At 63.9% G+C, this 57,671-nt stretch carries 50 protein-coding genes (1 of these 50 running past the window's edge); 36 read left to right on the forward strand and 14 right to left on the reverse strand.

Annotation, left to right across the window (positions count from 1 at the left end):
• The 8 genes from dnaA (at window position 1) to FFI89_RS00040 (ending at window position 12,860) form a co-directional block, all read left to right on the forward strand.
• Entirely contained in the window at window positions 1-1,431 is a 1,431-nt protein-coding gene (dnaA, locus tag FFI89_RS00005; protein WP_138831830.1) for a chromosomal replication initiator protein DnaA, read from the forward strand.
• Between the two features lie 298 nt (window positions 1,432-1,729).
• Entirely contained in the window at window positions 1,730-2,848 is a 1,119-nt protein-coding gene (gene dnaN / locus FFI89_RS00010; RefSeq protein ID WP_138831831.1) for a DNA polymerase III subunit beta, read from the forward strand.
• A 163-nt stretch (window positions 2,849-3,011) separates the two neighbouring features.
• A complete protein-coding gene (gene recF / locus FFI89_RS00015) occupies window positions 3,012-4,154 on the forward strand; it encodes a DNA replication/repair protein RecF (protein ID WP_138831832.1) in 1,143 nt (380 codons plus the stop codon).
• A 120-nt stretch (window positions 4,155-4,274) separates the two neighbouring features.
• Window positions 4,275-6,467: a hypothetical protein gene (locus FFI89_RS00020; RefSeq protein WP_371722301.1), complete on the forward strand. Its 2,193-nt coding sequence runs from the start codon at window positions 4,275-4,277 to the stop codon at window positions 6,465-6,467.
• 342 nt (window positions 6,468-6,809) lie between these two features.
• The gene (gyrB, locus tag FFI89_RS00025; protein WP_138831833.1) at window positions 6,810-9,245 is read left to right on the forward strand and encodes a DNA topoisomerase (ATP-hydrolyzing) subunit B; all 2,436 of its coding nucleotides are present in this window, start codon (window positions 6,810-6,812) and stop codon (window positions 9,243-9,245) included.
• Window positions 9,246-9,259: 14 nt separating this feature from the next.
• Complete coding sequence (gene murA, locus FFI89_RS00030; protein WP_138831834.1) at window positions 9,260-10,555, forward strand: UDP-N-acetylglucosamine 1-carboxyvinyltransferase; 1,296 nt, start codon at window positions 9,260-9,262, stop codon at window positions 10,553-10,555.
• Between the two features lie 168 nt (window positions 10,556-10,723).
• Complete coding sequence (locus tag FFI89_RS00035; protein ID WP_138831835.1) at window positions 10,724-10,981, forward strand: FeoA family protein; 258 nt, start codon at window positions 10,724-10,726, stop codon at window positions 10,979-10,981.
• A 4-nt stretch (window positions 10,982-10,985) separates the two neighbouring features.
• The gene (locus FFI89_RS00040) at window positions 10,986-12,860 is read left to right on the forward strand and encodes a ferrous iron transporter B (RefSeq protein ID WP_138831836.1); all 1,875 of its coding nucleotides are present in this window, start codon (window positions 10,986-10,988) and stop codon (window positions 12,858-12,860) included.
• Window positions 12,861-12,887: 27 nt separating this feature from the next.
• On the opposite strand, the gene FFI89_RS00045 is transcribed toward FFI89_RS00040, so the two are convergent.
• Complete coding sequence (locus tag FFI89_RS00045) at window positions 12,888-13,661, reverse strand: hypothetical protein (RefSeq protein WP_138831837.1); 774 nt, start codon at window positions 13,659-13,661, stop codon at window positions 12,888-12,890.
• A 346-nt stretch (window positions 13,662-14,007) separates the two neighbouring features.
• On the opposite strand from FFI89_RS00045, the gene FFI89_RS00050 reads away from it, so the two are divergent.
• Window positions 14,008-15,411 carry an MATE family efflux transporter gene (locus FFI89_RS00050; RefSeq protein WP_138831838.1) on the forward strand — a complete coding sequence of 468 codons (1,404 nt, stop codon included), beginning with the start codon at window positions 14,008-14,010 and terminating at the stop codon, window positions 15,409-15,411.
• Window positions 15,408-15,881, forward strand: coding sequence for a DUF2867 domain-containing protein (locus tag FFI89_RS00055; protein ID WP_138831839.1), 474 nt, complete (start codon window positions 15,408-15,410; stop codon window positions 15,879-15,881). The genes FFI89_RS00050 and FFI89_RS00055 overlap by 4 nt, the downstream gene beginning before the upstream one ends.
• Before the next feature lie 19 nt (window positions 15,882-15,900).
• Here the strand turns inward: FFI89_RS00055 and FFI89_RS00060 are convergent, their stop codons facing one another.
• Entirely contained in the window at window positions 15,901-17,016 is a 1,116-nt protein-coding gene (locus FFI89_RS00060; RefSeq protein WP_138835968.1) for an FUSC family protein, read from the reverse strand.
• A gap of 135 nt (window positions 17,017-17,151) precedes the next feature.
• On the opposite strand from FFI89_RS00060, the gene FFI89_RS00065 reads away from it, so the two are divergent.
• The gene (locus FFI89_RS00065) at window positions 17,152-18,522 is read left to right on the forward strand and encodes an MmgE/PrpD family protein (protein ID WP_138831840.1); all 1,371 of its coding nucleotides are present in this window, start codon (window positions 17,152-17,154) and stop codon (window positions 18,520-18,522) included.
• A 156-nt stretch (window positions 18,523-18,678) separates the two neighbouring features.
• Here FFI89_RS00065 and FFI89_RS00070 read toward each other — a convergent pair whose 3' ends face one another.
• From FFI89_RS00070 to FFI89_RS00085, 4 genes are all read right to left on the reverse strand, one after another.
• Window positions 18,679-18,969, reverse strand: a complete 291-nt coding sequence (locus FFI89_RS00070) for a DUF1330 domain-containing protein (RefSeq protein WP_138831841.1) — start codon at window positions 18,967-18,969, stop codon at window positions 18,679-18,681.
• 146 nt (window positions 18,970-19,115) lie between these two features.
• Window positions 19,116-20,549, reverse strand: coding sequence for a serine hydrolase (locus FFI89_RS00075; protein ID WP_168213136.1), 1,434 nt, complete (start codon window positions 20,547-20,549; stop codon window positions 19,116-19,118).
• Window positions 20,550-20,709: 160 nt separating this feature from the next.
• Window positions 20,710-21,762, reverse strand: coding sequence for a helix-turn-helix domain-containing protein (locus tag FFI89_RS00080; RefSeq protein ID WP_138831843.1), 1,053 nt, complete (start codon window positions 21,760-21,762; stop codon window positions 20,710-20,712).
• A gap of 106 nt (window positions 21,763-21,868) precedes the next feature.
• Window positions 21,869-22,435, reverse strand: a complete 567-nt coding sequence (locus FFI89_RS00085; RefSeq protein ID WP_138831844.1) for a GNAT family N-acetyltransferase — start codon at window positions 22,433-22,435, stop codon at window positions 21,869-21,871.
• 181 nt (window positions 22,436-22,616) lie between these two features.
• Here FFI89_RS00085 and FFI89_RS00090 point away from each other — a divergent pair, with 181 nt between their 5' ends.
• The 5 genes from FFI89_RS00090 to FFI89_RS00110 all read left to right on the forward strand — a co-directional run bounded on the left by FFI89_RS00090 (window position 22,617) and on the right by FFI89_RS00110 (window position 29,649).
• On the forward strand, window positions 22,617-23,534 hold the full coding sequence (locus FFI89_RS00090) for a pirin family protein (RefSeq protein WP_138831845.1): 918 nt from the start codon (window positions 22,617-22,619) through the stop codon (window positions 23,532-23,534).
• Between the two features lie 69 nt (window positions 23,535-23,603).
• Entirely contained in the window at window positions 23,604-24,518 is a 915-nt protein-coding gene (locus FFI89_RS00095; RefSeq protein ID WP_138831846.1) for a phosphoribosylaminoimidazolesuccinocarboxamide synthase, read from the forward strand.
• 896 nt (window positions 24,519-25,414) lie between these two features.
• Window positions 25,415-26,227, forward strand: a complete 813-nt coding sequence (locus FFI89_RS00100) for a crotonase/enoyl-CoA hydratase family protein (RefSeq protein WP_138831847.1) — start codon at window positions 25,415-25,417, stop codon at window positions 26,225-26,227.
• 145 nt (window positions 26,228-26,372) lie between these two features.
• Window positions 26,373-28,538, forward strand: a complete 2,166-nt coding sequence (locus FFI89_RS00105; protein WP_246669340.1) for an SLC26A/SulP transporter family protein — start codon at window positions 26,373-26,375, stop codon at window positions 28,536-28,538.
• Between the two features lie 76 nt (window positions 28,539-28,614).
• A complete protein-coding gene (locus FFI89_RS00110; RefSeq protein ID WP_138831849.1) occupies window positions 28,615-29,649 on the forward strand; it encodes an alpha/beta fold hydrolase in 1,035 nt (344 codons plus the stop codon).
• A gap of 135 nt (window positions 29,650-29,784) precedes the next feature.
• On the opposite strand, the gene FFI89_RS00115 is transcribed toward FFI89_RS00110, so the two are convergent.
• Window positions 29,785-31,281 (reverse strand): NAD-dependent succinate-semialdehyde dehydrogenase, encoded by a 1,497-nt coding sequence (locus tag FFI89_RS00115; protein WP_138831850.1) that lies wholly within the window; start codon window positions 31,279-31,281, stop codon window positions 29,785-29,787.
• A 213-nt stretch (window positions 31,282-31,494) separates the two neighbouring features.
• Window positions 31,495-31,815 carry a hypothetical protein gene (locus tag FFI89_RS00120; protein ID WP_138835969.1) on the reverse strand — a complete coding sequence of 107 codons (321 nt, stop codon included), beginning with the start codon at window positions 31,813-31,815 and terminating at the stop codon, window positions 31,495-31,497.
• A 354-nt stretch (window positions 31,816-32,169) separates the two neighbouring features.
• Between FFI89_RS00120 and FFI89_RS00125 the strand changes: the two genes are divergently transcribed.
• Both FFI89_RS00125 and FFI89_RS00130 read left to right on the forward strand, forming a co-directional pair.
• Window positions 32,170-33,357, forward strand: coding sequence for a serine hydrolase (locus FFI89_RS00125; protein ID WP_138831851.1), 1,188 nt, complete (start codon window positions 32,170-32,172; stop codon window positions 33,355-33,357).
• Window positions 33,358-33,451: 94 nt separating this feature from the next.
• Window positions 33,452-35,146: an AMP-binding protein gene (locus tag FFI89_RS00130; protein WP_246669341.1), complete on the forward strand. Its 1,695-nt coding sequence runs from the start codon at window positions 33,452-33,454 to the stop codon at window positions 35,144-35,146.
• Between the two features lie 118 nt (window positions 35,147-35,264).
• On the opposite strand, the gene FFI89_RS00135 is transcribed toward FFI89_RS00130, so the two are convergent.
• The 4 genes from FFI89_RS00135 to FFI89_RS00150 all read right to left on the reverse strand — a co-directional run bounded on the left by FFI89_RS00135 (window position 35,265) and on the right by FFI89_RS00150 (window position 38,731).
• Entirely contained in the window at window positions 35,265-36,206 is a 942-nt protein-coding gene (locus FFI89_RS00135) for a hypothetical protein (protein WP_168212730.1), read from the reverse strand.
• Window positions 36,137-36,898: a hypothetical protein gene (locus tag FFI89_RS00140; RefSeq protein ID WP_138831854.1), complete on the reverse strand. Its 762-nt coding sequence runs from the start codon at window positions 36,896-36,898 to the stop codon at window positions 36,137-36,139. Before FFI89_RS00140 ends, FFI89_RS00135 begins: the two co-directional genes overlap by 70 nt.
• Window positions 36,899-36,969: 71 nt before the next feature.
• Window positions 36,970-37,311 (reverse strand): hypothetical protein, encoded by a 342-nt coding sequence (locus FFI89_RS00145; RefSeq protein WP_246669568.1) that lies wholly within the window; start codon window positions 37,309-37,311, stop codon window positions 36,970-36,972.
• Window positions 37,312-37,729: 418 nt separating this feature from the next.
• A complete protein-coding gene (locus FFI89_RS00150; protein ID WP_138831856.1) occupies window positions 37,730-38,731 on the reverse strand; it encodes an adenosine kinase in 1,002 nt (333 codons plus the stop codon).
• A 104-nt stretch (window positions 38,732-38,835) separates the two neighbouring features.
• Here FFI89_RS00150 and murJ point away from each other — a divergent pair, with 104 nt between their 5' ends.
• The 16 genes from murJ to FFI89_RS00230 all read left to right on the forward strand — a co-directional run bounded on the left by murJ (window position 38,836) and on the right by FFI89_RS00230 (window position 54,336).
• On the forward strand, window positions 38,836-40,395 hold the full coding sequence (murJ, locus tag FFI89_RS00155) for a murein biosynthesis integral membrane protein MurJ (protein ID WP_138831857.1): 1,560 nt from the start codon (window positions 38,836-38,838) through the stop codon (window positions 40,393-40,395).
• A 53-nt stretch (window positions 40,396-40,448) separates the two neighbouring features.
• Window positions 40,449-41,501 (forward strand): tryptophan--tRNA ligase, encoded by a 1,053-nt coding sequence (gene trpS / locus FFI89_RS00160; RefSeq protein WP_138831858.1) that lies wholly within the window; start codon window positions 40,449-40,451, stop codon window positions 41,499-41,501.
• A gap of 159 nt (window positions 41,502-41,660) precedes the next feature.
• Window positions 41,661-42,155 carry a universal stress protein gene (locus tag FFI89_RS00165; protein WP_138831859.1) on the forward strand — a complete coding sequence of 165 codons (495 nt, stop codon included), beginning with the start codon at window positions 41,661-41,663 and terminating at the stop codon, window positions 42,153-42,155.
• 153 nt (window positions 42,156-42,308) lie between these two features.
• Complete coding sequence (locus FFI89_RS00170; protein WP_138831860.1) at window positions 42,309-42,878, forward strand: NifU family protein; 570 nt, start codon at window positions 42,309-42,311, stop codon at window positions 42,876-42,878.
• A 311-nt stretch (window positions 42,879-43,189) separates the two neighbouring features.
• Window positions 43,190-43,885 carry a tRNA (adenosine(37)-N6)-threonylcarbamoyltransferase complex dimerization subunit type 1 TsaB gene (gene tsaB, locus FFI89_RS00175; protein ID WP_138831861.1) on the forward strand — a complete coding sequence of 232 codons (696 nt, stop codon included), beginning with the start codon at window positions 43,190-43,192 and terminating at the stop codon, window positions 43,883-43,885.
• Window positions 43,885-44,382, forward strand: a complete 498-nt coding sequence (gene rimI / locus FFI89_RS00180; protein ID WP_138831862.1) for a ribosomal protein S18-alanine N-acetyltransferase — start codon at window positions 43,885-43,887, stop codon at window positions 44,380-44,382. The genes tsaB and rimI overlap by 1 nt, the downstream gene beginning before the upstream one ends.
• A gap of 50 nt (window positions 44,383-44,432) precedes the next feature.
• Window positions 44,433-44,885, forward strand: coding sequence for a Fur family transcriptional regulator (locus tag FFI89_RS00185; protein ID WP_138831863.1), 453 nt, complete (start codon window positions 44,433-44,435; stop codon window positions 44,883-44,885).
• A gap of 46 nt (window positions 44,886-44,931) precedes the next feature.
• On the forward strand, window positions 44,932-45,645 hold the full coding sequence (locus FFI89_RS00190) for an HAD family hydrolase (protein WP_246669342.1): 714 nt from the start codon (window positions 44,932-44,934) through the stop codon (window positions 45,643-45,645).
• A 195-nt stretch (window positions 45,646-45,840) separates the two neighbouring features.
• Window positions 45,841-47,259 (forward strand): tRNA (N6-isopentenyl adenosine(37)-C2)-methylthiotransferase MiaB, encoded by a 1,419-nt coding sequence (gene miaB, locus FFI89_RS00195; RefSeq protein WP_138831864.1) that lies wholly within the window; start codon window positions 45,841-45,843, stop codon window positions 47,257-47,259.
• Between the two features lie 4 nt (window positions 47,260-47,263).
• Window positions 47,264-48,319, forward strand: a complete 1,056-nt coding sequence (locus tag FFI89_RS00200; protein WP_210249057.1) for a PhoH family protein — start codon at window positions 47,264-47,266, stop codon at window positions 48,317-48,319.
• Window positions 48,320-48,417: 98 nt separating this feature from the next.
• Complete coding sequence (gene ybeY / locus FFI89_RS00205) at window positions 48,418-48,921, forward strand: rRNA maturation RNase YbeY (protein ID WP_371722313.1); 504 nt, start codon at window positions 48,418-48,420, stop codon at window positions 48,919-48,921.
• A gap of 1 nt (window position 48,922) precedes the next feature.
• A complete protein-coding gene (locus FFI89_RS00210) occupies window positions 48,923-50,101 on the forward strand; it encodes a hemolysin family protein (protein WP_138831867.1) in 1,179 nt (392 codons plus the stop codon).
• Window positions 50,098-51,708 carry an apolipoprotein N-acyltransferase gene (gene lnt, locus FFI89_RS00215; protein ID WP_138831868.1) on the forward strand — a complete coding sequence of 537 codons (1,611 nt, stop codon included), beginning with the start codon at window positions 50,098-50,100 and terminating at the stop codon, window positions 51,706-51,708. Before FFI89_RS00210 ends, lnt begins: the two co-directional genes overlap by 4 nt.
• Before the next feature lie 251 nt (window positions 51,709-51,959).
• Window positions 51,960-52,376 (forward strand): helix-turn-helix domain-containing protein, encoded by a 417-nt coding sequence (locus tag FFI89_RS00220; protein ID WP_138831869.1) that lies wholly within the window; start codon window positions 51,960-51,962, stop codon window positions 52,374-52,376.
• A gap of 92 nt (window positions 52,377-52,468) precedes the next feature.
• Window positions 52,469-53,596 (forward strand): M20 family metallopeptidase, encoded by a 1,128-nt coding sequence (locus tag FFI89_RS00225; protein ID WP_138831870.1) that lies wholly within the window; start codon window positions 52,469-52,471, stop codon window positions 53,594-53,596.
• Window positions 53,593-54,336, forward strand: a complete 744-nt coding sequence (locus FFI89_RS00230; RefSeq protein ID WP_138831871.1) for a tRNA (guanine(46)-N(7))-methyltransferase TrmB — start codon at window positions 53,593-53,595, stop codon at window positions 54,334-54,336. Before FFI89_RS00225 ends, FFI89_RS00230 begins: the two co-directional genes overlap by 4 nt.
• Before the next feature lie 91 nt (window positions 54,337-54,427).
• Here the strand turns inward: FFI89_RS00230 and FFI89_RS00235 are convergent, their stop codons facing one another.
• Both FFI89_RS00235 and FFI89_RS00240 read right to left on the reverse strand, forming a co-directional pair.
• Window positions 54,428-55,276, reverse strand: coding sequence for a phytanoyl-CoA dioxygenase family protein (locus tag FFI89_RS00235; RefSeq protein WP_138831872.1), 849 nt, complete (start codon window positions 55,274-55,276; stop codon window positions 54,428-54,430).
• Window positions 55,277-55,458: 182 nt separating this feature from the next.
• Complete coding sequence (locus FFI89_RS00240; RefSeq protein ID WP_138831873.1) at window positions 55,459-56,541, reverse strand: DUF2336 domain-containing protein; 1,083 nt, start codon at window positions 56,539-56,541, stop codon at window positions 55,459-55,461.
• Window positions 56,542-56,877: 336 nt separating this feature from the next.
• On the opposite strand from FFI89_RS00240, the gene rimP reads away from it, so the two are divergent.
• Both rimP and nusA read left to right on the forward strand, forming a co-directional pair.
• On the forward strand, window positions 56,878-57,642 hold the full coding sequence (gene rimP / locus FFI89_RS00245) for a ribosome maturation factor RimP (protein WP_138831874.1): 765 nt from the start codon (window positions 56,878-56,880) through the stop codon (window positions 57,640-57,642).
• A gap of 3 nt (window positions 57,643-57,645) precedes the next feature.
• Window positions 57,646-57,671 carry the start of a transcription termination factor NusA gene (nusA, locus tag FFI89_RS00250; RefSeq protein ID WP_138831875.1) on the forward strand. It continues 1,585 nt past the right edge of the window, so only the first 26 of its 1,611 coding nucleotides appear in the window; the start codon lies at window positions 57,646-57,648; its stop codon lies beyond the right edge, outside the window.

Here is a 57,671-nt window from a genome sequence, read left to right on the forward strand (position 1 = left end):
ATGACAAATATGGAACAGGATCGCTGGGCTCGCGTGAAGGGACGGCTACGGACCAGTGTGGGTGAGGACGTTTATTCGAGCTGGTTTGCCCGCATGGACCTCGAAGCGGTGCAGGATGAAAGCGTCCATCTGTCGGTTCCGACCCGCTTCCTGAAGAGCTGGATTCAAGCGCATTATGCCGACCGTGTCCTGACCTGCTGGCAGGCCGAGATGCCGGAAGTGCACCGGATCGACCTCACCGTGCGCACGGCGATGCGCTGCGCGACCCCCGTCAAGGAGGCCGCCGCGCCGTCGGATCAGCGCCGCGTCGAGCGCGCCGATGGCCGTCCCGCGCCGGAATTGCGTTCGACCGCGACCGCGCCGGTGTCCGCCAACCATGATGCGCTTGGCGGCTCGCCGCTCGATCCGCGGCTGACCTTTGCAAGTTTTGTGATCGGCCGCTCCAACACGCTGGCCCATGCGGCGGCACGCCAGGTCGCCGAGGGGCGCCGCGGCGATGCCGTGATGTTCAACCCACTCTATATTCACGCCGGCGTCGGCCTTGGCAAAACCCATCTGCTGCAGGCCGTGACCTGGGCCGGCAACTCCGGCAGCGAGCGCAAGGTGCTGTATCTCACCGCCGAGAAGTTCATGTATGGCTTCGTCGCCGCGCTCAAGACGCAGACCGCGCTGGCGTTCAAGGAGGCCCTGCGCGGCATCGACGTGCTCGTCATCGACGACCTCCAGTTCCTGCAGGGCAAGTCGACCCAGGCCGAGTTCTGTCACACGCTGAATGCGCTGATCGACGCCGGCCGCCAGGTCGTGATCGCCGCCGACCGGCCGCCGTCCGATCTCGAAAGCCTCGACGACCGCGTCCGCTCGCGGCTGGCCGGCGGCCTCGTCGTGGAGATGGGATCGCTCGGCGAAGAGCTGCGGCTCGGAATCCTGAAATCGCGGGTCGCTGCGGCGCGCGCGCATCATGCAAGCTTCGACGTGCCGGAAGCGGTGCTGGATTATCTGGCCCGCACCATCACCCATAACGGCCGCGACCTCGAAGGCGCCATCAACCGCCTGCTCGCGCACTCCAAGCTCAACGCCACGCCGGTGACCCTGGAAATGGCCGAGCGCGAAGTCCGCGACCTGGTCCGTCCGCAGGAACCCAAACGGATCAAGATCGAGGACATCCAGCGGGTGGTGGCCCGGCAGTATAATGTGAGCCGCTCGGACCTGCTGTCGTCCCGGCGGACCGCGAACGTCGTCCGGCCGCGCCAGGTCGCGATGTATCTGGCCAAGACCCTGACCTTGCGCTCGCTGCCCGAAATCGGGCGGCGGTTCGGCGGCCGCGACCACACCACGGTGCTGCACGCCGTGCGCAAGATCGAGGCACTGGTTTCCAAGGACGTGGCGCTGTCCGAAGAGGTCGAGTCGCTGAAGCGGCAACTGCAGGAATGAATTCTTGTTCTCCCGGCCCGTTTCCAATCGAAGCCGGATTTATCCGACTTCGATAATTATGATGCCCAACTCGGGTAAACCCGGGTTGGGCGGGGACGGGAGAACGTTTTCCTTCGCGCAAAACGTAGGGGAACGGTGCTGCGCTCCCTTGCGCTCGGGGCCTATCCGCGCCACCTTGCGGTCCCCCCGCGGGTTTGATCAAATTCACGCTTGATCGGGCTTTTCGGGTTTCAATTGCCGCGGCGCGCCTTTCAGGGCCGCCCGGCTTTTCCATCTTAGGTATCTGGCGGGTAATGCAATGAAGGTCACCGTCGAGCGCGCGCAACTCCTGAAATCGCTGGGCCACGTCCATCGCGTGGTGGAGCGCCGCAACACCATCCCGATCCTCGGCAACGTGCTGATCCGCGCCGAAAACGCCAAGCTGGCGCTGAAGGCGACCGACCTCGACCTCGAGGTGACGGAGACGCTGGCGGCGGAGACCGCGACCGGCGGCTCGACCACGGTTCCGGCACACATGTTCTACGACATCGTCCGCAAGCTGCCCGACGGCGCGCAGATCGTTCTGGAAGCCGACGGCGACCGTTCGGTGCTGGCGATCAAGGCGGGGCGCTCGCGCTTCACGTTGCAGACCCTGCCCGAGAGCGACTTTCCGGATCTGGCCGCCGGCGACATGACGCATTCGTTCGCGCTGGCCGCCGCCGACGTCAAGCGGCTGATCGACCGCACCCAATTTGCGATCTCCACCGAAGAGACCCGTTATTATCTCAACGGCATCTACCTGCACGCCGCCGGCAGCGCCAAGGCGGCGACGCTTCGCGGCGTGGCGACCGACGGACACCGCCTGGCGCAGATCGATCTCGTGCTGCCCAAGGGCGCCACCGGCATGCCCGGCGTGATCGTGCCGCGCAAGACCGTCGGCGAGGTGCAGCGGCTGATCGAGGACAATGAGGCCGAAGTCACCATCGAACTATCGCAGGGCAAGATCCGCTTCACCATCGGCAATGTGGTGCTGACCTCGAAGCTGATCGACGGCACTTTCCCGGATTACGGCCGCGTCATTCCGCAGAACAACGACAAGGAACTGATCGTCGACAAGAAGGATTTCGAAGCCGCCGTCGACCGCGTCTCGACGATTTCGAGCGAACGCGGCCGCGCAGTGAAGCTCGCGCTGTCGCCCGGCAAGCTGGTGCTGTCGGTGACCAACCCGGATTCCGGCAGCGCCACCGAAGAGCTCGAGGTCGAATACGCCTCCGACGCGCTCGATATCGGCTTCAACTCCCGCTACCTGCTCGATATCGCCGCCCAGATCGAAGGCGAAGTCGCCGTGCTCCGCCTCGCCGACCCCGGCTCGCCGACGCTGGTGCAGGACAAGGACAACAAGGGCGCGCTCTACGTACTGATGCCGATGCGGGTGTAGGCTTTCTGTTTGCTTCCACAGTAGTTAGATTGCGTCATGGCCGGGCTTGTCCCGGCCATCCACGTCTTGGACGCAGCAAGGACGTGGATGCCCGGCACCGCAGACCAGTTTACGCAGTCTGCGGAAGCAGACATGCTTTCGCCGGGCATGACGAAGGATCCCCATGACCCCCTCCCGCATTCACAAGCTGACGCTGACGCATTTCCGCAATTACCGGGCGGCGAGCGTGCAGGCGCGGGGCGACGTCGTGGCGCTGGTGGGGCCGAACGGCGCCGGCAAGACCAATTGCCTGGAGGCGATCTCGTTTCTGTCGCCGGGACGCGGCCTGCGGCGTGCGACGCTGGAGGATGTCGCCGACAACCAGGGCGACGGCTCCTGGGCGGTATCCGCCGAGGTCGAGGGCGCGCTCGGGCTCGCCACGCTCGGCACCGGGATCGACGCGCCGGCCGCGGAGGCCGCCTCGTCGAGCCGGCGCTGCCGCATCGACCGCGAGCCGGTGGGTTCGGCGACCGCTTTCGGCGATCACCTGCGCATGGTCTGGCTGACGCCCGCGATGGACGGGCTGTTCATGGGGGCGGCTTCCGAACGACGGCGCTTCTTCGACCGGCTGGTGCTGGCGATCGACAGTGAGCATTCCAGCCGGGTGTCGGCGCTGGAGCGCTCGTTGCGCTCGCGCAACCGGCTGCTCGAGGTGCGCAATTACGACGACCACTGGTGCGACGCGATCGAACGCGAAACCGCCGAACTTGCGGTCGCGGTCGCCGCCAGCCGCGGCCAGACCGTGACGAAACTCGCAGCGATGCTGCGCGAGCGTGGCAAGGATTCCGCCTTTCCGTCCGCGCAGATCATGCTCGACGGCTGGATGGAAAATGCGCTGGTCAACGAACCCGCCACCGCCGTCGAGGACCGTTACCGCGAGATCCTGCGCGCCGGCCGCGCCCGCGACGCCGCCGCCGGACGCACGCTCGACGGCCCTCACCTCACCGATCTCGAAGTGGTTTACGCGCCGAAGCACATGCCGGCCCGCGACGCCTCGACCGGCGAACAGAAGGCGCTCCTGATCGGGCTGGTGCTGGCCCATGCCACGCTGGTCGCCGAGATGACCGGCATCGTGCCGCTGTTGCTGCTCGACGAAGTGGTGGCGCATCTCGACCCGAACCGGCGCAAGGCGCTGTTCGACGAGCTCGCGAAACTGGGCGCGCAGGTCTGGATGTCCGGCGCCGACCCCGCGGCCTTTGTCGACCTTGGCGGATCCGGCGAGGTTTTCGACGTGGAATCCGGCAAGGTCAGCCGCCGCGCCCGGTAACGCCGGGCTTGAACCTAATCCTTCATCGGCACGACTAGCTTCCGGGGACGGCGTCACGGGCGCCGCGGCCGCCGCGATCGCGCGCGGCCATCCATGGCGCAGCCAATACCGGAGATGAACATGCCTGAGACCAAGTGCCGGATCATCCCGGCCCGAGCCCGCATGCTGCCGCTGATATTGCTGTTCGCTGCCGGCGCTGTGTCGATCGCGAGAGCCGACGACGGCATGGTCGACGTCCGCTCGCTGCCGCGCCTCGACGGCGCGGTGGAAGATGTCGCCCGCACCGAATCCTATCGCCTGAAATATGGCGTTCCGACCGTGGTCGCGATCACCACCGCCGCCACCCGAAAGCTGCTCGCCACCGACGGCTGGGTGCCCTATCTGCGGCCGCTCGACGAGAAGAGTTCGTCGCTGACCTTCAAGAAGGCCCAGCAGGGGCTGTACGTTTCCTTCAGCCAAGGCCTCGGCCGCCCCGACCAATCGGCGGTGTATTACTCCGCCGAGCGCATTACCGCGAACGTGCCGTTCCCGCCTGATGCGACGGATATCATCTTCGACGAGCACCGGCCCTATCTCGGCTGCATTGCGCCGGCCGCGTTCGACGTCACCCTCGACTTCTATCGCAAGGAGATGGCCGCGATCGGCTGGAAGCCGCTCTCCGCCACCGACGCAGTTGCGCGCTGGCCCAACGCGCTATTGAGCGAAAGGGTCGAGAACGGCGCACGCGCCTATTACAGCCATGACGACGGCACCGGCTTCTATCGGCAAGCGCCAGTGATGCTGACGCTGCAGCGCCGCGACGACGGCCGGACCGCCGTGGATATCCGCGTGGCGCCGTTCGCGCTGCCGCAGACGCTGGAAGCCGATTCCGAAATGGCCGCCCTGCCGCGGCCGAAGCCGAGCAAGACCGCGCAAAGCATCGGCGATTCCAACTCGCCGCGCCGCAAGCTCGAGGTCGCCGTGATCGCCGAGCTGGCACCAACACTGGCCTTCTTTCGCAAGGAGCTCGCGGCGCGGAACTGGAAGGAAGAGGCTGCAGGCGCGGTGATCACCGCCGACGAAGTGACCCTGAATTTCTCTTCCGCGGAAGAGAACGCGGTGCTCAAGCTCGGCCGCCGATACGACATGACGCTCGCCAACCTTGCCACGCAACTGAAGGAATCCGCGATCGCCGCACGCGCGAAGGCCAAGAAGGACGCCGACGATAATTTCTTCAAAAACGCCGAAGCCGCCGCAAAGCAGGTCATCGCGGCCGATGAGGTGCGGCGCACAGCCCAGGCTGCCAACCTGTCGGACGCGCCCTTGCACGCGCTCGCCGACAATTCGAAGCCGGTGCCGCTGCCGGAGAACGCGGAAAACGTGAAGTTCGACGGCGCCGACGGCCGGCTCGAATTCGATTCCTCTTCCAGCGTCAGGGTCATCGCAGGGTTCTACCGCGACTCGCTGAAATCGCAGGGCTGGAAGGAACAGCCTTCGGTGATCAACAAGTCCAACATGGTGGTGATGGAATTTTCCCGAGGCGGCAAGGCGCTGTCGTTCACGGCCATGCAGATGGGCCCCAAGGTCAATGTCAGCGCCGATGGGTCGGGCCTGGTGATGGCGAACGCCAAAACGGCGGGCAAGCCCACCGCGGCCGGTGCTCGGGTCTCCAGCGAACCGGCGGATAAGGGAACGGATAAGGGAACGGATCAGGTTCTCGAAGCCGATGCCGATTCCGCTTTACCGGTGCCGAAGCAGCATACGATGAGTTCGATCGGTACCGGAAAGGTCCCCGGCAGCAATGCGCCGATCCGGAAGGAGCTTGAGGCCAGCATCCCGGCCGAACTCAACAACGTGCTTGGTTTCTACCGCACCGAACTCGGCAAACTCGGCTGGAAGGAAGCAACCGAAGGCGCTGTCGTGACGCCGGACCAGGTGCAACTGGCGTTCATCTCTCCCGACGGACCGGCCACGCTGAAACTCGGCCGCAGCAATGGCGAGACCTCGGTCAGCCTCGCGCAGAAATATCCGGCCGTGGCCGCCAAGGCCGATTTCGTACCGAAGCCGGGTCAGGCCAAACTGGTGTTCGGCAATCTCGGCGGCGGCGAAGCTACGGTCTCGATCAACAAACAGACGATCAAGATCGCCGGCGGCGCCGGCGGCCCCCAATCGCCCAAGCCGCCGATGCTCGATCTGCCGCCAGGCAAGTATCAATACACGCTGAAGGTCGCCGGCGGGCCGACACGCACCAACCAGATCGAGATCGACGCAGGCGATACCTGGGGGTTGATGGTGGCGCCGGGCGGCGACGTGCTGCCGCTGCACATGTATTGATGCCGCTCCGTCCGGCAGTCGCGGGCGCCTCGCGCGCGACTGCCGGCGCTTCGCATGGTGGTGAAGCGCACCGCGCCGTCATCGGAGCCGGACCGTCAAGCGCAGCCGCGAGGCTTCCTCAAATCAAGCTCCGGGGCCTCGAGAATCAGCGCCCGAATCGCGCTTTTCAAAGCCCTTGAAATCGACCTTTTGGCGCCTTGAAAAAGGGCAAAATAGTCTTATTTATTCAAAGACTTGTGGATGGAGACTTTGCGCTAGGCGCAATGCCCCTTTCATGGCACAAATAGACCGATCAGCGCCTCATCTTGCGCAGCTGATTCGGGTTACCCTCGAAGGCCTCACATGACAGAACCTGCCCGGCAGACCCCTGCCGATACTGAGCATTCCATTCCCGTTGAGTATGGCGCGGAATCGATCCGGGTGCTGAAGGGTCTCGACGCCGTGCGCAAGCGGCCGGGCATGTATATCGGCGACACCGATGACGGTTCCGGCCTGCATCACATGGTCTATGAAGTCGTCGACAACGCCATCGACGAAGCGCTCGCCGGCCACGCCACCGCCGTCGAGGTCGTCCTCAACGCCGACGGTTCGGTGACCGTGCGCGACGACGGCCGCGGCATTCCCGTCGGCATTCACAAGGGCGAAGGCATTTCCGCGGCCGAGGTCATCATGACCCAGCTGCATGCGGGCGGAAAGTTCGACCAGAACTCCTACAAGGTTTCCGGCGGCCTGCACGGCGTCGGCGTCTCCGTCGTCAACGCGCTCTCGAGCAAGCTGGAATTGCGGGTCTGGCGCGACGGCAAGGAGCACTACATCCAGTTCGCCCATGGCGATGCGGTCGCTCCGCTCGTCGAGGTTGGCGAGGCCAACGGCAAGCGCGGCACCGAGGTGACCTTCCTTGCCTCCACCGAAACCTTCACCAACATCGAATATGATTTCGCCACGCTGGAGCACCGGCTGCGCGAGCTCGCGTTCCTGAACTCGGGCGTCAACATCGTTCTCTCCGACATGCGTCACGCCGTCGAGAAGCGCGAAGCGATGCATTATGTCGGCGGCGTCGAGGAATTCGTCAAATATCTCGACCGCAACAAGAAGGCGATCGTGCCCGCACCGATCATGGTCCGCGCGGAGTTGAACGACATCGGCGTCGAGGCCGCGCTGTGGTGGAACGACAGCTACCACGAGAACGTGCTGTGCTTCACCAACAACATCCCGCAGCGTGACGGCGGCACCCATCTGGCCGGTTTCCGCGGCGCGCTGACCCGCCAGGTCAACGGCTACGCCGAAGCCAACGCCAAGAAGGAAAAGATCGCGCTGACCGGCGACGATTGCCGCGAAGGCCTCACCGCCGTGCTTTCGGTGAAGGTGCCGGACCCGAAATTCTCCTCGCAGACGAAAGACAAGCTGGTTTCCTCGGAAGTCCGCCCGGTGGTCGAGAACGTCCTCAACGAGGCGCTGGCGGCGTGGTTCGAGGAACATCCGTCTGAGGCCAAAGTGATCGTCGGCAAGGTGATCCAGGCCGCTGCTGCGCGCGAAGCCGCCCGCAAGGCGCGCGAACTGACGCGCAAGAGCCCGCTCGGCATGACCTCGCTGCCCGGCAAGCTCGCCGACTGCCAGGAAAAGGATCCCGCCAAGTCTGAACTGTTCATCGTCGAGGGCGACTCGGCAGGCGGCAGCGCCAAGCAGGGCCGCAACCGCGAATTCCAGGCAGTGCTGCCGCTGCGCGGCAAGATCCTCAACGTCGAGCGCGTCCGCACCGACAAGATGCTGTCGAGCGAGCAGATCGGCACGCTGATCACGGCGCTCGGCACCGGCATCAGCGACGATTTCTCCGCCGACAAGCTGCGTTATCACAAGATCATCGTGATGACGGACGCCGACGTCGACGGCGCCCATATCCGCACGCTGCTGCTGACGTTCTTCTACCGGCAGATGCGCGAACTGATCGATCGCGGTCATCTCTATATTGCGCAGCCGCCGCTCTACAAGGTGAGCCGCGGCAAGTCCGAGCAGTACCTGAAGGACGAGCGCGCGCTGGAGGACTACCTGATCACCACGGGTCTCGACGACTGCGTCTTCCGGCCGGCGACCGGCTCGGAACGCGCCGGCCAGGACCTGCAGTCGCTGGTGGAGGATGCGCGTATCATCCGCGGCATCCTGAACAATCTGCACAGCCGTTATAATCGCAAGGTGGTCGAACAGGCCGCTATCGCAGGGATGTTCGGCAAGGAAATTTACAGCGATCCGGAAAAGGCCGGTGCCGCCGCGCAATACATGGCGACGCGATTGGACAGCCAAGCCGATGAAGTCGAACGAGGCTGGACAGGACAGTTCGTGGAAGGGCAAGGCTTCGCATTCGAACGCACAGTGCGTGGGGTCAAGGATGTCGCCCTTATCGACGATGCGTTCCTTGGGTCGGCCGACGCGCGTAAGCTCCATGAATACCGTAAGACGCTGCAAGACGTTTATCCGCGGACCGGAATTCTGCGCCGCAAAGACGCGGAGATCGCCATTTATGGTCCGGTCAGCCTGTTCGAGGCGGTGACCGACGCTGCGCGCAAGGGCGTGACGCTGCAGCGCTACAAAGGCCTCGGCGAGATGAATCCGGAACAGCTCTGGACCACCACGCTCGACACCAACGAGCGCTCGCTGTTGCAGGTGAAGATCAAGGAGGTCGACGAGGCCGACGACATCTTCACCAAGCTGATGGGTGACGTGGTCGAGCCGCGCCGGGAATTCATCCAGGAAAATTCGCTCAACGCCACCGTAGACGTGTGAGGCACCGAGCACCTGTGGCGCCCGTTCAGTACATCGTTGAAGGCGGCCATCGGCTTAGCGGTACGATCGAGCCGTCCGGCAACAAGAACGCCGCGCTGCCGATCATCGCCGCCGCTTTGCTCACCGAGCACAAGGTCACGCTGGAGAACGTTCCGCGCATCCGCGATACCGAGACGCTGGTCGAACTGATCCGCTCGGTCGGCGCTTCCGCCGAATGGCTGGAGCGCAATACGCTGGAGATCCACGCCAGGGAGGTCCGCGCCGCCGATCTCGATCCCGAACTTTGCGCGCGGATCCGCGCCTCGATCCTGCTGGCCGGGCCACTGCTGGCCCGCTGCGGCGAGGTGGCGCTGCCGCCGCCCGGCGGCGACGTCATCGGCCGCCGCCGCCTCGACACGCATTTCCTCGCCTTCGAACAGCTCGGTGCCACCGTCACCGCGACCCACCGGCTTGAATTCCGCGCCAGCCGCCTCAAGGGCGCCGACGTCTTCCTCGACGAACCCAGCGTCACCGCCACCGAGAACGCACTGGTCGCCGCCGTCGCCGCCCACGGCACCACTCATCTGCGTAACGCCGCTTCCGAGCCGCATGTGCAGGACCTTGCCCACTTCCTGGTCGCGCTCGGCGCCAAGATCGAGGGCATCGGCACCAACACCATCATCGTGCACGGCCCGGCCAAGCTCGGCGGCGCACGTTACGTGATCCAGCCCGACCATATCGAGGTCGGCTCGCTGATCGGGCTCGCTGCGGTGACACGGTCGCCGCTAAGAATCGCGCGGGCCGGTGTCGAGCATCTGCGCTCGATCCGAATGGGCTTTGAGCGGCTCGGCATCGTCTGCGGCGTCGAGGGCGACGACCTCATCGTGCCCTCCGGCCAGGCCATGAAGATCCACGACGATTTCGGCGGCCATGTGCCGAAGCTCGAGGACCAGCCCTGGCCCGCCTTCCCGGCCGACCTGATGTCGATCGCGATCGTCACCGCGACCCAGTGCGACGGCGTCATCCTGATGTTCGAGAAGATGTTCGAGTCGCGGATGTTCTTTGTCGACAAGCTGATCTCGATGGGCGCCCGCATCGTGCTGTGCGACCCGCACCGGGCGATCGTGGCCGGCCCGAGCCGGCTGCGCGGCGCGCTGATGACGTCGCCCGACATCCGCGCCGGCATGGCCATGCTGCTGGCCGCCGTGGCCGCGGAGGGTACCTCCACCATCAACAACGCCGACCAGATCGAGCGCGGTTATGAACGGATCGAGGAGCGGCTCAATGCGCTCGGCGCCCGGATCACCCGCGTGCCGGCGCGCGATAGCTGATAGGCCGCCGCCGCATATCTCCGCAAATGCGGGCCAAATGCCGCCTCCTCGGAATATTCCCGGCTTAACTTATAGGGATTCTAAATTATGGAGCGGGTGCGGTCGCACGCCGCGTCCGGAATTAGCCTATCTACGGTCCAGATCCTCCATCGAGATCGAGCCCACTCCATGACCAAGACCTTGCCGCTCGGACAGGCCCAGCGCGGTTTCATCGGCCGGATACGCGCCATCGACGCGGCAGCCAGCACTTCCGTGCTGGCCCCTGTGGAACTGGAAAGCCGTCTCATCGAAATGGGTTTCGTCGAGGACGCGCGGGTCGAGGTGCTGCACGAAGGCATGTTCGGCCGCGACCCGATCGCGGTCCGCGTCAATAACGCAACCGTCGCGATCCGCCGGCGCGAGGCGATGGCTGTTATCGTCGACTGATCCGATGGACGCGCAACTCACACCACTGAATCTCTCGCTGGTCGGAACCCCGAACAGCGGCAAGACCGCGTTGTTTAACGCCCTTACCGGCAGCCGGCAGCGCTCCGCCAATTATCCCGGCGTGACCGTCGAGCGGAAATCGGGGGCGTTCGTGACGCCGGCCGGGCGCAGCGTCGCGATCGTCGATCTGCCCGGCACCTATTCGCTCCGGGGCCGCAGTCCGGACGAGGAAATCACGCGCGACGTGGTTCTCGGCGTACGGGAGGAAGCCACCCCCGACTGCATCGTCTGCGTGGCGGACTCAACCAATCTCCGCCTCAGCATTCGCCTGGTTCTGGAGCTGAAGCGGGTCGGCCGGCCGATGTTGCTGGTTCTCAACATGTTCGACCTGGCGCGCCACCGCGGCATCACGATCGATACCGATCGCCTCGCATCGGAGCTCGGCATTGCCGTGACGACGGCGGTTTCAGTCCGCAAGGGCGGCACCGCCGAACTGTTGCAGCAGCTCGACCGGTTCGCGCCGGTGCTGCCCGGCGGAGTCACCTCCAATACATGGCGGCCGCTTTCGACGTCCGAGCTCCGCGCGCTGCAACGGGATGCTGACCGCATCATCGCCGGCGCCGTCACCGCACCGGCGAAGCCCGATAACCTGACCAACCGGATCGATTCCGTGGTGCTGCAGCCGGTCGCCGGCCTGCTGATCCTGCTGGCGATCCTGTTCGTCATGTTCCAGGCGGTCTTCAGTTGGGCGCAGCCGCTGATGGAATTGCTGTCGGACAGCTTTGCCACGCTCGGTCAACTGGCCCATTCGATCCTGCCCGACGGCCTGCTGCAGAGCTTCGTGCAGAACGGCGTCATCTCCGGGGTCGGCAGCGTCATCGTTTTCCTGCCGCAGATCGTCATCCTGTTCTTCTTCATCCTGATGCTGGAAGACTTCGGCTACATGGCGCGCGCCGCGTTCCTGATGGATCGCATCATGGGCGGCGCCGGGCTGCATGGCCGCGCCTTCATCCCGTTGCTGTCGAGCTTTGCCTGCGCCATTCCCGGGATCATGGCCGCGCGCGTCATCGACAACCGCCGCGACCGGCTGACCACGATCCTGATCGCGCCGCTGATGACCTGCTCGGCCCGCATCCCGGTCTACACGCTGATCATTTCCGCCTTCGTTCCGCAACGCGAGGTGTTCGGCCTGATCAATCTTCAGGGCCTCGTGATGTTCGGCCTCTATGCCGCCGGCATCGCCAGCGCGCTCTCGGTATCGTTCATCGCCAAGTTCGTGATGGGACGGGACTACGAGCCCTCGCCGTTCATGATGGAGCTGCCGGATTACAAATGGCCGCGCGCCAAGAGCATCGCGCTCGGCATCTATATGCGCGCCAAGGCGTTCCTGTACCGCGCCGGAACGACGATCTTCTCGATGATGGTGCTGATCTGGTTTCTGGCGTCGTTCCCGCAGCCGCCGGCGGGCGCGGCAGGGCCTGCCATCAATTACAGTCTCGCCGCCATCATCGGGCATGCCATCGAGCCTGCGTTGGCGCCGCTCGGCTTCAATTGGCAGATCGCGGTCGCGCTGATCCCCGGCATGGCCGCGCGCGAAGTCGCGGTCGCGGCGCTGGGAACGGTCTACGCGATCGAAGGCGGCAAGGAAGCCGCCGACCGGATCGGCGAGGTGTTGGCCCACAACTGGAGCCTCGCCACCGCGATATCATTGCTCGTCTGGTACATCTTTGCGCCGCAGTGCGCATCGACGCTCGCGGTGATCCGCCGCGAGACCGGTAGCTGGAAATGGATGGCCGTCACCTTCGGCTACATGCTGGCGCTGGCCTATGCCGGGTCGTTTCTCGCCTACCATCTCGCCGTGGCCCTCGGCGCGGGTTGATCAAGGCAGCCGCCTGGCGCCACCTGTTCAAGTTTCGGGAGCGGTCGCCGGATGTCGTCCGGCCCGCTGTGGCAGAAACACAATCAGCCCCACAATCAACGTCGCCAGGATTGCCGACGCATAGAAGCGTCCGAAGGCCAATCCGCCGTTTGCCACGGGCTTGTCGAGAAAATCGCCGACGGTGGCGCCGAGTGGCCGCGTCAGGATGAAGGCGGCCCAGAACAGCCACGTGCGGGAAGTGCCGGTGAAGAAATATGCGACGGCGACGGCCATCAATCCGGCCGCGAAGACGAGCGCGCCGCGTTCATAGCCCAGTCCATTGGTATCGGCCATCCAGTCGCCGAGCGCCGTACCGAGCGTTTGCGAGAACAGGATCGCGGTCCAGTAGAACATTTCGATCTTGGGCGAGACGACCGTTTCCACCGAAATTGACCCGGCCTGCACGTACCAGACGCCGAGAGAGGCCATTAGACAGGCGACCAGGATCAGCGACCCGCCGGGATAACCGATGCCCAGCGAGCGATCGGCAAAGTCCGCCATCGTGGTGCCGGCGGTGGTCGTCGCGACGATCACCGCCCAATACAGGAATGGATGGAAACGCCTCGCCTTGATCTGGGCGGCGACGGCAACAACGAATATGCCGATGAACAGGGCGCTGCTGAACGCGTAGCCCCAGTTCAGCGTCATCGAAAGCGCATCGCCGCCCGTCTCGCCGAGCGTCGTCGCGATGATCTTGATGATCCAGAAGCCAAGCGTGACGGCGGGAACCTTGGTGATGGTGTCGCTAGTTTCATATTGCATCGGTTATCCTTATGCCCCTCCGCCCGGGCTTCAACGCCGGCAGGCCCAGATTTTTCCAACCGAGTCCATCACGGTCAGGAGATAAGCGCCCCACCCTGCACTTCGCCGCATCCGGCGCGCTTGCACACAACGGTTTTGCCGACCCGCGTCCGGAACCGGCGAATAAGGAGAATCGATCTGGGCTTCAATGAAATCGAGCCGCGCCGGATTGATGGCGAGCCGTCGATGATCATTCCCTAGTTTTCGCAATTAATCGTGATTGCACGCTTTGCGCTATCCGTTAAACAGACCGGCACCGGCGGGATGAACGGCGGCGATACCGCGCGACAATGCTGGTGTTTATCGTATGGCCCTATCAGACAAAATCGAAACTGCTTCGATCGCGCCGCCTGTCGCGATGACGGGCAGCCATCATCTCGCCACCGAACTCGGCGAGACGCTGAAGCTTGCCATCCCGATCGCGCTGACGCAGCTCGGGCAGATCGCGATGATGACGACCGACATTGCGCTGATCGGCCGCTTCGGCAGCGAGGCCGTGGCCGCAGCGTCGCTGGCGCACACCGTCTTCTTCGTCAGCTTCACCTTCGGCATGGGGCTGGTATCCGCGGTCGCGCCGCTGGCAGCGCAGGCGTTCGGCGCCCGCAATCCGCATCGCATTCGCCGTTCGCTCCGCGTCGGCCTGTGGGCCGCGCTGTTCATCGCGCTGCCGATGATGGCGCTTTCGTTCCGCGGCGAGCCGATCCTGCTGATGCTGGGTCAGTCGCCGGTGACCGCGCATCTGGCGCAGCAATATCTGCTCGGGCTGACCTGGAGCATCCTGCCCGCGCTGTGGTTTCTCGCGATCCGCGGCTTCATGAGCGCGGTCAACCGGCCGGAGCCGATCCTGTGGATCACGCTGGCCGCGATCCCGGCCAATGCGCTGCTGGTCTACCTGTTGCTGTACGGCGCGTTCGGCCTGCCGAATCTCGGACTGATCGGCGCGGGACTTGCGACCTCCATCGTCAACTTCGGCACGCTCTTGGCGGCGCTGTGGTTCGTCGCGCGCCGCCGTCCGTTCCGGAAATTTCACGCGCTCGGACACCTCTGGCGCATCGACTGGGGCCTGATGCGACAACTCGTCGTGATCGGCGCACCGATCTCGATCTCGTTCCTGCTCGAATACGGCCTGTTCGGCGCCGCGGGTCTGCTGATGGGCGTGATCAGCACGACAGCACTGGCGGCACATCAGATCGCGCTGCAGGTCGCCGCAATCCTGTTCATGGTGCCGTTCGGCATCAGCATCGCCGCCACGGTACGGGTCGGCCACGCCATTGGCCGCAGCGATGCGAGCGGGGTCCGCCGCGCCGGCCTGGTGGCGACGTGGCTCGGCATCGCCATCGGCGCCGCGCTGACGCTGGCCGTGATTCTCAGCCGGTTCGGGATCGCGAAAATATTTCTCGGCGAGAGCACCGACGCCACGGCCGAGCTGTCCGCGACATTGCTGCTGGTCGGATCGACCTTTTTTGTCGCCGACGCGATCCAGACCATCGCCGCCGGCTCGCTCCGCGGCATGAACGACACCCGCCTGCCGCTGGTGTTCGCCACCATCAGCTATTGGCTGATCGGCTTTCCCTGCGCCTGGTGGCTCGCCTTCCACACGCCGGTGGGCGCGATCGGCGTCTGGATCGGGCTTTCGGTCGGGACCGCGGTTTACGCCACGCTTCTGGTCTTGCGATTCCGGTCGCTGGCGCGCAAGCTGCACTTCCAATGACTGTCCAGGAAATCACCCCGGCCGTTGATACCGATGCGCTGCTGGCCGGCGCGCAATTCGTTGACGCCTTCCGCATCGAAACCGGCGACCGCAATCTGGATGCGCGGCATGCCGGCGAGCGCATGCTGGCGAGCCAGCCGCGCTGGGTGGACGCGCTGTTGTCGCTGCGCAATTTTGTGGTGTCGCCGCTGGGGTTGAAGACTTCCGGCGAGGGCGCGCCAGCGCCAAGGGGCATGATCGGGATCTTTCCGGTGCTGAGCGAAACCCCGGATCGTCTGATCGCCGGTTTCAACGACAGCCATCTCGACTTTCGCGTCGTGATCGACGTGACCGCCCCCGAAGGCGTCCGGCAGGTCACCCTCACCACACTGGTCAAGACCCATAACTGGTTCGGCCGGACCTACCTTACCATCATCATGCCGTTTCACCGGCTGATCGCGCCAGCTTTGCTGCGTCAGGTTGCCGGCTGACGCCAGGCCGTTATTCTGATTAGCCCTTCGCGGCGGCCTGCTTCGTAATCGCGTTCGCACACCACTCATCATGGCAACGGTCGAGATCGTTCAGATTCTGGCGCATCTGCTCCAGCGAAAATCCCAGTGCGAAGAATCGTTCGGCGACATCGCCGGGCAGGCCACGGATCAGGCCCTCGCTTCGCACGGCGGCGACTTCGGCCGCGTAAGCCTGTAGCGCATCATCGACGGACCGGATGTTTACCGTGCCGCTGCCGTTGCGCAGCGATGCGGCGACCGCGCGCATGAAGTCGACGATCGCCTTGCTGATATCGGACAACGGCCGCGCCAGCCGCACTTGCACACTGGCGGGCAGCGGCACCACGCTGGCGCGGCCGATCATCACGACGTCGTGGCGCAGCCGCTGGATCGTGCGCAGCAACGGGCCGGTGTCCGGACCGCCCGACAGATGCGCGGCGCGCTCGCGCTCGGCCTCGGCACCGGTCGCGTGCAGACCGGTCACCGCGACGCCGATGCCGTCCTGAATCCGGTGCAGGGCGTCGTTGTCGAGGCCGCGCGTCAGCCCCGCCAGCAATTCGGCGAAGGCGGCCGCGAGCAGTTCCAGCAACGTCGCGGCGTTGACGCGGATCTGGCTGATCGCCCGCGACGGCAGCACCAGGAACGACACCAGGAGGCCAGTAAGCGCGCCGACGGTGACCTCGATGACGCGATCGAACGCCGAATCCAGCGGGTTGGCATGGTTCATGGTCGGGACCAGCAGCACGATCACCGCGGTCACGGTTGCGGAGTTCAGGCTTGGATTGATCGCGGCAACGAAGGCCAACGGCGTCACTGCCAGCACCAGCAGCGCCAGCAGACTGCCCTCACCCGAATGCGGGATCAACACCGCGATGGCGCCGCCATAGATCGCACCGCCGATCGTGCCGAGCATGTAGTCGCGGGTCGCCTTCAGCGACCGGCCGACGCTCATCTGGCTGACGATCAGCGAGGTCAGCACCGCCCAGAGCGGCAGCATCAGATGCAAGGCGACCGCGACCACGTAGGCGGCAACAGCCGCAACCGCGATCCGGACCGCGAGCGCCAACTGGATCTTGCGCGCCCAGAACGATCCGAGCATGCGTTTTACGAAGGCCATCATGCGCTGCATTCCAGAATCCGCCGATCTCTTCCGTGCTAGACGACCCGAAGCATAGCTGATGCCCGGGCCGAATGGCGGCTTGAAAGGTCAATTCAGCCCGCCTACCCTGTTTGACAAAATCGAGGAAACACGATGGCCCATGAAACCGCAACGCTGGCAGCCTATGTCGCCGACCTGAAATTCACCGATATCCCGCGTGAGGTACTGGAGCGCGCCAAGGTGCTGACGCTCGACTTCCTCGGCAGCACGATCCGGGCCCGGCGCGACGCGGAATCGACGCCGTCGCTGCTCAAGATGCTGGAAGCACTGGCGCTGGACGGCAAGGGCGAGGCCACCGTGTTCGGCGACAGCAAGACCTGGACGCCCGCGGTCGCCGCTTTGCTCAACGGCGCGCTCGGCCATTCCCTCGATTTCGACGACACCCATGCCGACTCCTCGCTGCATCCGAGCGCGCCCGTGGTGCCGGCGGCGTTCGCGGTCGGCGAAATGGTCGGCGCCTCCGGCCGCGACGTGCTGACGGCGATCGTGGCGGGGTATGAAGTGTGCTGCCGGCTCGGCAACGCGCTCGATCCGACCTCGCATTATGCGAAAGGCTTTCATCCGACCGCGACCGCGGGAACCTATGGCGCGGCGGCCGCTGCGGCCAAGCTGTTCGGCCTGTCGAAGGACCAGATCATCGCCGCGTTTGGTGTGTCGGGCAGCCAGGCGGCGGGCTCGTTGCAATTCCTGGTCAACGGCGCCTGGAACAAGCGCTACCAGGTCGGCGCCGCCGCGATGAACGGCGTGATCGCAGCTACCCTGGCGCGCAACGATTTCGTCGGCGCTTCCGAATCCATCGAGGGCAAGCACGGCCTCTTGGTCGGCTATACCGACGACGCGCATCCAGACAAGGCGACCGCCGGGCTCGGCAAGATCTACGAGACGCTGCGGATCGGCGTGAAACCCTATCCGAGCTGCCGCTACACCCATGCCGCGCTCGATGCGCTGATCGCGATGCGCAGGGAGCACAACCTGACGCCGGACCAGATCAAGCGCGTCGAGATCGGCCTGCACCGCAACGGCATCACGCTGACCGGCGACGCCGCCACCAAGCGCCATCCGACCTCGATCGTCGGCGGACAGTTCTCGATGTTCTTTACCGGCGCGCTGGCGCTGGATCAGGGCCGGTTCGGCTGGGACGATTACGAGCGGCTCGGTGACGCCGCCGTCAACGCGCTGGCCGACAAGTTCGACGTGGTGCAGGACGACCGCCTCGAGATCGGCCGCACCCATCCGTTCGGTGCGCGCGTCTCCATCACCACCGATGACGGTGTGCACGAGCGGCTCTATGCCGATCCCTCCGGCGAGCCGGATTCGTTTCCGGACGCGCAGGCGATGCAGCAGAAGTTCCTGACGCTCGCCCGCCCCGTGCTGAACGGCCGCGCCGACCAGCTTGCAGATGCGATCCTCTCGCTCGAGAGATTCGACAAGGTCGAGACGGCAACGCAGCTCGGTCGGCAATAACGAGTTATCTTCCATCATGGCCGGGCTTAGCCGTTTGAAGGACGGCGTCGCTACCGCTCGCCTATGCCCGGCCATCCACGTCTTTTCTTGAGCCGATATAGCTAAGACGTGGATGCCCGGGACAAGCCCGGGCATGACGAAGGAATTGCGAAGCTCTCAAGCAGGGCCGTCGATGATGATCAGGTCGGTGTCGGAATATTTCTGCCGGATTCGGACGGCCGCCTGATATTCCGGGCTCTCATAGCAGGCCATCGCGGTCGCGTGATCTTTGAACTCGATGACGAAATTGCGCTCCCGCTCATTTCCCTCCATCACCTGATAGGCGCCGCCGCGCACGATGAAATTGGCGCCGAATTTCTCGAACACCGGCAGCGCCGCCGCCAGATATTCGGGGTAGCGCTCCCGATTGTGAACCGACACGTGCACGATCCAATAGGCTTTGGTCATGGTTTTCTCCGGCTGAACAGGCTTGCAGTGCGGGGATCGTTGACACGGCAATCGCACCGCCATCGATCGATGGCGGTGCGATATCATGACTCGCGGGTTCTTCCGCGTGATTCAATTCACATTCGCTTGCTTCCGGTCGCCACCTCTCAATTGCCGCCTGCGAGCTTCGCCTTGTTGCCGGTCGCGGCGACGACGTCGCGCACCAGGTCGAACACGCCGTCGGCTTCCGGCGGCCAGTTCGGCGAGCGGCCGAGCCGCACGATCACCAACCGTTCCGACGGGATGATGATCACATATTGTCCGATCGTGCCCTTGGCGAAGAACGCGTCGCGCGGCCAGCCGTGCTCGACGCGGTGGGACGCGCCAAAACTGTCGCCGAGGTTGGTCCAGAAGCCCGCGCCGTAGCCGACCCAGGCATTTTTCGTCGGCGAGGCCGAATAGTTCACCCATCCCTCGGGCAAGATGCGTTTTCCGCCAACCACACCGTCGTTCAGATACAGCGCGCCGAAGCGCGCCCAGTCGCGTGCGCTCGCCAGCATCTGGCTCGACCCTTCCGGATTGCCCGAGGCGTCGAACTCGATCGTGACGTTGCGCATGCCCAGCGGCGCGAACAGTTCCTGCCGCGCGAACCGGATGACATCGGCGGCTTTGCCGCCGGCCGCGTTGCGGATCAGGTGCGACAGGATGATGAAATTGCCGTCATTGTAATTCCACGTAGCTCCCGGCGGAGTCGCGAGATCGAGGCTCTCGGCAAAGGAGGCCATGTCCGATTCCATGAACTTCATGCGATTGACCGGCTCGAACGCGGCGCCGAGCGACGCCTCGAGCGAACTGCCGATCGCAAGCCCCGCGGTGTGACGCAAGAGATGATCGACCGTAATCGCGCCCCGCGGATCGCCGGCGCCTTGCCATGCCGCGACCGGCACGGGCTTATCTGATGTCAGCGCGCCCTTGCGCACCAGAATGCCTGTCAGCGCCGAGATCACCGACTTGGTCGAGGAGAAGCCGAGGATCGGCGTATCGATGCCGAAGCCGTCGGCATAGCGTTCGGCGACGACGTGACCGTCCTTCAGCACGACAATTGCCCTGGTGTGGCGACGCGGCGACTGCTCCGGCTCGGCGAAGGCGCGATCGAGCGCGGCGGCGAGTTGTGGCGTTGCCGGCGCGACCACGGCGGGTCCGGCGATATCGGGCAATAGCACCTGCGATGGCTTGATGTCGTCCGCCGGCAGTGAGATATCGGCGACCGCATCGCCATGGTCGAGATAACAGCCGAGACCCTCGCGATAGACCGCGTGGCTTTTGCTGAGGCCGAACAGCGTCACGGTGACATCGCGGCGCGCCCGATCGACCCTGTAGTCCATCGCCCAGGCTATCAGGTTGGCGCCGGGCATCGCGTCCGTCGTTTCCGACAGGATCCGCTCCGGCTCAAAGCCCGACACGAAGGTCTCCGAACAGAGCACGTTGGCGATGAATCCGGTTGCGACAACAGGCACGTCGCGGGCTCGCGCCGCGGACAACGCCAGGGCGCTGAGCGCCGTGGTGGCGGCGAGGATGAGGGTGAGTTTTCGTCGGGTCATTTGGGGCATTTGGGGCTCTCCGGCATGACGCATCAGCGCGTGCCGGCCATTGACGACGATCGCGCGCACGCCGCTCGCCGGATTTGGAAATCGCCGTAGCCGGAATTTTGAAGCGCCTCGCCGATTCCGAAATAGTTCAATAACTACAATGGAATAAGGTTCAGGCCGCGTTGGCCTTGAGCTTGCGATATTCTGATGGCGTGACGCCGGTGGTCGCCTTGAAGGCGCGGTTGAACGGCCCTAGCGACTGGAATCCAGCGTCCATCGCAATGGTAATGACGGGGACTTCGGCCTGGCTGGGATCAGCCAGCGCCGCCTTGGCCTCCGCGATCCGGTGCGCGTTGAGGAAGACGTTGAAATTGCGATAGCCGAGCCGCTGGTTGATCAGCCGCCGCAACCGGTATTCGGGAATTTTGAGCTTGGTCGCCAGCATGCCGATCGAGATGTTGTCATGGCGGTAGATGCGCTCGTCCGCCATCAGCCGCATCAGCGCATCGACCAGTTTCTGGTCCGCGCTAGCATCCACAACGACCGGATCGGGCTGGACCGCGGGCGTGACTGGAAACAGCTCGGCGCCGTCGACGCGCATCATCGCAAACGAGATCGCGGCGACCACGGCGGCAAGCGCGACCGAATTCACCGTATTGGCGATTTCAGCGCTGCCGCCGGACCAGAGAATCTGCAGGATCGCATTCAAGCCGCCATACAATGCGGCGGCGCCGACGATGAAGACGCGCACGCCACGGCGCCGCTCGACCAGATCCGACGACCAGGAAGCAATGGTCTGCGCGACGGCCAACGCGATGAAGCCGAGCGCGATCAGATTGATCGCGATGATCGACAGCCGCGCGCTGCCGCCGCTGGCCGGCGCGATCCATAGGCAATTGACGAAGCTGAACGCCGCAACCGCCGTCCACACCAGCCCATGCCACGCACGCAGCTTGAACGTCTCGTCGAACAATGCGCGCGTGAACAACCAGAACACCACGACATTGCCGGTCGACAGCGCGATCAGCGGCGCATGCGCGATCGACACCTGTGATGTCGACCCGATCGAATAGCTCACCGCATGCGCCACCGAGCCCAGCGCAAAGGCCGCGGCCAGCCGTCCGGCGAGCACGGATCCGAACCCGCGAAACAGCGATGCGGCGAGCACCAGCAGCAGCGCCACGGTGGCGCCGCGCAAGGCGATATCGAGAGTCGTAAGCGGCATCAGGGAATCCAGCGCGGCGATCCGCGCATCGTTAGTCTAGTGCAGCGTGAATTTAGTGCAGAACGTCATGAGGTTCAATTTGGGGTTCAATTTGGCCCGATCGTAACTAACCTTTCCACATCGCGCGGGGGGTGACCCAGACGTCGGCAAGGTGGCCGAACAGTTCGATCTCGCGATCCTTTTTGGCGCCCAGCCGCCGCGCCACGCCCTGGGACGCGATATTTTCGCGGTCGATGCAATGAACGATGCGGTCGATGTCGTAGGTCGCAAACGCCCAATCGATCGATGCCCGCGCCGCTTCCACCGCATAGCCTTTGCCGCGAAATTCCCGGGCGATACCCCAGCCGACTTCAAAGCCGGGCCAGCCCGGCGGCTTCCACGGCCCGACCCGTCCGGCAAACTGGCCCGAGGATTTCTCCTCGACCACGAACATGCCGGCGCCATGCAACACCCAGTGTCCGGCCATGACCACCGCATGCCGCCAGCCGGTCATCTCGTCGATCACCGGCTTGCCGTCGACGGTGATGAACCGCGCGGTGCCGGGATCGGACAGCATCGCGGTATAGGGCGCCATGTCGCTGCCCTGCCATTGCCGCAGCCGCAGCCGTTCGGTCTCGATGACGGGACCGTTGGCCTGCGCCGGCGTAACGCCGGGCCTGAGCGGGGCGATCATGGGTTTCCTCGGATACAGTTGCTATTTATCGTCATGCCCGGCCTCGTGCCGGGCATCCACGTCTTTTTGCCGCAATAAAGCAAGACGTGGATGGCCGGGACAAGCCCGGCCATGACGATGTCTTGAGATTGATCGCGCTCATCTATGTTATACTCGTTGTAAACACTTCAAGGAGTCCCCCATGAGCTGGCAACCTTCCGAAGATCCCGTGCTCGGCGATCCCAAATCCTGCGACGCGCTCGAACTCGTCATAGTGCCGCGCACCCGCGACCTCGGCGACGGTTTCGCGGTGCGGCGCGCGCTGCCGCATGGCAAGCGTCAGATGGTCGGGCCCTTCATCTTCTTCGATCATTTCGGCCCGGTGCAGTTCATGGCCGGCAAGGGCATGGACGTGCGCCCGCATCCGCATATCGGGCTGGCCACCGTCAGCTACCTGTTCGACGGCAGCATCATGCACCGCGACAGCGAGGGCAACATCCAGGAGATCCAGCCCGGCGCGATGAACCTGATGACTGCCGGCCGTGGCATCGCCCATTCCGAACGAACGCCCGACGTGCAGCGCCGCGACGGCCAGAAGATGCTGGGCCTGCAAAGCTGGATCGCGCTGCCTGCGGGTTCGGAGGAAATCGCACCTTCGTTCCAGCACTACGCCGCCGAAAGCCTGCCGACCGTGACGGATGGCGGCTTTACCGCGCGTATCATCGCCGGCAGCAGTTTTGGGATGAAATCGCCGGTCAGCATGGTGTCGCCCTGGTTCTACACCGAGGTGACGGCGAGCGCCGGCACCAGCGTGCCGCTCGATCCCGATCACGAGGAGCGCGCGATCTACCTCGTCGAGGGCGAAGTCGAGATTGCGAACGAGCGCTACGAGGGGCCGCGGCTGCTGATCTTCCGGCCCGGCGACCGCATCACGGTGAAAGCGGTCAAGCCGACGCGGATGATGTTCCTCGGCGGCGACGCGCTGGAAGGCCCGCGCCATATCTGGTGGAATTTCGTTTCCTCCAGCCAGGAGCGGATCGAACAGGCCAAACAGGACTGGAAAACCGGCCGTTTTGCCCATGTTCCCCAGGAACACGAGTTCATTCCGCTGCCGGAGTGAGCTAAAGCTCGGCCTTATCCCTACAGCCCTCGCGTCCGCGCGCGGGCGCCTGCCTGAAAGCATGACCTGATGAACGCGATGCTCGCCAGCGACCTGCCTTTGCCCCGGATCGGGCGCGGCAAGGTGCGCGATATCTATGCCGTCGGCGACGACCGCGTGCTGCTGCTCACCACCGACCGCATCAGCGCGTTCGACGTCGTGATGGCCGAAACCATTCCGATGAAGGGCGCGGTGCTCACGCAAATCAGCGCCTGGTGGTTCCGTCAGCTCGAAGGCGTGGTGCCGCATCACATGATCAGCGCCGACGCCGACGAAATCATCCGAGAGGTGCCGACGCTGAAAGATCACCGCGCCGATATCGTCGGCCGCGCGATGCTGTGCCGGCGCACCACGGTGTTCCCGGTCGAATGCGTGATCCGCGGCTACATCTCGGGCTCAGCCTGGAAGGAATATGCCGCGTCGGGCACGCTCGCCGGCGAGAAGCTCAAGTCTGGCCTGGTCGAAAGCGAGAAGCTCGAGCCCGCGATTTTCAGTCCAGCGACCAAGGCCGAGACCGGCCATGACGAGAACATCACGGTCGCGCGCGTGCGCGAAGTGCTGGGCGATGACGTGGCGACCGCGCTGGAGGGCATGGCGCGCACGGTCTACACGTTCGGCGAGACCACCGCGCGCAAGCAGGGCATCATCATCGCCGACACCAAGTTCGAATTCGGCCGCGACAAGGACGGCCGCATCATCTTGATCGACGAAGTGATGACCCCCGACAGTTCGCGATTCTGGGCCGCCGACGTCTACAAGCCCGGCCAGGGCCAGCCGAGCTTCGACAAGCAGCCGCTGCGCGACTATCTCGACACCGAGCGCCACGCCGGCCGCTGGAACGGCGACGCCCCGCCCCCGCCGCTGCCGGCCAGCGTCGTGGACGCGACCAGCAAGCGCTATCTCGAAGCCTACCGGCGCGTGACGGGTAGCGATCTTACGATCTGATCCGTCATTGCGACGAGACGCGCTACGCTTGTGCACCCTCCCCTGGAGGGTGAGTGAACGCTCCACCCTGCCGTCATTGCGAGGAGCGATAGCGACGAAGCAATCCATTCTTTCTTGTTGTGGCACGATGGATTGCTTCGCTTCGCTCGCAATGACGTTGCTCGTAGCCCGGATGAGCGAAGCGATATCCGGGGCGGTGTCAGAGTGGTCCCGGATGTCGCTGCGCTCATCCGGGCTACGAATCTCGTTACAAATACGACTTCACATTCTCGCGGCGCGATGCGCCCGGAGTTTTGCATTTCGTTAGCCCTCTCGAAATCAGAGGGCGCAGGGAAGACCGGGTGCGCGCTGCACCCGCGGTCTCGCGTGCGATTTGCATCAAAAGATATGCACACGAGCATACAGGTTCAGCGGAGAACACCCGGCCTTCCCTGCGCAATGGCTTTACGGCTTATACGATTTCATCCTGGTGACCGGCTTTCTTGCCACCATCATCGACGTCGGCTTTCGCTTCCGCCAACTTGACGCCAGCACCGGGGCGTCGGACCCAAACGATTTCGCCGTACGCTAGTGGCCGCGCTCGTCAGTCGCAGCCTTCGCGTCCACCGCTCCCTGTCCCTCGTTCGCGACGATGGCCAACGCCCCTTTGGTGGGACAGGATGGCGGGAGTTGAACCACTGATTTGCCCGACGAGGCAAAAGGAATATTTTTGCCGCAGGCGCTTGACGCGAATTGGAGTGATTTGCCCGTCGGGTTGATTTGTCGCAGCGCGACCGATGAATTCGTCGTTGCGAGCCAACGGATTGCAATGACGAACCTCGCGGTCTTCAGACTTGCCTCAGCGTTATCTGCGATGCGAAACTCTCTCGACAAAGCCAGAACCGAGGACACCTGACATGAACGAGCCCGATGCCGTGCTGGTTGGACGCGATGGCCCCGTGACCGTCGTATCCATCAACCGTCCGCATTGCCGCAACGCCGTCGACGGCGCCACCGCGCGGAAGCTTTACGACACATTCCTGGCCTTCGATGCCGACGAGACCGCCTCGGTCGCAGTGTTTACCGGCACCGGCGGCACTTTCTGCGCCGGCGCCGACCTCAAGGCGGTGGCGGCGGGCGATCCCAACAAAAAGCGCGAGATCGGCGGCCACAACAGCATCGCGCCGATGGGACCGAGCCGGCTGCGGCTGTCGAAACCGGTCATATCAGCGATCGAAGGTTTTGCGGTAGCCGGCGGCATGGAGCTGGCGCTATGGGCCGATATGCGTGTCGTCGCCGAGGATGCCACCTTCGGGGTGTTCTGCCGGCGCTTCGGCGTGCCGCTGATCGATCTCGGCACCATCCGCCTGCCGCGGCTGATCGGCCACTCGCAGGCGATGGACCTGATCCTGACCGGGCGCCCGGTTGGCGGCCCCGAGGCGTTACGCATGGGGCTCGCCAATCGGCTGGTGCCGAAAGGCGAGACCCGCGCACAGGCGATCCAATTGGCAAAGGACATCGCGCGCTTTCCGCAGACCTGCATGCGCGCCGACCGGCTGTCGGCGCTGCGGCAGTGGGATCTGGCGGAAGAAGACGCCATCGCCAACGAAATGCGCGGCGGCCTCGAAGTGATCGCCTCGGGCGAGACACTGTCGGGCGCCACGCGATTTGCCTCCGGAATCGGCAGGCATGGCGCCTTCGGCGGCGGCGGGGACATCAAGAACGGCTGACGGCACCGCCACTCCGCTCCGGGCCGGCACCCCCCCCTGTCATAAAAATAATGTTGTCGCTGCGCGCCGCCCTCGTCTACCACTGGGGCTGACGTTGGGGGCAGGCGCGGGCGTGGCTGATCAATCCAGTAGGTTCCCTCGGGGAGTGCGCGGCGCGCTTCGTGACGTCCTTGGCGGCAGCGCCGCCAGCGTCCTCAGCATCACCTTCGGCCTGTCCTATGCATTGCTGATCTTCACGGGACCGCTATCGCCCTATCTGTCCTACGGCGTCGCCGCGACTTTCATCGCATCGGCCGTGCTTGCCACCGTGCTCGCGCTCGGCAGCTCCCTGCCGTTTGCGATTGCGGGCCCCGACAGTTCCACCGCGGCGGCGTCCGCCATCCTGACCTCGTCGCTGGTCGAGCGGATGACGGCGGCCGATCCCTCGGCGCCGCTGCTGGCGCCGGTTCTCCTCACGCTCGCAATCTCGACGATCGCAACCGGTATCGTACTGTGCGCTTTCGGCATCACCCGCATGGGCCGCGCCATCCGCTATGTGCCCTATCCTGTGGTTGGGGGCTTTCTCGGCGCTACCGGGCTCGTGATCGTGCTCGGTGCAATCGGGGTGATCACCGGACATCGCCTGCAGTTCGGCGCGCTCGACCGGTTCGCCAATCCCACGACCCTGTTGGAATTGGGTGCGGCCTGCGCCATGGCGCTGGTATTGTATCTGACCTGGCATCGTTCCCGAAATCCGTACGGCCTGCCGATCATTCTGGTCGGCGGCGTGATCGCGGCCCATCTTGCGTTCTGGTTATCAGGCATCTCGTTCACCGAGGCGCAAGCGGTAGGCTGGACCTTTCAACCGCCGCCATCGATCACCTTGATGCTGCCCTGGGGCGAGAACGAGATCGGTGCCTATCCCTGGCACCTGCTGCCCGACCTGTCCGGCGACCTGTTCGCCGTCGTCTTCGTGACCGCCGCGAGCACCCTGTTCAATTCCGCCGGCATCGAAGTCGCAGCGCAACGCGAAGCCAATCTCGAACGGGAGCTGAACATCACTGGCCTCGCCAATATCCTGAGCGGCGCGCTAGGCGGCTATGCCGGATGTGTCTCGGTCAGCCGCTCGATCCTCTGCTTCAACGCCGGCGGTACCAGCCGGCTTTGCGGCCTGACGGCGGCCACCATTTCCGCGCTGATGCTGGCCGTGGCGCCGATGCTGCTCGGCTACATGCCAAAATTCGTGCTCGGCGGCCTCTTGATCTATCTCGGCGCCGACCAGCTCCACAAATGGATCGTCGAATCGCGACGCCGGCTCTCGGTGACAGAATATCTGTCGCTGCTGGCGATCATCGTCATCATCGTCAAATGGGGATTCGTCTCGGGCATTCTGATCGGTGTCGTGATCGGCTGCGCGACATTTGCGCTCAGCGCCGCGCGGATCGAGTCGATCAAGTTCAGCTTCAACGGCACCGAATACCGCAGCTCGCTGGATCGCTCGCGCGACGATCAGTCGGTGCTCGCCGAGCATGGCGGAAAGATTCAGGGCCTCAACCTGCAGAGCTATCTGTTCTTCGGTTCGGCCAACCGGCTCTATCAATACGTCAAGGCGATGCTGCAGCGGCATCCGGAATGCCGCTATCTGTTGTTCGACTTCAAGCTCGTCACCGGCATCGACTCGTCGGCGGCTTACAGCTTTGCCCAGATCAAGCGCAGCGCCGACGAACGCGACGTCAAACTTGTGCTGGTGCATCTGGCGCCGGCCGCCGAAAAGGCGCTGCGGTCGAGCGGCTTCATTTCCGGCGATGTCGACATTTTTGCCGAGCTCGATCATGCGCTGGAATGGTGCGAGAACGAGATCATCAACGAGCATCAGGGCCTCGGACAGGAAGAGGCCAGCCTGCGCGACTGGTTCACCCAGATTCTCGGCACCGAGGATGATGCCACCACGCTGATTCACCATTGCCAGCGCATCGAGGTCGATGCCGGCGAGACCATCGTCCGTGCCGGCGATGCCGCCGACTCCATGCATTTCATCCTCGACGGCCGGGTCGGCATCATGATCCCGGCGGCGCACGGCAATACCACGCGGGTGCGAAGCCTCGGCCGCTATACCACGATCGGCGAAATGGGCCTCGTCGCCCAGGCGCCGCGCAGCGCCACGATCCAGGCCGAAGTCGCCAGCGTGCTCTACGCGCTGAACATGCATCAGTTCGAAGCCATCAAGGGAGACGATCCCGCACTGGCGCAGAAGCTTCTGACCTATTTCGTCTCCGTGATGGCGGAGCGGCTGACTTTTGCCAATCGCACCATCGCGGTGCTGCGGCGGTAGCGCGACACATAATCCGTCGGGGCTTTGCGTAGCGACGCCGCCATGCTCTGATATCTCCTTCACGGGATTCGAGAACATGGCCGACGCCGATCTGAAGGTATTCACTATCAGCGATTTTCGCCTGCAAAGCGGCATCGTGATGCCGGAGGTGACGATCGCGTACCGGACGCTGGGTACGCTGGCGCCCGATCGCAGCAATGCCGTGTTGATCACGCACGGCAACACCTCCGGCCCGCAGATGATCGATCCCGGCGGCTCGACCGGCGAAGGCAGCTGGAACGAGATCGTCGGTCCCGGCAAGGCGGTCGACACCAACCGCTTCTTCGCGATCTGCCCCAACATGCTGGGATCGTCCTATGGCTCGACCAACGGAGCCAGCATCGACCCGCACACGGGCTCGCCTTACGGGCTTCGCTTCCCCGATATCACGGTGAGCGACATCGTCGGCACGCAGCGGCTTTTGATCGACCATCTCGGCATCCCAAAACTGTTCGCGATCGTAGGTCCGTCCTACGGCGGCTTCCAGGCGTTCCAGTGGGCGGTCAATTACCCCGAGATGATGAAAGGCATCGCGCCGGTGGTCACCTCGCCGCTGGTGCCGCGCGAACGTTCCGAGGGCAATGTCGCGCGGCTGCTCGCCACCCTGTCGAGGGACCCGAACTGGAACGGCGGCGACTACTACGATGTTGGTGGCGTGGTGGAGACCATGACGCAGATACGGATGGCGACGCTGAAGACCTACGGCATCGAGGAGCGCCTGAAAGCCACGATGTCCGATCCCGTCAAGATCGAGGCCGCGATCCGCGACGAGGCAGCGCGATGGGCCGACAGCTTCGACGCCAACTCGCTGATCATTCTGGCCAAGGCGCTGCGCGGCTTCGACGTGACGGCGCAGTTCTCGCGTATCAAGGCCAAGGTCTTGTTCGTGCTGTCACGCACCGACAGACTGTTCCCGCCCGACATCGCGCCCGGCGTGATGCAGGGATTGAATGCCGCCGGCGTCGATGCAGATTATTTCCTGCTCGACAGTGAACTCGGACATTCGGCGTCCGGCCTCGATGCGCACAAGTGGGCGCCGAGGTTGAAGGTGTTTATGGAGAGTTTGGCCTAGCTCGGCGCAATACTTACAAGCCTCGTCATGGCCGGGCTTGTCCCGGCCATCCACGTCTTCTACTCGGCGACCGAAGAAAGGTCGTGGATGCCCGGGACAAGCCCGGGCATGACGGAGAATGCGGAAACGGAAGTCCTAAATCCCCGCCATCATCACATATTTGATCTCGACATATTCTTCCATGCCGTGATGCGAGCCTTCACGGCCGAGGCCGCTTTCCTTGACGCCGCCGAACGGCGCGACTTCGGTGGTGATGAGCCCGGTGTTGACGCCGACCATGCCGGACTCCAGCGCTTCGGCGACGCGCCAGACGCGACCGAGATCGCGCGAGTAGAAATAGGACGCGAGGCCGAACGGCGAGTTGTTGCACATCGCAATCACCTCGGCCTCGTCCTTGAAGCGGAACACCGGCGCCAGCGGGCCGAAGGTTTCCTCATGCGCGACGAGTGCGTTCGGGCTGACGTTGGCGAGCACGGTCGGCTCGAAGAAGCTGCCGCCGAGCGCGTGGCGCTTGCCGCCGGTGACGATCCTGGCGCCGCCCTTGACCGCGTCAGCGATGTGCTTCTCGACCTTGTCGATCGCTTCCATGTTGATCAGCGGCCCCTGCGTCACGCCGGCCTCGGTGCCGTCGCCGATCTTCATCGCAGCGACCTTCTTCGACAGTTTGTCGACGAACTGGTCGTAGATGCCGTCCTGGGCGTAGAGACGGTTGGCGCAGACGCAGGTCTGGCCCATGTTGCGGTACTTCGAAACCATGGCGCCTTCGACCGCGGCATCGACGTCGGCATCATCGAACACCACGAACGGCGCGTTGCCGCCGAGTTCGAGGCCGAGCTTCTTCACGCCGACAGCGGACTGCTGGTACAGGATCTTGCCGACCTCGGTCGATCCGGTGAAGCCTACGAAACGTACCGCGGGATGTTCGCACAGCACCTTGCCGATCGCGGACGAATTGCCGGTCAGGATATTGAACACGCCCTTCGGCACGCCGGCCTTTTCGGCGAGCGCCACCAGCGCCAGCGCGGTCAGTGGGGTTTCGTTGGCGGGCTTGAGCACCACGGTGCAACCGGCCGCGAGCGCGGGCGAGACTTTTCGGGTGATCATCGAGCACGGGAAATTCCACGGCGTGATCGCGCCGCAGACGCCGATCGGCTGCTTGATCACGAGCAGCCGCGCATCGGCGCGCTGGGTCGGAATGGTTTCGCCGTAGACGCGCCGCGCCTCCTCGGCGAAGAACTCGACATAGGCGCCGCCGATATCGACTTCGCCGAGCGCTTCCGCCAGCGGCTTGCCCTGCTCGGAAGTCAGGATCAGCGCAAGGTCCTCGCGGTTGGCGATGATGAGGTCGAACCATTTGCGCAGGATGTTGGAGCGCTGCTTGGCCGTGAGCTTGCCCCAGGCCGGCAACGCGCGCTCGGCGGCTTCCACCGCTTGGGTGGTTTCCGCCGTGCTCATGACCGGGACCTTGGCGAGTTCGACGCCATTGACCGGATTGGTCACGGCCCTGGCCGGCGTGCCGACCCAGGCGCCGTCGATATAGCAGCGGTCACGCAGCAGCGACGGATCCTTCAGGCGGTCGTGCAGCGAAGCGGTTTTGGCGTGCGAAGCGCGTGCGGCGACGGGCGGGTTCATGGCGTTACTCCTCGGATTATCTTTGGGATTTTCTGGACATTGATCCAAATATAGGCCGAAACCGGACGCAATGCATCGGCCGCGGAAGCGGGGCTGCTTCAAGCAATTTTGAGAGCTGTCATTCCGGGGCGCTAAGCGAACCCGGAAGTTCGAGATTCCGGGTTCGATGCTGACGCATCGCCCCGGAATGACGGCGTTGCTACAGCGCGTCTATCAAGCCGCGCCGTTCATATACGCCTCGCGGCGGCCGATCATGCGTTCCGCGGCGGCCTTGGCGTCGGCCTTTGAGGAGGTCGCGCAGGTCCGGTATTCGAGATCGGGCAGTGACGAGGTTTCGCGGCGCCCGAACCAGGACTTGGAACCGACCGACAGGAGAGCCAGCGCCTGGGCCACGTTGTCGACTGCTTCAAACGAATGCAGCGCGCCGGTGGCGGCAATGCGGACTTCGAACAGCCCGGGGGTGATCGGCGCCTCGATGTTTTCGCCACGTCCGGGCCGCGGATAGCGCTTCCATTCACTCCAGGTCGAGATCATCGCGGAACCCTCGCAACGGAAAAAGTGCAACTTTTGCATCAAATCATTCTGGCGGAAAGCAATGTTTCCGCTGGAATCTGAATGTCTTAGTGTAAAAATCCGGCGCCGGAAATCGAATTGAAATCACGTTATCGTGGATAGCCGTAGGCGGTTACCGGGATGGCGATCCATCCACCGCAAATTGCGGCGCGGTGTCGGCTCTGCCGTTTTCCCCATGGCCACGACCCCGGTCCACGCCGTCGGCCCATCACGAGATCGCGACATCGCCGGCGGGGTTTTGTCTGGTTCTTGCGGGATCGGGCCGCCGGGAGGAAGATCGCGCCCGCTCCATAAAAATAAATCGGGAGGTGACCCATGCAAAGCAAAGCCCAGATCGATCAGATTCTGCGTCAGAAGTGCGAGGCCAAGGAAATTCCCGGCGTGGTCGCGATGGCTGCCACCGGCAATGAGGTGATCTATCAAGGCGCGTTCGGCAAACGCGACCTGTCGAAGGACGATCCGATGACGCTGGATAGCGTGTTCTGGATCGCCTCGATGACCAAGGCCATCACCACGGCGGCGGGCATGCAGCTCGTCGAGCAGGGCAAGCTGTCGCTCGATGAACCGATCGGCAAGGTGCTGCCGGATCTCGCGTCGCCCCAGGTGCTCGAAGGTTTCGACGCCAAGGGCGCGCCGAAACTGCGGCCGGCGAAGAGGCCGATCACGCTGCGCCACCTGATGACCCACACCGCCGGTTTCGCCTACGACATGTGGAACGGCGACATGGTGCAATATCTGGAGAAGACCGGCACGCCCGGAATCACCACCTGCCAGAACGCGGCGCTGAAGACGCCGCTGATGACCGACCCCGGCACGCGCTGGGAATACGGCACCAACATCGATTTCGTCGGCAAGGCGGTGGAAGCAGCCTCCGGCAAGCGGCTCGATGCTTACCTGCGCGACCACATCTTCACGCCGCTCGGCATGAACGACACCGCCTTCAAGATCAGCGACGCCATGCGCAAGCGGCTGGTCGGCATGCATGCGCGCGGCGAGGACGGCACGCTGGCGCCGATCCCGTTCGAGCTCGAACAGGCGCCGGAATTTCACATGGGGGGCGGCGGGCTTTACGGCACGGCCGCAGACTACATCAAGTTCACCCAGATGATCCTCAACAAGGGCCGCCGCCACGGCCACCAGTTGCTGAAGCCGGAGACGGTGGCGCTGATGGAGCAGAACAACATCGGCGATCTCACCATGGGCAAGATGACGACGGCGATCGGCTGGGCCAGCAACGACGTCGATCTCTATCCCGACATCGTCAAGAAATGGGGGCTGAGCTACCTGATCAACACGGCTAAGACCGTGGAGGGCCGCAGCGCCGGCAGCCTCGCCTGGGCCGGCCTCGCCAACACCTATTTCTGGATCGATCCGGTGCGCAACGTCGCCGGCGTGATCCTGATGCAGTTGTTGCCGTTCGCCGACAAGAAATGCCTGGAGGCCTTTGCCGGCTTCGAGCGCGGCGTCTATGCCGGCCTCGATGCCGGACAGAAGGCGGCGTAGGCGCTTCATCTTCCGAGGCGGTAGTGCGTTCCCTCCCCGCAAGGGGAGGGAACGCAGGCACCGCGACTACACCTCAACGCATGGAGAGCCCGACTTGACCGAAACCAATGGAAGCTATGTCTGCGGCGTCGCCGACGCGCCGCTGTTGGGCGACACCATCGGGCAGGCGCTGGACCGGGCCGCCCAGCGCTGGGGCGGCCGCGAGGCGCTGGTTTCGCCGAGCCATGACGTCCGCTGGACCTGGAAGGAATTTTCCGAACGCGTCGACGCGCTGGCGGCAGGCCTGCTCGCGCTCGGCCTTGAGCCGGGCGCGCGGATCGGCGTCTGGTCGCTGAACCGGCCGGAATGGACGCTGACGCAATTTGCCGCCGCGAAAGCAGGACTCATTCTCGTCACCATCAACCCGGCGTATCGCCTCAGCGAGCTCGAATTCGCGCTCGCCAAGGTCGGCTGCGCCGCGATCGTCACCGCGACCGCGTTCAAGACCTCCAACTACATGGAGATGCTGAACACGCTGCTGCCGGAACTGGCGACCTCGCAGCCCGGCGAATTGCAGGTGGCGCGGCTGCCGCAATTGCGCGCAGTGATCCAGATCGGCGGGCCGAAATGCCCGGGCACCATCGCATTCGAGGACGTCGCCGGCATGGGCGGCGCGCGGCACCGCGAGCAGCTCGCTTTGCTGGCGAAGACGCTGCAGTTCGACGATCCCGTCAACATCCAGTTCACCAGCGGCACCACCGGCTCGCCGAAGGGTGTCACGCTGACGCATCACAACATCCTCAACAACGGCTATTTCGTCGGCCGCGCAATGCGCTTGACCGAGCAGGACCGCATCTGCATTCCGGTGCCGCTGTATCACTGCTTCGGCATGGTGATGGGCAACCTCGCCGCCGTCACGCTCGGCGCCACCATGGTCTATCCCGGCGAGGGTTTTGACCCGCTGGCGACGCTGCAGGCCGTCGAGCGCGAGAAATGCACCGCGCTGTACGGCGTGCCGACCATGTTCATCGCCGAACTCGATCATCCCGAGTTCGCGCGCTTCGACCTGAAATCGCTGCGCACCGGCATCATGGCCGGCGCGCCCTGCCCGGTCGAGGTGATGAAGCGCGTCAATGCCGAGATGAACATGGGCGAAGTCACGATCGCCTATGGCATGACCGAAACCTCGCCGGTCAGCTTTCAGAGCGCTACCGACGATCCGCTGGAACGGCGCGTGTCGACGGTCGGGCGCATCCATCCGCATGTCGAGGTCAAGGTGGTCGACCTCGAGGGCCATGTGGTACCGCGCGGCGAACGCGGCGAACTCTGCACCCGCGGCTACAGCATCATGCTGGGCTACTGGGACGAAGCCGAAAAGACCGCCGACGTGCTCGACAACGAGGGGTGGATGCACACCGGCGACATCGCCATCATCGACACGCAAGGCTATTGCAACATCGTCGGCCGCATCAAGGACATGGTGATCCGCGGCGGCGAGAACCTCTATCCGCGCGAGATCGAGGAATTCCTCTATCGGCATCCCAAGATCCAGGACGTGCAGATCTTTGGCGTCGCCGACGACCGCTACGGCGAGGAGCTCTGCGCCTGGATCCGGATCCGCGCCGGCGAGACGCTGACATCAGACGAGGTCCGCGCCTTCTGTCAGGGCCAGATCGCCCACAACAAGATTCCCCGTTACGTCGAATTCGTCGACGAATTCCCGATGACCGTCACCGGCAAGATCCAGAAGTTTTTGATGCGCGACGCGGTGGAGTCGCGGCTCGGGCTGAAGGCGGCGAAGACGGCGTGAGGAAAGCTCAAGGCGCTCGTGACGCAAGCAGTCTATGCAAGTCTTTTTCTTTTCAGAACACTCTTGGGTCAAAGGCCCCGCGGCCCAAATATGGCGGCGGCAGGGCACTAATTTCAGCCTACTGTTCGGAGACAGCCTTACATGCTGCATAGGCCTTCCCACAAGTGCGCCAGAGGCTTGGCTGTATTTGGCAAATCATCTCGATATCCCATATTAACCTCTCAGCTGATTTTTTTTCGAGCGACTCGAAAGCAATTTCCGTGAGCCAATCACCGACAAACCTGCACCACGCTCCGAGTTCCTCATGAGAGGCAGCAGCGACCATACAAATTCGGAATATGTCTTGGACGCTGATTGCAACGTCGCTACGTCGTCTCAGAACGCGTGCAAGATTCCGAACTTGATCCGCCAGGTCGGCGCTGCGCGTCACACTCGCGACGGTAGCAAGCCCGGCTAGCAATGCAATGGTTTGATCTTGCGGACTATCGCCTTGCCGCAACTGGTACTTGACACGTTGCAACGCTTTCGTTGTCAACGATACGAGTTCAGGCCCGATTCGAAATACCAATACAGAGTTAACTAGACCGGCGAACGAATTGACTTTCAGAATTTCGGCGGAGAGGTCTGCCTCAACCGCACGCTTGAACTCCTCTGGTATTTCCATCAGAGATTCCACTGCTCCTTCTAATGGACCCGGAAAGCAGTAATATGGAAAGGTCAACAGCTTTTGAATTCCATATGCTCCGTCGCCAAGGACAAGAGCACGGAGTTCGTTCGACCGTATCTTTTGCTCGTTAGCCTTTGCCGCTGCAGAAATGCGTCCCAAAAACTCTGCCTTCAACTGGTTTACGTCGACGGCGTCCGGAAGCCATCTCGGTTCACGTCGAAGATCAACAAGAGTCTGCATATAGAAATTGACCCCGGCGCGCCGGCGCGCGGAATCCGAGAATTCTGCGATCTCAAGCGGAACTTGTGCGAGATGGCACTCGATCAACGAAGCCTGCGCAATTGACGCGAGCCGCCGCCAAAATGGCGGATAGGGTCGCGCAATTTCAGCCAAAGAACACGATCGCTCGTTAACTGCGCCACTTGCTCACAGCCAAGCGCAGAAGCGACAGGTATTACACGTTCATAAAGCGTCTGAGCAGATCTGCGCTGCTCCATTGAATCCGCATCGTCCGCAAGCGGAAAGAGAGACTCAAGCGGGATCTGTTGAAGCACCATAGCTTTCAGCTCGCCTGGGATAACCTTGGCCAGCCGCGCATTCGCCGCGACGTGCAAAAGTACGGGCGCTTGATCGAAGTCGCTGTCATCCAGAAGCTTCGCAAAGTTGAATGCGTCGTCCCAGCAGTCGGCCTCAAAACACTTTTGTATCAGATAGAATTTTCCATCCGGATCAAGACTTGAAATGTCGAGTCCGGCCTGCCGGAACCATGTCAGCGCTACATTAGGTGCCCCGGCGCGACTTATGATGATGAAACTAGCAGATCGACTTGCAGGAGTTCCTATGCCTTGAAGGTCCGACAGCGCTGCCGACTTGTCATTTCGAGACGTCCTAAATGCCTTGGCGATCCTGATTTCATCACAATCGCCCAAGCGAAGGGCGGCGTCGATCGCAACCTCATAAAGGCCATTTTCAGACTCAATTTCGGAAAACCGCCCGCACCAAGCGAGCGCAATCATTTTGACCCTGGTCGACGCGTTCACCAATTCGCCGGAGGTTAGCGCTTCGTAAAGTTGGCGTGCGCCCACAATAAGCCTATATCCAGAAAAAAAACGTCCTTTGCGTAACTCCCAGAGTCGCTTCTCGACCTCAGCATCAATTACTGCGTTTCCGCTCGCTTGGCCAAAAATCCTACACGACGCACCCTTTGCGACAAGCTAGCAACAGCTTGGTCTTGCGGGCCTTTGGTTTGAGCAACTCGCAGAATTTGCTTTGCGACCAGCCCGCCAAAACTGTAGCCGATAAATGAGATTTCACCGGTTCTGAGTCGTGGCTCAGCTTTGAGCAACGCAAGAATGTTTTCCGCTCGATCGACGATGGGCATCGACCAACCGCTCCAAAGAGTACGTGCCGCGGGATACTCAACTGCCCAGATTGACACATGAGGCAGGTCATCATGTAACCAGACTGGCCAAAGCTCCGCCGAGCATCCGGAAGACATCCACGTCCCCGGTCCCCCGCCGAGCCCATGCAGAAACAGCACGTGGTGCTGCGCCTCCTCGTCGGCATACAGTAGTCTGAGCTTTGCCAATTTCCCCCCGAGCGCTGGTCACGGCGACTCAAGCCACACGCCATTCGCGTCTTATCGCTGAGGTCGCTTTGCCTCCCTAAGAACCAAGCACGCATGCTGACTCGTTGGCGGGAAATACCCCAGCTAGTTGCGGAGAGATTATCGCAATATTTTGTTGAGGACTCTCCGGTTCGAGCGGCCCGCTTCCCTATCCCCAAGTTCCCTTACCGCTTGGCTCGCGGCTACCGCGATTTGGGCCGGTATCGGGAACTAGGCGCCGAAGTAATCGCCGTTATATTCTTCGAGTCGCAAAAGTTCTTTATGCTACGTGCCGGTTAGGGACAATGCCTCACACCGGCAGTCCAGCCTGCTGCGCCAATTCCTTCAGCGACGCCTGCGGCCGCGCGCCGATGTGCTGGATGACTTCGGCGGCCGCCAGTGCGCCGAGCCGCCCGGCGTTTTCATGGCCGGCGTTGCGGACCAGGCCGAACAGGAATCCGGCGGCGAACAGGTCGCCGGCGCCGGTGGTGTCGACCAGCTTTTGAATCGGGGACGCCGGCACCGCGACCACGCCGTCCTTTGAAGCCACCACGCAGCCCTTTTCGCTGCGGGTGACGACGCCGAGCTTGGTGTCGGCGCGCAGTTGCTTCAGCGCGGTGTCGAAATCCGAGGTCTGGTACAGCGAATGCAATTCGGCCTCGTTGGCGAACACCAGGTCGACGGTGCCCTTGCGCATCAAATCGAGAAACTCGTCGCGATAGCGATCGACGCAGAACGAATCCGACAAGGTCAACGCCACCTGTCGGCCGGCGCCGTGCGCGATGCCAGCCGCCTTGACGAAGGCATCCTTGGCGCTCTTGGGATCCCAGAGATAACCTTCGAGATAGACGATGTGCGACGCTGCGATCTGCGCCGCGTCGATATCATCGGGCGTCAGCTCCTGCGCCGCGCCGAGATAGGTGTTCATGGTGCGCTCGCCGTCCGGCGTCACCAGGATGTAGGAGCAGCCGGTGGCGGGACCGCCGGAGGCCGCCTGGGTCTCGAACGCGACGCCGGCGGCGCGGATGTCGTGGGTATAAAGGCCGCCGATCTGGTCGGCCTTGACCTTGCCGACATAGGCGGTGCGGGCGCCGAGGCTGGCGATGCCGACAATGGTGTTGGCGGCCGACCCGCCGGACATCTCGGTCGCCGGTCCCATGTCCTTGTAGATGGCGGCGGCGCGCGCCTCGTCGATCAGCGCCATGCCGCCCTTGGTCATGCCGTGGCGGCCGAGAAATCCTTCGTCGGTCTGCACCAGCACGTCGAAAATCGCATTGCCGATCCCGAGAACGTCGTATTTTGCGTCAGTCATCATCCGTCCTGTTTACGGCAATGTGGGCAAGAAAGCCGGGAGAAGGCTGCGGCCTACCAGATCGGCCCCGCGCCAGCAAGCAAAGCTGCTGCTATAGAACCCGGATGATCCGCTCTTTCTTAACGGTATCGACGGGAACGCTGGCCTCGCGGCTGCTTGGGTTCGCGCGCGATTCCATCATCGCGGCGCTGCTCGGCGCCGGTCCGGTCGCGGACGCGTTCCTGGCGGCCTTTCAACTTGTCAACGTCGCCAGACGGCTGTTGACCGAAGGCGGCCTCAACGCGGCGCTGGTGCCGGCCTGGCTGCGCGTCCGCGAATCCGGCGGCGCCGTGGCCGCCGCGGCCTTCGCCGGCCGTGTGCTCGGCACCATCACGGCCGCCTTGATCGCCGCTACCGCGTTGCTCGCGTTGTTGATGCCGTTCGTCCTCACCGTGCTGGCGCCGGGATTCCTCGGCCGCGAGACCTTGCAGCTCGCCGTCGACGATGCCCGCCTGATGCTGCCGTATCTCGCTTTCGCCGGCCCGGTGACCGTGCTGATGGCGTTGCTGAACGCGCAGGGCCGCTTCGCGTTGACGGCGTTCTCGCCGCTGTTGTTCAACATCGCGCTGATATCAGTGATGGCGGTGCTTCTGCTCCGGCAGCAGGATGCCACGAATGCCGCGCAGATCATCGCCGCGACCGTCGGCATCGCCGGCCTGCTGCAGCTGTCGATGCTGGTCCTGCGCCGTGGCAACACCATCGCCATGCCGTTGCGCGTTTCGTTCGATGCGGAAATTCGCAGCTTTCTCGCCAAGGCGATCCCCGGCATGGTCGCCTCCAGCGCGCCGCAGCTGTTGATGATCGCAGGCGTCATCATCGCCTCGACCTCGCCGTCGGCGGTCTCCTGGCTTTATTTTGCCAACCGGCTGATCGAACTGCCGCTCGGCATCGTCGGTGTTGCCATGGGCACGGTGCTGATTCCGGAATTGACGCGCGCGGTGCGCGGCGACGACCGTGCGGCTGTCGCTTACACGGAATCGCGCGGGCTCGAGCTCGCGGTCGGGCTCGCTCTGCCGGCGATGCTCGGCTTGATGGTGCTGAGCGAACCTGTGGTGCGGCTGTTGTTCGAACACGGCGCCTTCACCGCGGCGGATGCCACAGCGACCGCGCAGACGCTGACACGGCTGGCGCTGGCGCTGCCCGCCCATGTGCTGGTCAAGGCGCTGTCGCCGGCGTTCTTCGCGCGCGAGGACACGCTGACGCCGTTGCTGGCGACGCTCAAGGGCGTCGCGCTCGCGCTCGCTTTGGCTGTCCTGCTCGGTCACTTCTTCGGCGTCGGCGGCATCGCTGCCGCCATCGCGCTGGGCGCCTGGAGCACCGCATTGACCTTGATCCGCAGGGGCGCCGAGACGTTCGGATTTTCGATCGATCCCGATGCGCGCCGGAGGCTGCCGCGCATGGTCGCGGCGGCGCTGGCGATGGGTGCTCTGCTGTGGCTGATGGCGAGGTTGGTGCTGCCGCCGGCGGCCGCCGCGCATGGCCTCGCCCAGGCCGCCGTTCTCGCGATCTTGATCGTTGGCGGCATGGCGATTTACGGCCTGTTTCTGCGGCTTTTCGGCATCACCGGCTGGCGCGACGCGGTTAGCGCGCTCCGGCGAACCAGGCCCGGCGACTTGCGCGAATAGGGTTCGCGTGGCAAACGACGCGCCACAGCGGCACACCTTCTGGAAAGCTAACCATGGCCATGGTTGAACGGGTTTTTTCGGGCGTCCAGCCGACGGGCAATCTGCATCTCGGCAATTACCTCGGCGCGATCGTCAATTTCGTCAAACTGCAACAGACTCATAATTGCATCTATTGCGTGGTCGACATGCATGCGATCACGCAAGGCGTGGATGTCTGGGGCGGGCCGGCCGAACTGGCGCGCAATACCCGCGAAGTGACCGCGGCCTTCATTGCCTCCGGCATCGATCCGAAGAAGCACATCGTGTTCAACCAGAGCCAGGTCTCCGGCCATGCCGAGCTGGCGTGGATCTTCAATTGCGTGGCGCGGATGGGCTGGCTCAACCGCATGACGCAGTTCAAGGACAAGGCCGGCAAGGATCGCGAGGCGGCGTCGGTCGGACTTTACGACTATCCGGTGCTGATGGCTGCCGACATTCTGGTCTATCGCGCCACCCATGTGCCGGTCGGCGAGGACCAGAAGCAGCATCTGGAGCTGTCGCGCGACATCGCGCAGAAGTTCAACAACGACTTCGGCGACTCGATCCGCGGCCATGGCTTCAATGACGGACTGTTCTTTCCGCTGCCGGAGCCCGTGATCACCGGACCGGCGACGCGGGTGATGAGCCTGCGCGACGGCACCAAGAAGATGTCGAAGTCGGATGCGTCGGATAATTCGCGGATCAATTTGACCGACGACGCCGACACCATCGCGGCGAAGATCCGCAAGGCGAAGACCGATCCGGAACCGTTGCCGTCGGAAGAAAAGGGACTGGAAGCCCGCCCCGAGGCCGATAACCTCGTCGGCATCTATGCGGCGCTGTCCGGGCGCAGCAAGGCCGACGTGCTCGGGGAATTCGGCGGCGGACAGTTTTCCAGCTTCAAAAACGCGCTGGTGGAACTTTGCGTCGAAAAGCTCGCGCCGATCGCGTCCGAGATGAAACGGCTGGTCGCCGATCCCGGCCATGTCGATTCGATCCTGATCGACGGCGCCGAGCGCGCAGAGGCGATCGCGCAGGAAACCATGAACGCGGCCAAGGACATCGTCGGCTTCATCCGCCGGCGCTAATCCGATCGCAACGCGGCAATTGACGACGACGCGATCGCGAATTCGCGACGCTGCGATCGCAAAGTTGCGACGCGGCGATCGCAAAGTTGCGACGCTGGCTTGTCGAAAGCGGTTGCGCCGTGGCAGCATGCGTCGGTTTGGCGCAGCACCGGGACATGCATGACCACCCAGCGACGAAGCTACGAGGCGGGCCACCAGCCAAAATGTCTTGTTATCGTTGACGACACCGCGGAGTGGGACCGCGCGGTCTACTACGCCAGCCGCTGGGCGATCCGGGTCGGCGGCGGGGTGGTGATGCTGCGCGTCATCGAAATCGAGGACCAGAACCAGCAGTGGCTGGGCGTGGCCGACCTGATGCGCGCCGAGGCCGAGGATGCCGCCAATGAAGCGCTCGACCGCGCCGCCGGCCGCGCCAATGGCATTGCCGCGATCACGCCGGAACGGGTGATTCGCGAGGGCGATCCAACCGAACAGATCCTCGACGTGATCGACAAGGACGTCGACATTACGATGCTGGTGCTGGCGGCCAATCCCGGCGCCGAGGGCCCCGGCCCGCTGGTCACCCAGATGGCCGAGGCGGCCGGTTCCTTTCCGATCCCGGTCACCATTGTATCCGGCAATCTCAGCGACGCGGATATCGACGCGCTTTCGTAATATGCCGCTAGTTTGAGGCGTTTTCCGCGTCCGAACCCGACAAATGCAGGCCTGTGACGGCTGTCCTGCGCCCCTTGACCGTGCGTTGGCCGTCGCCATCTGCTACAGGGACACCACGCGCCGGCCTTGAACCGGCGACGCCGGAGAAAGCCAATGTTCATCCAGACCGAAGCGACCCCCAATCCCGCCACCCTGAAATTCATTCCGGGCCGCGCCGTGCTCGACACCGGCACGATGGAATTCGCCAACCGTGAAGCCGCCGCACGCTCGCCGCTCGCCGAAAGACTGTTCGCCGTGTCAGGCGTCACCAGCGTGTTTTACGGATCCGATTTCGTCACCGTGACCAAGGACGACAGCGACTGGCAGCACCTGAAGCCCGCGATCCTTGGCGCCATCATGGAACACTATATGTCCGGTGCGCCGCTGCTGGCGGACGGCACGGTCGGCAACGACGAAGCGCTCGACCAGGAAGACGAGTTCTACGACGAGGCCGACGCCGAGACGGTCGAGACCATCAAGGACCTGATCGAGACCCGCGTGCGCCCCGCGGTCGCCAATGACGGCGGCGACATCACCTTCCGCGGCTTCAAGGACGGGATCGTCTATCTCAACATGAAGGGTTCCTGCGCCGGCTGCCCGTCATCGACGGCCACCCTGCAGCACGGTATCCAGAACCTGCTGAGGCATTTCGTGCCTGACGTGGTTGAAGTCCGGCCGGTGTGACGACACGCGTCATTCCGGGGCGATGCGTTTGCATCGGACCCGGAATCTCGAGATTCTCAGATGTGCAATTGCACATCATAGTTCGTCGCTTCGCGACGCCCCGGAATGACTCCTGAGCCTACGCGCCCGACCGATGCTGGCGGCTTCGGCGGCAGGGCGCTGCCTGATGCCGCTGATGGATTGGATCTGCCTCTAATAATTAATGAACAATATCAAATACTTATGCCAAAAGAGGTTGCGAGATACCGCTAACCTCCGGAAAAACGGTTGCGCCGGTTCCACGCCGCGTGAAAACGCGATAGGTGAAGGCGATGCTGATCCTCGCCATCGATACCGCGCTTGATGCCTGCGCCGCGGCCGTGCTCGACACCGATGCGAACAGGATTCTCGCGCACGAGTCGCTGCCAATGAAGCGCGGCCATGCTGAAGCCCTGATGCCGCTGATCGCGCGCGTGATGAAAGCCTCCGGTGTGGCATTCGATGCGCTGGATCGCATCGCGGCGACGACCGGTCCCGGCAGCTTTACCGGATTGCGCGTCGGCCTCTCCGCCGCACGCGGCATTGCCCTCGCGGCCAACAAGCCGGTGGTCGGATTGACGACGCTGACGGCCTACGCCGCGCCCGTCGTCAGCGAGAATGGCGAGCATCCGATCATCTCCGCGATCGATGCACGGCACGACCACGTGTATTTCCAGGTGGTGAGCGGCGACGGCGGTTCGCTGATCAAGCCGAAAGTGGCGCCGATATCAGAGGCGCTCGAGGCGTCGCGCTTCGGCGCACCGCATCTGGTCGGCAATGCCGCGCAGATTCTCGCCGACCGCTGGCCGAAGGACGCGCCGCCGCCGTTCCAGGTCGATCTGCTTCCGGCGCCCGACATCGGCTGGGTGGCATGGCTCGGCGCCGCCGTCAGTCCCGAGACCGCGCCGGCCCGCCCCTATTACCTGCGCGCGCCCGACGCCAAGCCGCCAAAGGATCCGCTGCTCAACCCTGCGCCACCGGCATCCTGATGGCAGGCCTGCTTCAATCCTGGTTCGTGAGATGGCGGGGCGGGGGCACCGCGTTGGTCGAACCGGCCGGCGCGCGCGACGCCGCGCGGCTGGCGCAACTGCATGGCGCGTCGTTTCATCGCGGCTGGGGCGAAGGCGAATTCGAAACCATGCTGACCGAGCGCAATACGCTGGTCGATCGGCTGAGACAGGGACGCAACATCATCGGCTTTGCGGTATCGCGCATCGCGGCCGACGAAGCCGAGATATTGTCGATCGCGATCGACGCGAAGGAGCGCGGCCGCGGCCTGTCGCGCAATCTTCTGATGATTCATTTGGGCCATCTCGCCGGCCGCGGCGTGCGCACGATATTTCTCGAAGTCGAGGAAAATAACCAGCCGGCGCGACGACTGTATGAATGGGCCGGATTCGGCGTCGTTGGACGCCGGGAACGCTATTATCAGCAGCCCGGCGGGGAGCAATTGAATGCACTTCTGATGCGGCGCGACTTGTCGTAATATGCCCGCGGTGGCACAACGCCGCGACCTGCTCTCCAAGGCCCGAGATCATGCCCGTCCTTAAATCCCCGCCAGCGCACAAGAATAATACCGGCATCGAGGCGCGTTGCGCCGCCACCGGCATGCGCATGACCGAGCAGCGCCGCGTCATCGCGCGCGTGCTCGCGGATTCCGTCGACCATCCCGACGTCGAGGAACTCTACCGGCGGTGCGCCGCGGTCGACGACAAGATCTCGATCTCGACCGTGTACCGCACCGTCAAGCTGTTCGAAGATGCCGGGATTATCGAGCGGCACGATTTCCGCGAGGGCCGCGCGCGCTACGAGCAGATGCCGGAGAGCCACCACGATCACCTGATCAACCTGCGCGACGGCAAGGTGATCGAATTCACCTCCGAGGAAATCGAGAAACTGCAGGCCGAGATCGCCCGCAAGCTCGGCTACAAGCTGGTCGACCACCGGCTGGAGCTCTATTGCGTCCCGCTCGACGACGACAAAAGCTGAGCGTGTGCCTCGATAGCGTTTTCAAGCGAAGTGGGAACTGGTTCGCGTGAAGAAAACGCGTCAAAATAAAATCTTGAACGCGAACATCGATCTCGTCATTTTCGACTGCGACGGCGTGCTGGTCGACAGCGAAGTGATTTCCTGCCGCGCGCATGCCGAGACCCTGACACGTCACGGCTATCCGATCACACCGGAACAGGTGTTCGACCGTTTCCTCGGGCAGTCGATGCGGAAGGCCACGCTCGAAATTGAAGCCGAAATCGGCCGCCGCCTGCCGGATGATTTCCATACCCAGGTGTACGCCGAGATTTTCCGATTGTTCGCGGCCTCGCTGCAAGCCACACCCCACATCGACGCGGCGCTCGCCGCGATTGCGGTCCCCGTGTGCGTCGCCTCAAGTGGCCCGCCCGAGAAGATCAGCACCAGCCTCAATCACGTCGGACTGTACGACCGGTTCGCGCCCCACATTTTCTCCGCCGTGCAGGTAAGCAACGGCAAGCCGGCCCCGGACCTCTTCCTGTTCGCCGCCGAACAAATGCAGGCGTCCCCCGCCCGATGCCTCGTGATCGAGGACAGCGTGGCTGGCGTTGTTGCGGGCTGTGCTGCCGGGATGACCGTGTTCGGTTTTCATGGCGGCAGCCATTGCCGGCCAGACACCGCCGACGTGCTGCGCGCCGCCGGCGCCGCGGTGATCTTCGACGATATGCGGCAATTGCCCGGGTTGATCGCCAAGATGGGGGCGACGGTCGTCGCGAATTGAGTGTCATTCCGGGGCGATGCGTCAGCATCGAACCTCAGGAGTGCAATTGCACCCCCGGGGAATCTCGAGATTCCGGGTTCGACGCTGGCGCATCGCCCCGGAATGACGGCCTTATCCGCTGGATTTCCGCCCCTTTAGCCTATATTTGACCCCTGACGCCGCATTGGCGCCCTTCCAGCCCATTATCCAGGTTCCATGAAGCCGCCGCGCAAGCTGCATATCAAGTCATATGGCTGCCAGATGAACGTCTACGATGCACAGCGCATGGTGGACACGCTGGCCCCGGAAGGCTTTGTCGAGACCGCGTCGGCTGAGGATGCCGATCTGGTGATCCTCAACACCTGCCATATCCGCGAGAAGGCTTCCGAGAAGGTCTACTCCGAACTCGGGCGGCTGCGGGTCGCCAAGGACGAGGCCGCGCGCCAGGGTCGCGAGATGCGCATTGCGGTGGCCGGCTGCGTCGCGCAGGCCGAAGGCGAGGAGATCATCCGTCGCGCGCCCGCCGTCGACGTCGTGGTCGGCCCGCAGAGCTATCATCATCTGCCGCAGCTATTGGCGCGCGCCGAAAGTCATGGCCGCGCGCTGGAAACCGAATTTCCGGTCGAGGACAAGTTCGGCTTCCTTCCTGCGCCAAAGCCCGCGGCGATCCGCGCCCGCGGCATCTCATCGTTCGTGACCGTGCAGGAAGGCTGCGACAAGTTCTGCACCTTCTGCGTGGTGCCTTATACGCGCGGCGCGGAAGTTTCGCGCCCGGTGACGAAGATCATCGACGACGTAATACGGCTCGCCGACAACGGCGTGCGCGAAATCACGCTGATCGGGCAGAACGTCAACGCCTATCACGGCGAAGGCCCCGACGGGCGAACCTGGCCGCTCGGCCGGCTGTTGCATAAGCTTGCCGAAATCGATGGCATCGTACGCCTGCGCTATTCCACCAGCCATCCCCGCGACGTCGATGATTCGCTGATCGCGGCGCATCGCGATCTCGCAGCCCTGATGCCGTTCGTGCACCTGCCGGTACAATCCGGTTCCGACCGGATCCTGGCCGCCATGAACCGCAAGCATACCGCCGATGATTATCGCCGCGTCATCGACCGTTTTCGCGACGCCCGCCAAGATATTGCGTTTTCATCGGATTTTATCGTGGGCTTCCCCGGCGAAAGCGAAGAAGAATTTGCCGCGACCCTCGCGCTTGTCATGCAAATCGGATACGCTGGCGCTTATTCGTTCAAATATTCGCCACGGCCCGGCACGCCGGCGGCGGACATGCGGGAGACGGTGTCAGCGGCAGAGATGGACGAGCGATTGGTGCGGCTCCAGGAATTGATCGACAGTCAGCAATCGGCCTTCAACCGGGCCATGATTGGCAACACCGTCGATGTGCTGTTCGAGCGCGCGGCGCGCAATCCCGGCCAGATCGTCGGCCGCACCGCTTACCTGCAGCCCGCGCATGTGTTTGCCTCGTCCGACATCATCGGACAGGTGCTGCCGGTGAAGATCGCAAGCCTGGAGCGCTACAGCCTGCTCGGCGAACTCGCCGGCCCTTCCGCGCCGCCGTCATCATCTCCACTTTCGCCAATGGCCGATTCCTTTCAATTAACTCGGGGAGCCTGAACCCTTGCCAAAAAGCGCATCGGATTCACCTTCGCTCGCTCCCAGCCGCAAATTTGACCGCGACATGCAAAACCCGCCCGAAACCCAGGTCGTCATCGACCTCGACGACAATCGCGCCGCTTCCGCCCTGGTCGGTCCCTACGGACAGAATCTCGCGCTGGTCGAACGCCGGCTCGGCGTCGTGGTCGATTCCCGCGGCAACCACATCACCATCGCCGGATCGCGCGACGGCTGCGACGCCGCGCGGCGCGTGCTGGAGACGCTCTACGGGCAGGCCACAAAGGGCCAGGATCTGGCGCAGGGCGACGTCGAAGGCGCCATCCGTGCGGTGATCGCGCAGGGTTCGTTGTTCGAATTCGACGCCAAGACCGCCAAGAGCCAGTTCGAGACCATCAACCTGCGCAAGCGCCCGGTGCGCGCGCGCACCGCCGCGCAGGATTCCTACATCCGCGCGCTGAAGCGCCACGAGCTGGTATTCGGCGTCGGCCCGGCCGGCACCGGCAAGACCTGGCTTGCGGTGGCGCACGCCGCCCAACTGTTCGAACGCAAGGAAGTCGACAAAATCATCCTGTCGCGGCCCGCGGTCGAGGCCGGCGAGCGGCTCGGCTTCCTGCCCGGCGACCTCAGAGAAAAGGTCGATCCCTATCTTCGACCGATCTATGACGCGCTGTACGACCTGATGGATTCACGGATCGTGGAGCGGGCGCTGCAGGCCGGCGAAATCGAGATCGCGCCGCTCGCCTTCATGCGCGGCCGCACGCTGACCAATGCCGCCATCATCCTCGACGAGGCGCAGAACACCACGTCGATGCAGATGAAGATGTTTTTGACCCGGCTCGGCGAGAACAGCCGCATGATCATCACCGGCGATCCCTCGCAGGTCGACCTGCCGCCCGGCCAGACCTCGGGATTGGCCGAGGCCGCCAGATTGCTCGACGGCGTCGAGGGCATCTCGCAGGTGAAATTCACGGCCGAGGACGTCATCCGCCATGAACTGGTGGCGCGAATTGTCGCCGCCTACGAGGGATTGCCGCAAAAGCCGGCAACCGGCCGATCTTGATCGAACCATCTTCGCTCCCGGACCTGCCTCAGGTGGTTCCGGGCCGCACCTTGAACGCTGGAATGCAAAACCCAACTACGCAATTGTCTGGAACGCTCGTGTCGTCCGCCCTTCCGCTCACTGAAGTTCTCGTCGTCGCCGATTGCTGGCAGACCGAGCCCGACGCCGAGGCGGTGATCCATCGCGCCATCGAGGCCGCGGCCGAATTCGCCGACGCCGATGTCGGCGAGGCCGAGCTCGCAGTCATGCTGACCGACGATTCCGGGATTCGCACGCTCAACAGTAACTGGCGCGGCATCGACAAGCCCACCAACGTGCTGTCGTTTCCGGCGCTGCAGGCCCCCGCCGGCGCGCCTTCCGACGCGCCGCGCATGCTCGGCGATATCGCCATCGCCTTTGAGACCACGCGCAAGGAGGCCGACGAGGAACAGAAGCCGTTCGATCATCACCTCAGCCATCTAGCGGTTCACGGCTTCCTGCACCTGATCGGATACGATCACGAGAATGACGACGACGCCGAAGCGATGGAAAGTCTCGAACGTGAAATCCTCGCACAACTCGGCATTCCCGATCCTTATGCGGACCGGGAACGGATGAACTGACATGCCGGACTCCGACCCCACGCACGACAATACGCGCAACTTGCGCAATCTGCCGGCCGTGGTGCAGGAAGGCGAAGTGCTGCGGCCGGCCGCCGACAACTGGCTGCTGCGCGCGATCCGCACTCTGTTCGGCTGGAAGCCGGGATCGGTCCGCGACGACCTGCAGGTCGTGCTCGACACCTCGACCCCGGACGATGTCGGCTTTTCCGCCATCGAGCGCACCATGCTGCGCAATATCCTCGGCCTGCACGAGCGGCGGATCGCCGACGTGATGATCCATCGCGCCGACATCGTCGCCGTTAAGCGCGACATCCCGCTCGGCGAGTTGATGAGCCTGTTCGAGAGCGCGGCGCATTCGCGCCTGGTGGTCTACAATGAAACCCTCGACGATCCCGAAGGCATCGTTCACATCCGCGATCTCCTGGCGTTCATGACCGCGAAGGCGCGCTTCGGCGTCGCCAGCAAGGCCAAGCGAAAGAAGCCGCTTCCGGCCGGCCTTGACCTGCGCGCGGTCGATCTCGCGCTGCCGCTCAGCGAGGCCAACATCATCCGCAAGCTGCTCTATGTGCCGCCGTCGATGCGGGCGATCGACCTGTTGGCGCAGATGCAGGCCTCGCGCATCCATCTCGCTCTGGTGGTCGACGAATATGGCGGCACCGACGGACTGGTGTCGATCGAGGACATCGTCGAACAGATCGTCGGCGAAATCGACGACGAACATGACAGCGACGAACCGCCGGACATCGTACGGAGGGAGGATGGCTCCTTCATCGCCGATGCCCGCGCCAGCCTCGAGGACGCCCGCAAGGTGATCGGCGAGGATTTCGTCACCGGCGAGGCCAGCGACGAAGTCGCGACGCTGGGCGGCTATCTGGTGTCGCAGGTCGGCCGCTTGCCGGTACGCGGCGAGGTCATCTCGGGCCCGGGCAATTTCGAGATCGAGGTGCTCGACGCCGATCCGCGGCGGGTCAAGCGGCTGCGCATTGCCGTGCGCAAGGAGCGTCCCGCCGCCCGCACCCCGCGCGAAAGTCGCCGCCGCGAGCACGCCCCCGACGCCAATACGCCGCAGGCCCATGACGCGCCGCAGGCCCATGACAACGCGCCGCAGGCAAACGACAATGCGCCGCCGACAAATGAAAGTACGCCGCCGGCGCCCGGCGATGGAGCCGGCTCGCAGTGATCTCGACCAGCAAACTCCGCATCGCCGGGCTTGCGATCATCCTCGCCTGGGGATGGAAACGCGCAGGCCTCGCACTGTTCGCCGGCGCGCTGTCGGCGCTGGCGATGGCGCCGTTCAATGCATGGCCGGTGCTGTTCGTGAGCTTTCCGATCGCGGTCTGGCTGATCGACGGCGCCGCGGCCGGAAAATGGCGCGGCGTGCCGGCGGCCGCGATGTCGGGCTTCTGGTTCGGGCTCGGCTATTTCGTGCCCGGCCTGTACTGGATCGGCAACGCCTTCCTGGTCGATGCCTCGACCTTCGCCTGGCTGATCCCGTTCGCGGCGCTCGGCCTGCCGGCCTATCTGGCGCTGTTCACCGCGCTGGGTTTTGCGCTGGCGCGGCTGCTGTGGACCCGTGACGCCGCACGGCTGCTGGCGCTCGCGATCGGCCTCACGATCAGCGAATGGCTGCGCGGCCATCTGCTGAGCGGATTTCCGTGGAACGCGTTCGGCTACGCGCTGTCGGAGCCGCTGGCGCTGGCGCAGACCGCGTCGCTGATCGGGCTGTGGGGGATGACGTTCCTGACGGTGGCGATCTTCGCCAGCCCGGCGGTGCTGATCGACGGCCGTTCGCGCGGCCGAAAGCCCTGGATCGCGCCGGTGGCGGCACTGCTGCTGCTCGCCGCCATGGGCGTCTACGGCACCGTCCGGCTGTCGCTGCAGCCGACGGTGCTCACCAAGGTCAAGCTGCGCATCATGCAGCCCAACCTGCAGCAGGACGTCAAGTTCAACTACTCCGCCAAAGCCGCCGTGATGCAGAAATATCTGACGCTGTCCGACCGCGCCTCCGGGCCGCATTCGACCGGTGTCAGCGACGCCAATATCCTGATCTGGCCGGAGTCCGCCTTCCCGTTTTTCCTGACGCGCGAGGCGGATGCGATGGCTGAGATCGCCGACCTGCTGCCGAAGGGCACCGTGCTGATCACCGGCTCGGTGCGCGCGCCCGACGGGCCGCCCGGCGCCCGGGTCACGCGGGCCTACAACTCGATATATGTCATCGACCATGACGGCAGCGTGCTGTCGGTCTACGACAAACTGCATCTGGTGCCGTTCGGCGAATATCTGCCGTTCCAGGACTGGATGGAAAAACTCGGCTTCGTGCAGCTCACCAAAGTGCAGGGTGGATTCATTCCGGGCACCCGCCGCCGCGCGATGGAGATACCGAATGCGCCGCGCGCGCTACCGCTGATCTGCTATGAAGTGGCATTTCCCGGCAGTGTCGCAACCCGCGACGATCGTCCCGGCTGGATCGTCAACCTGACCAACGACGGCTGGTTCGGAATTTCGACCGGTCCCTATCAGCATCTGCAGCAGGCCCGCCTGCGTGCCATCGAAGAAGGGCTGCCGTTGGTTCGAGCAGCGAACACCGGCATTTCCGCCGTCATCGATCCCTCGGGGCGAATCGTCGCACGCCTTGGTCTCGGTATCGAAGGCGTGCTGGATGCCGGCCTGCCGACCGCGCTGCCGCCGACGGTTTATGCGCAACTTGGAGATATTCCGGCAGCCGTCATCGGCGCCATTGCGCTACTGTTGGTGATTCGCCGCCGCGTCGCTAAGCGAACCGCCTGAAAAACTGTCGATTGTCTACTGTTGCCGGTTTGCCGCAACGAGTCAGCATGCGCGATTCCACCAGTTGACAGAGCGGCTACGCCGTTCGCATTCTGCGTTCCGCAAACAAGAACAACAACCAGTCAGCTCATTGCTCGCCTTGCACGCAATTCTACCCAATCCTCCGAGCAGGATTTGACGGTACCGGCGCCTGAGGCATACTCCGTTCCGTCTTGCCTCACCCCCGGCGCGCCATCCCGAGGAGTGTTGAGATGTCCACCAAAGCGCCCAACCCTGTTGACAAATATGTCGGCAGCCGCGTCCGCATGCGCCGTATCATGCTGGGCATGAGCCAGGAAAAACTGGGCGACGCTTTGGGGCTCACCTTCCAGCAGGTTCAGAAATACGAAAAGGGCACCAACCGCGTCGGCGCCAGCCGCCTGCAGCAGATCTCCGAAATCCTGCAGGTTCCGGTATCGTTTCTGTTCGACGGCGGGCCGAGCGGTGCGGTGAATACCGACGGTTTCAGCGAAGGCTCCTCGCCGGCCTATGTTTCCGATTTTCTCGCCACTTCCGAAGGTTTGGCGCTGACGCGTGCGTTCACGCGCATCACCGACGCCAAGATGCGCCGCTCCATCGTCGATCTGGTCGAGCAGATCGCAACGCGCGAAGGCCCCGACAAGCGCTGAATGCGAACCGGCATTCGTACGGAACGATTGACGCGCCCACCGGCGTGAGCGCATGACATCGGGCGAATTCGCCCGATAACCACGATGCGCCGATGACAGACAGCAATCCCTTCGATTCCAGAACCATCCTCGACGGCATCCGCCGCTGGGTCGAGATCGAGACCCCGACCGAAGCGCCCGCGCAGGTCAACAAGCTCGCCGACCTCGTCACGTCAGGCTATCGCGACCTGCCGGCGACCGTCGAGCGGATCGCAGGCCACTCCGGATGCGGCGACCACCTCGTCGCGCGTTCGTCATGGGGACAGGACGCACCGGGAATCCTGGTGCTGAGCCATCTCGATACGGTTCATCCGATGGGCTTCATCGAGCGGCTGCCGTTTAGAATCGAGGGCGACAGCGCGTTCGGCCCCGGCATCTACGACATGAAGGGCGGCGCCTATCTCGCCTATCACGCATTCCGGCAGATTTGCGCCGAGGATGCCCGCTCGCCGCTCGGCGTCACCCAGCTCTTCGTCTCCGACGAAGAGATCGGCAGCCCGACATCGCGGGCGCTGATCGAACAAGAGGGCCGCAAGGCAAAGTACGTTCTCGTCACCGAGCCGGCGCGCGACGGCGGCAAGATCGTCACCGGACGCAAGGGCGTCGCGCGCTTTGAGGTATTCATCAAGGGCGTGCCTTCGCATGCCGGCACCCGGCCCGAGGACGGCCGCAGCGCGATCCGCGAGCTCGGCAACATCATCCAGACGCTGGAAGCGATGAACGACCTCAAGCGCGGCGTGTCAGTCAATGTCGGCGTCGTCCGCGGCGGCACCAAGCCGAACGTGATTGCCGAAGAGGCCTATGCCGAGGTCGACATGCGCGTGCCGACGTCAGCCGATTCCGACGAACTGGTGCCGAAGATCCTCAACCTGAAATCACGCACCGAGGGCGTCAGCGTCAGGGTGGTCGGCGAACTCAATCGTCCGCCCTACGAGAAGGGCAACGCCGGCGCCGCACTGTATGAGCACGCCAAAACGCTGGCGGCCGAAATCGGCTTCGATCTGGTGGACACCGCGACCGGTGGCGGCTCCGACGGCAATTTCACCGCGCCGCATACCGCGACGCTCGATGGGCTCGGCGTCGACGGCCAGGGCGCGCATACCCATTACGAACAGATGTACATCTCGTCGATCGAGCCGCGCGCGCGCCTGCTGCACCGGCTGTACCAGACGCTGCGATGATCGTCTCCAATAGCGCGCCCGACGATCAGGACACGCCGGACGACGGCGCGTCGGCACACGCGCGCGGGTCGTTCTTCGGCCGCCGCAAGGGTCACAAGCTCCGCAATCACCAGGCCGACCTGATCGACAACCTGCTGCCGCATCTGGCGCTCGATATCGGCGGCGGCCCTGCGCCTTCCAGTCTCGCCGAACTGTTCGAGGGTGAGATCAACGATGTCAGGCTCGAAATCGGATTCGGCGGCGGTGAACATCTGATCGCCGAAGCGCAAGCCTTTCCGCATGTCGGGTTCATCGGTTGCGAGCCGTATGTGAACGGCATGGCGAAGATCCTGACCCAGATCGAAGCCCTCAACATCGGCAACATCCGCCTCTACGCCGGCGACGCCGCGGAATTGCTGGCCTGGGCGCCGCCGCAATCGATGGCGCGGATCGATCTGATCCATCCCGATCCCTGGCCGAAGCGGCGGCATTGGAAGCGCCGCTTCGTGCAGGACGCAACGGTGGCCGCGATGGCGCGCATCATCAAGGCAGGCGGCGAGTTCCGTTTCGTCAGCGACATCGACGATTACTGCGCCTGGACGCTGGCGCATCTGCTCCGCTCGCCCGATTTTCTCTGGACCGCGGAGCGCGCGATCGACTGGCGTCAGCCGTGGGATGGCTACACCATGACCCGCTACGGCCGCAAAGCCGAACGCGAGGGCCGCGTGGCGGCGTATCTGCGGTTTCGGCGGGTGGGGTAGCTGTCATTCCGGGATGGTCCGAAGGACCAGACCCGGAATCTCGAGATTCCGGGTCTGGTGCTCGCGCACCATCCCGGAATGACGGGGAGCTTCACCCCTTCACCACCTCACCCATCCGCGCTTTTCTCGCGTCGGTCGCTTCCCACACCATGCGCTTGCCGCGCTCGCGGCCGAGCAGTTCGATCGGATCGTGGTTGTCGATGTGGCCGAACTGTCCCTTGTAGACGCTGTAGCCGCACAGCTCCTGCAGCCGCCGCGGAAATCGCTTCGCGGTGTCCTGGGGAATGCCGAGCTGCAGGTTTTCCTGCTGCCGCATCCAGCCCCAGCAATAGGCGCAGGAGAACGCGAACCGCCGCGCATCGGAGGTATTGGCGCCGCCGCCATGCCAGAGCGCGCTGTCGAACAGCATCACGCTTCCGGCCGGCATGGTCGCGGTGACGGCGTCATAATCCTTGCCGTATTCCGGCGAGGACGCGAACTTGTGGCTGCCCGGCAGAATTCGCGTCGCGCCGTTGTCGTCCCTGAAATCCGACAGTGCCCAGATCGCATTGATGGTGATCGGAATGTGCGGACGCGGCAGCGGGATCAACTGGGTGTCTTCGTGGATCGGCTGTGCTTCCTGCCCCGGGGCCAGCACCAGCGAGCAGAACGAGGACAGCAGACATTCCCTGTCGAGCACGCGCTCGACCACCGGCAATACATTTTCGTGCAGCGGCACTTCCCAGAACAGATCGTCGTAGGTGAGAAGATTGTTGATGCGCACGGTCTTGAAACCCTCGAACGAGGTTTTCGCAGGACCAAGATGATGGTCGCGTTCGATGCGCTCCAGCGCCTGTTTCAAGCCTTCGACCAGTTCGCGGCTCGCCGCCTGCTCGATGACGGTGAAGCCGTCGTCGCGGATCCGATCGGCATGGGCCTGAACCTGAACGTCCGTCAGCATTTTTTTCGCTCCCGATTTATCTCGGCGCTGTGCCGCGCCTTCGGCGCCGAACATAGCGCGGTCATTATTGGTTTGGGAGGTATTTTAGCGAGTGCGTCATTGCGAGCGAAGCGAAGCAATCCATACTTCGCTTGAGGCCTCATGGATTGCTTCGCTTCGCTCGCAATGACAGAAGAAATACGTCAGGCCGGCGGACGGGTCTTCCAGAAACCGACGACTCGCTCGGCGGTCGAAGGCATCAGGCGCGCGAAATTGACGCGCGCGCTTTCGATATCCGACGGCGACGCCACCCGGTTCGGGCCGAGCCGGAGCAGGATCAGGGCACGCACGGTCGCCCATTCCAGGTTGACCGCCTTGCCGGCGATCAGGATCGGATCGTAGCGGTCGCCGGTAATCAGGCGATCCAGTGTCGCAATCTTGACGCCGGTCATCGCCGACAGCGCTGCGATCGATTCCTCGTATTTGTAGGATTTGGCAAAACCGAGCAGCGCGCTCTCGTTCAGTTCGCCGGCCTTATGCAGCGCGAGGACGGTGCGCTGGGCCGGCGCGAAGTCGCGGCTGCTCTCGACCCGCTCCATCACACCGGATATCTCGTTCATCGCCCGCTTGATCGCCATTTGCCGGGCCGGCTTGACCACCTCGAACAAGCGGCGGCGGACCACGTCGATCGATCCGGACAGCAAATCCTTCAACTGCTCGGCCGAGAGGTCATCGCGCTGGCCGACCTTGAGCGTTAGCACACCGTCCTGGCTGGCGCGTTTGAGCAACGCCGAATAGCCGCCCGGCGAGAAGGCCGCGCCGGCATTGCCGGCCGCGCCCCTGACGACGTCGCGGTCGCCACGGCGAACCATCACGTCGGTGAGATCGGACGAGAGCGCCGGCCGCTCCGTCATCGCCAGCAAGTGCCCCTGGCTTTTTGCCATGGCAATCTCGATCAGCATCCGGTCGTCGATCATGGCAGATCGCCGCAGCAGCGGCCCCGCGATCGCAATTTCATCCTCATGCGCGAGTTGGCCGACCAATCCGCGTGGCGCGTTGACCAGCAACGACAGCCGCTCGGCCAGATCGGCGCGCGCGGCAAGTTCGGCATGCGGAACGAGGCTGGTCAGCACGCCGTCGAACAGATCGACGTGATCGGCGCGGAAACTCGCCGCGCCCTGCAGGAATAATTCGCTGACCCGCCGCGCGGCATCAGCGCGACGTTTCGGGTCGCCACGCCTGACAATGTCGTCAAGTTCCGGGATCAGCGTTGCGGCGGTGGTCATCAACCCATCCAAACCGGCCGAATTGGCTGGTTTTCGGGCAATCTAGGCATCGCAGGTGAATGAAGGGTTAGGTTTTGGGGTCCCCCGGGAGAGCCCGCAAAATCGCCCGCTGATGGCGCGCAGGCCTTGCCGGATTGCGGGAAAACCGCTATATCCACCGCAACTTATTGTTCTCATACGATCGCGTATCGAGAGTGGGCCCCTCCGGACCCGCTCTTTTTTATTACCTGAACGATCGCCGGCCCCGAATGGGCGACAGGCCAAGTTCAGGGAACCGGCCGGGCGCGGTTGAACTCGGCTTAAACCCTTGTAAATAAGACGCTTTTGACCCTGGACATGATCGATCCGACTGCTAACCCCGTGGATATCGAGCTCTTGGCCGAGCCCCGTCTCGTCGTCGAGCCGGGCGTGGCTGCGCGGGTATCGGCGGTTGCCGGACCCGTCTTGCAAGGGCTGGGCTACCGGCTGGTCCGGATCAAGATATCCGCCGAGGCCGGCTGCACGGTCCAGATCATGGCCGAGCGGCCCGACGGCACCATGCAGATCGAGGATTGCGAAGCGATCTCGCGGGCGCTGTCGCCGGTGCTCGATATCGCGGACCCCATCGAGCGGGCCTACCGGCTGGAGATTTCGTCGCCGGGCATCGACCGCCCGCTGGTGCGCCGGTCCGATTTCGAGCGTTATGCCGGTCATCTCGTCAAGATCGAGATGGCGGTCGCCCATCAGGGCCGCAAGCGTTTCCGTGGACACTTGGCCGGCGTCGAGGGCGACGCGGTGCGGATACATCGCGATGACGTACGCGCGGACGAAGATGCCGACGTGCTGCTGGTGATGGAAGACATCTCCGATGCACGGCTGGTCCTGACCGACGAACTGATCGCGGAATCGATGCGGCGCGGCAAGCAGGCCGAGCGCGAACTCAAGCAGAATCTCGGGCTTGCGCCGCCGCCTCCACCGCACGCCAAGAAAAGTGATCCAGCCAAGAGCAACAAACCGAAGCCGAAAGCGATCAAGAAGCCGCTACCGAAGAATACCAAGAAACACCGCCTCGCCGCGCAAGGATTGCCCGGGGGCGAATTCGATCCTACTGAAGGAGACTAGGCCATGGCAGTCAGTGCCAACAAACTCGA

It is taken from the genome of Bradyrhizobium sp. KBS0727 (assembly GCF_005937885.2).
Lineage (GTDB): Bacteria > Pseudomonadota > Alphaproteobacteria > Rhizobiales > Xanthobacteraceae > Bradyrhizobium.

Coding starts and splice junctions, on each gene's coding strand:
- FFI89_RS00165 (WP_138831859.1), top strand. CDS start 41,661: ATGACCACCCAGCGACGAAGCTACGAGGCGGGCCACCAGCCAAAATGT.
- FFI89_RS00035 (WP_138831835.1), top strand. CDS start 10,724: ATGACCAAGACCTTGCCGCTCGGACAGGCCCAGCGCGGTTTCATCGGC.
- tsaB (WP_138831861.1), top strand. CDS start 43,190: ATGCTGATCCTCGCCATCGATACCGCGCTTGATGCCTGCGCCGCGGCC.
- FFI89_RS00070 (WP_138831841.1), bottom strand. CDS start 18,969: ATGACCAAAGCCTATTGGATCGTGCACGTGTCGGTTCACAATCGGGAG.
- FFI89_RS00050 (WP_138831838.1), top strand. CDS start 14,008: ATGGCCCTATCAGACAAAATCGAAACTGCTTCGATCGCGCCGCCTGTC.
- FFI89_RS00225 (WP_138831870.1), top strand. CDS start 52,469: ATGACAGACAGCAATCCCTTCGATTCCAGAACCATCCTCGACGGCATC.
- FFI89_RS00075 (WP_168213136.1), bottom strand. CDS start 20,549: ATGACCCGACGAAAACTCACCCTCATCCTCGCCGCCACCACGGCGCTC.
- gyrB (WP_138831833.1), top strand. CDS start 6,810: ATGACAGAACCTGCCCGGCAGACCCCTGCCGATACTGAGCATTCCATT.
- FFI89_RS00045 (WP_138831837.1), bottom strand. CDS start 13,661: ATGCAATATGAAACTAGCGACACCATCACCAAGGTTCCCGCCGTCACG.
- FFI89_RS00115 (WP_138831850.1), bottom strand. CDS start 31,281: ATGAACCCGCCCGTCGCCGCACGCGCTTCGCACGCCAAAACCGCTTCG.
- FFI89_RS00170 (WP_138831860.1), top strand. CDS start 42,309: ATGTTCATCCAGACCGAAGCGACCCCCAATCCCGCCACCCTGAAATTC.
- FFI89_RS00090 (WP_138831845.1), top strand. CDS start 22,617: ATGAGCTGGCAACCTTCCGAAGATCCCGTGCTCGGCGATCCCAAATCC.
- rimP (WP_138831874.1), top strand. CDS start 56,878: ATGATCGATCCGACTGCTAACCCCGTGGATATCGAGCTCTTGGCCGAG.
- FFI89_RS00020 (WP_371722301.1), top strand. CDS start 4,275: ATGCCTGAGACCAAGTGCCGGATCATCCCGGCCCGAGCCCGCATGCTG.
- FFI89_RS00100 (WP_138831847.1), top strand. CDS start 25,415: ATGAACGAGCCCGATGCCGTGCTGGTTGGACGCGATGGCCCCGTGACC.
- FFI89_RS00080 (WP_138831843.1), bottom strand. CDS start 21,762: ATGCCGCTTACGACTCTCGATATCGCCTTGCGCGGCGCCACCGTGGCG.
- dnaA (WP_138831830.1), top strand. CDS start 1: ATGACAAATATGGAACAGGATCGCTGGGCTCGCGTGAAGGGACGGCTA.
- FFI89_RS00065 (WP_138831840.1), top strand. CDS start 17,152: ATGGCCCATGAAACCGCAACGCTGGCAGCCTATGTCGCCGACCTGAAA.
- FFI89_RS00055 (WP_138831839.1), top strand. CDS start 15,408: ATGACTGTCCAGGAAATCACCCCGGCCGTTGATACCGATGCGCTGCTG.
- FFI89_RS00110 (WP_138831849.1), top strand. CDS start 28,615: ATGGCCGACGCCGATCTGAAGGTATTCACTATCAGCGATTTTCGCCTG.
- FFI89_RS00220 (WP_138831869.1), top strand. CDS start 51,960: ATGTCCACCAAAGCGCCCAACCCTGTTGACAAATATGTCGGCAGCCGC.
- dnaN (WP_138831831.1), top strand. CDS start 1,730: ATGAAGGTCACCGTCGAGCGCGCGCAACTCCTGAAATCGCTGGGCCAC.
- FFI89_RS00240 (WP_138831873.1), bottom strand. CDS start 56,541: ATGACCACCGCCGCAACGCTGATCCCGGAACTTGACGACATTGTCAGG.
- rimI (WP_138831862.1), top strand. CDS start 43,885: ATGGCAGGCCTGCTTCAATCCTGGTTCGTGAGATGGCGGGGCGGGGGC.
- FFI89_RS00230 (WP_138831871.1), top strand. CDS start 53,593: ATGATCGTCTCCAATAGCGCGCCCGACGATCAGGACACGCCGGACGAC.
- murJ (WP_138831857.1), top strand. CDS start 38,836: ATGATCCGCTCTTTCTTAACGGTATCGACGGGAACGCTGGCCTCGCGG.
- trpS (WP_138831858.1), top strand. CDS start 40,449: ATGGCCATGGTTGAACGGGTTTTTTCGGGCGTCCAGCCGACGGGCAAT.
- FFI89_RS00125 (WP_138831851.1), top strand. CDS start 32,170: ATGCAAAGCAAAGCCCAGATCGATCAGATTCTGCGTCAGAAGTGCGAG.
- FFI89_RS00185 (WP_138831863.1), top strand. CDS start 44,433: ATGCCCGTCCTTAAATCCCCGCCAGCGCACAAGAATAATACCGGCATC.
- miaB (WP_138831864.1), top strand. CDS start 45,841: ATGAAGCCGCCGCGCAAGCTGCATATCAAGTCATATGGCTGCCAGATG.
- FFI89_RS00150 (WP_138831856.1), bottom strand. CDS start 38,731: ATGACTGACGCAAAATACGACGTTCTCGGGATCGGCAATGCGATTTTC.
- FFI89_RS00120 (WP_138835969.1), bottom strand. CDS start 31,815: ATGATCTCGACCTGGAGTGAATGGAAGCGCTATCCGCGGCCCGGACGT.
- FFI89_RS00085 (WP_138831844.1), bottom strand. CDS start 22,435: ATGATCGCCCCGCTCAGGCCCGGCGTTACGCCGGCGCAGGCCAACGGT.
- FFI89_RS00210 (WP_138831867.1), top strand. CDS start 48,923: ATGCCGGACTCCGACCCCACGCACGACAATACGCGCAACTTGCGCAAT.
- FFI89_RS00040 (WP_138831836.1), top strand. CDS start 10,986: ATGGACGCGCAACTCACACCACTGAATCTCTCGCTGGTCGGAACCCCG.
- recF (WP_138831832.1), top strand. CDS start 3,012: ATGACCCCCTCCCGCATTCACAAGCTGACGCTGACGCATTTCCGCAAT.
- FFI89_RS00095 (WP_138831846.1), top strand. CDS start 23,604: ATGAACGCGATGCTCGCCAGCGACCTGCCTTTGCCCCGGATCGGGCGC.
- FFI89_RS00060 (WP_138835968.1), bottom strand. CDS start 17,016: ATGGCCTTCGTAAAACGCATGCTCGGATCGTTCTGGGCGCGCAAGATC.
- FFI89_RS00145 (WP_246669568.1), bottom strand. CDS start 37,311: ATGTCTTCCGGATGCTCGGCGGAGCTTTGGCCAGTCTGGTTACATGAT.
- FFI89_RS00235 (WP_138831872.1), bottom strand. CDS start 55,276: ATGCTGACGGACGTTCAGGTTCAGGCCCATGCCGATCGGATCCGCGAC.